General features: G+C 50.5%; 54 protein-coding genes and 3 tRNA genes (2 of these 57 only partly in view). 35 read left to right on the top strand and 22 right to left on the bottom strand.

The window, feature by feature from the left end; genetic code table 11:
- Positions 1-1265, bottom strand: the 5' portion of a protein-coding gene (locus tag AWQ21_RS10705; protein WP_065714531.1) for a PAS domain-containing sensor histidine kinase. The gene continues 31 nt to the left of window position 1, outside the view; the window shows 1265 of its 1296 coding nt (coding positions 1-1265); the start codon lies at positions 1263-1265; its stop codon lies beyond the left edge, outside the window.
- A gap of 138 nt (positions 1266-1403) precedes the next feature.
- Between AWQ21_RS10705 and AWQ21_RS10700 the strand changes: the two genes are divergently transcribed.
- Genes AWQ21_RS10700 through pyrC form a run of 3 tightly spaced genes read left to right on the top strand, consistent with a single transcriptional unit; the run spans position 1404 to position 4343 of the window.
- Complete coding sequence (locus AWQ21_RS10700) at positions 1404-2354, top strand: branched-chain amino acid ABC transporter permease (RefSeq protein WP_065714530.1); 951 nt, start codon at positions 1404-1406, stop codon at positions 2352-2354.
- A 1-nt stretch (position 2355) separates the two neighbouring features.
- On the top strand, positions 2356-3252 hold the full coding sequence (locus tag AWQ21_RS10695) for a branched-chain amino acid ABC transporter permease (RefSeq protein ID WP_065714529.1): 897 nt from the start codon (positions 2356-2358) through the stop codon (positions 3250-3252).
- Positions 3253-3308: 56 nt separating this feature from the next.
- Positions 3309-4343, top strand: a complete 1035-nt coding sequence (gene pyrC, locus AWQ21_RS10690) for a dihydroorotase (protein ID WP_065714528.1) — start codon at positions 3309-3311, stop codon at positions 4341-4343.
- Here pyrC and AWQ21_RS10685 read toward each other — a convergent pair.
- Positions 4340-5368, bottom strand: coding sequence for a hypothetical protein (locus AWQ21_RS10685; protein WP_065714527.1), 1029 nt, complete (start codon positions 5366-5368; stop codon positions 4340-4342). The genes pyrC and AWQ21_RS10685 overlap by 4 nt on opposite strands.
- A gap of 304 nt (positions 5369-5672) precedes the next feature.
- Here AWQ21_RS10685 and AWQ21_RS10680 point away from each other — a divergent pair, with 304 nt between their 5' ends.
- From AWQ21_RS10680 to AWQ21_RS10655, 6 genes are all read left to right on the top strand, one after another.
- Complete coding sequence (locus AWQ21_RS10680; RefSeq protein WP_065714526.1) at positions 5673-6272, top strand: chromophore lyase CpcT/CpeT; 600 nt, start codon at positions 5673-5675, stop codon at positions 6270-6272.
- A 44-nt stretch (positions 6273-6316) separates the two neighbouring features.
- Complete coding sequence (locus AWQ21_RS10675; protein WP_012307699.1) at positions 6317-6532, top strand: NAD(P)H-quinone oxidoreductase subunit O; 216 nt, start codon at positions 6317-6319, stop codon at positions 6530-6532.
- A gap of 15 nt (positions 6533-6547) precedes the next feature.
- Positions 6548-7519: a malate dehydrogenase gene (mdh, locus tag AWQ21_RS10670; protein WP_065714525.1), complete on the top strand. Its 972-nt coding sequence runs from the start codon at positions 6548-6550 to the stop codon at positions 7517-7519.
- 11 nt (positions 7520-7530) lie between these two features.
- Positions 7531-8214 carry a 4'-phosphopantetheinyl transferase superfamily protein gene (locus AWQ21_RS10665; RefSeq protein WP_065714524.1) on the top strand — a complete coding sequence of 228 codons (684 nt, stop codon included), beginning with the start codon at positions 7531-7533 and terminating at the stop codon, positions 8212-8214.
- A gap of 65 nt (positions 8215-8279) precedes the next feature.
- The gene (locus tag AWQ21_RS10660) at positions 8280-9380 is read left to right on the top strand and encodes a branched-chain amino acid ABC transporter permease (protein WP_065714523.1); all 1101 of its coding nucleotides are present in this window, start codon (positions 8280-8282) and stop codon (positions 9378-9380) included.
- 118 nt (positions 9381-9498) lie between these two features.
- Complete coding sequence (locus AWQ21_RS10655) at positions 9499-10458, top strand: DUF362 domain-containing protein (RefSeq protein WP_065714522.1); 960 nt, start codon at positions 9499-9501, stop codon at positions 10456-10458.
- A gap of 106 nt (positions 10459-10564) precedes the next feature.
- On the opposite strand, the gene AWQ21_RS10650 is transcribed toward AWQ21_RS10655, so the two are convergent.
- Both AWQ21_RS10650 and modB read right to left on the bottom strand, forming a co-directional pair.
- A tRNA-Gly gene (locus AWQ21_RS10650) sits at positions 10565-10635 on the bottom strand.
- A gap of 90 nt (positions 10636-10725) precedes the next feature.
- Positions 10726-11427 carry a molybdate ABC transporter permease subunit gene (modB, locus tag AWQ21_RS10645; RefSeq protein WP_065714521.1) on the bottom strand — a complete coding sequence of 234 codons (702 nt, stop codon included), beginning with the start codon at positions 11425-11427 and terminating at the stop codon, positions 10726-10728.
- A gap of 257 nt (positions 11428-11684) precedes the next feature.
- Between modB and AWQ21_RS10640 the strand changes: the two genes are divergently transcribed.
- Both AWQ21_RS10640 and AWQ21_RS10635 read left to right on the top strand, forming a co-directional pair.
- Complete coding sequence (locus AWQ21_RS10640; protein ID WP_065714520.1) at positions 11685-12005, top strand: Mo-dependent nitrogenase C-terminal domain-containing protein; 321 nt, start codon at positions 11685-11687, stop codon at positions 12003-12005.
- Positions 12006-12109: 104 nt separating this feature from the next.
- Positions 12110-12361 carry a hypothetical protein gene (locus tag AWQ21_RS10635; protein ID WP_065714519.1) on the top strand — a complete coding sequence of 84 codons (252 nt, stop codon included), beginning with the start codon at positions 12110-12112 and terminating at the stop codon, positions 12359-12361.
- 117 nt (positions 12362-12478) lie between these two features.
- Here AWQ21_RS10635 and AWQ21_RS10630 read toward each other — a convergent pair.
- Positions 12479-12563, bottom strand: a tRNA-Leu gene (locus AWQ21_RS10630).
- A gap of 313 nt (positions 12564-12876) precedes the next feature.
- On the opposite strand from AWQ21_RS10630, the gene rpsD reads away from it, so the two are divergent.
- Together rpsD and AWQ21_RS10620 are read left to right on the top strand one after the other, a co-directional pair.
- Positions 12877-13485: a 30S ribosomal protein S4 gene (gene rpsD / locus AWQ21_RS10625; RefSeq protein ID WP_030006662.1), complete on the top strand. Its 609-nt coding sequence runs from the start codon at positions 12877-12879 to the stop codon at positions 13483-13485.
- A 128-nt stretch (positions 13486-13613) separates the two neighbouring features.
- Complete coding sequence (locus tag AWQ21_RS10620) at positions 13614-14756, top strand: hypothetical protein (protein WP_065714518.1); 1143 nt, start codon at positions 13614-13616, stop codon at positions 14754-14756.
- Between the two features lie 27 nt (positions 14757-14783).
- Here the strand turns inward: AWQ21_RS10620 and AWQ21_RS10615 are convergent, their stop codons facing one another.
- The 3 genes from AWQ21_RS10615 to AWQ21_RS10605 all read right to left on the bottom strand — a co-directional run bounded on the left by AWQ21_RS10615 (position 14784) and on the right by AWQ21_RS10605 (position 17651).
- Entirely contained in the window at positions 14784-15164 is a 381-nt protein-coding gene (locus AWQ21_RS10615; RefSeq protein ID WP_065714517.1) for a hypothetical protein, read from the bottom strand.
- 82 nt (positions 15165-15246) lie between these two features.
- Positions 15247-15495, bottom strand: coding sequence for a Ycf34 family protein (locus AWQ21_RS10610; protein ID WP_065714516.1), 249 nt, complete (start codon positions 15493-15495; stop codon positions 15247-15249).
- A gap of 128 nt (positions 15496-15623) precedes the next feature.
- Positions 15624-17651: an elongation factor G gene (locus AWQ21_RS10605; RefSeq protein WP_065714515.1), complete on the bottom strand. Its 2028-nt coding sequence runs from the start codon at positions 17649-17651 to the stop codon at positions 15624-15626.
- A 239-nt stretch (positions 17652-17890) separates the two neighbouring features.
- Here AWQ21_RS10605 and AWQ21_RS10600 point away from each other — a divergent pair, with 239 nt between their 5' ends.
- Entirely contained in the window at positions 17891-18820 is a 930-nt protein-coding gene (locus AWQ21_RS10600) for a tetratricopeptide repeat protein (protein WP_232314956.1), read from the top strand.
- A 27-nt stretch (positions 18821-18847) separates the two neighbouring features.
- On the opposite strand, the gene rph is transcribed toward AWQ21_RS10600, so the two are convergent.
- Together rph and AWQ21_RS10590 are read right to left on the bottom strand one after the other, a co-directional pair.
- Entirely contained in the window at positions 18848-19570 is a 723-nt protein-coding gene (gene rph / locus AWQ21_RS10595; RefSeq protein ID WP_065714513.1) for a ribonuclease PH, read from the bottom strand.
- Between the two features lie 110 nt (positions 19571-19680).
- Positions 19681-19752 (bottom strand) — tRNA-Lys (locus tag AWQ21_RS10590).
- Positions 19753-20257: 505 nt separating this feature from the next.
- On the opposite strand from AWQ21_RS10590, the gene clpS reads away from it, so the two are divergent.
- From clpS to AWQ21_RS10575, 3 genes are read left to right on the top strand one after another with little or no spacing between them, the layout of a single operon-like run.
- Positions 20258-20551 carry an ATP-dependent Clp protease adapter ClpS gene (gene clpS, locus AWQ21_RS10585; RefSeq protein WP_012307683.1) on the top strand — a complete coding sequence of 98 codons (294 nt, stop codon included), beginning with the start codon at positions 20258-20260 and terminating at the stop codon, positions 20549-20551.
- Positions 20552-20839 carry a DUF2103 domain-containing protein gene (locus tag AWQ21_RS10580; RefSeq protein WP_065714512.1) on the top strand — a complete coding sequence of 96 codons (288 nt, stop codon included), beginning with the start codon at positions 20552-20554 and terminating at the stop codon, positions 20837-20839. It abuts the gene before it with no gap.
- A gap of 39 nt (positions 20840-20878) precedes the next feature.
- Entirely contained in the window at positions 20879-21814 is a 936-nt protein-coding gene (locus tag AWQ21_RS10575; RefSeq protein ID WP_065714511.1) for a YegS/Rv2252/BmrU family lipid kinase, read from the top strand.
- On the opposite strand, the gene AWQ21_RS10570 is transcribed toward AWQ21_RS10575, so the two are convergent.
- Both AWQ21_RS10570 and ureG read right to left on the bottom strand, forming a co-directional pair.
- The gene (locus AWQ21_RS10570) at positions 21780-22541 is read right to left on the bottom strand and encodes a hypothetical protein (RefSeq protein ID WP_065714510.1); all 762 of its coding nucleotides are present in this window, start codon (positions 22539-22541) and stop codon (positions 21780-21782) included. The two genes, AWQ21_RS10575 and AWQ21_RS10570, sit on opposite strands and share 35 nt — an antisense overlap.
- Positions 22542-22642: 101 nt before the next feature.
- The gene (ureG, locus tag AWQ21_RS10565) at positions 22643-23242 is read right to left on the bottom strand and encodes an urease accessory protein UreG (RefSeq protein WP_065714509.1); all 600 of its coding nucleotides are present in this window, start codon (positions 23240-23242) and stop codon (positions 22643-22645) included.
- 165 nt (positions 23243-23407) lie between these two features.
- Here ureG and AWQ21_RS10560 point away from each other — a divergent pair, with 165 nt between their 5' ends.
- On the top strand, positions 23408-24673 hold the full coding sequence (locus AWQ21_RS10560) for a dihydroorotase (protein WP_065714508.1): 1266 nt from the start codon (positions 23408-23410) through the stop codon (positions 24671-24673).
- A 73-nt stretch (positions 24674-24746) separates the two neighbouring features.
- On the opposite strand, the gene ahcY is transcribed toward AWQ21_RS10560, so the two are convergent.
- Entirely contained in the window at positions 24747-26123 is a 1377-nt protein-coding gene (gene ahcY, locus AWQ21_RS10555) for an adenosylhomocysteinase (protein WP_065714507.1), read from the bottom strand.
- Between the two features lie 372 nt (positions 26124-26495).
- Between ahcY and AWQ21_RS10550 the strand changes: the two genes are divergently transcribed.
- Genes AWQ21_RS10550 through AWQ21_RS10530 form a run of 5 tightly spaced genes read left to right on the top strand, consistent with a single transcriptional unit; the run spans position 26496 to position 32126 of the window.
- The gene (locus AWQ21_RS10550; RefSeq protein ID WP_065714506.1) at positions 26496-27221 is read left to right on the top strand and encodes a hypothetical protein; all 726 of its coding nucleotides are present in this window, start codon (positions 26496-26498) and stop codon (positions 27219-27221) included.
- A complete protein-coding gene (locus tag AWQ21_RS10545; RefSeq protein WP_065714505.1) occupies positions 27218-27601 on the top strand; it encodes a hypothetical protein in 384 nt (127 codons plus the stop codon). Before AWQ21_RS10550 ends, AWQ21_RS10545 begins: the two co-directional genes overlap by 4 nt.
- A 2-nt stretch (positions 27602-27603) precedes the next feature.
- Positions 27604-28266 carry a hypothetical protein gene (locus AWQ21_RS10540; RefSeq protein ID WP_065714504.1) on the top strand — a complete coding sequence of 221 codons (663 nt, stop codon included), beginning with the start codon at positions 27604-27606 and terminating at the stop codon, positions 28264-28266.
- A 48-nt stretch (positions 28267-28314) separates the two neighbouring features.
- Positions 28315-31911, top strand: coding sequence for a DNA methyltransferase (locus AWQ21_RS10535; protein WP_065714503.1), 3597 nt, complete (start codon positions 28315-28317; stop codon positions 31909-31911).
- Positions 31912-31943: 32 nt separating this feature from the next.
- Positions 31944-32126: a type II toxin-antitoxin system HicB family antitoxin gene (locus AWQ21_RS10530; protein WP_065714502.1), complete on the top strand. Its 183-nt coding sequence runs from the start codon at positions 31944-31946 to the stop codon at positions 32124-32126.
- Between the two features lie 85 nt (positions 32127-32211).
- On the opposite strand, the gene gcvP is transcribed toward AWQ21_RS10530, so the two are convergent.
- A complete protein-coding gene (gene gcvP / locus AWQ21_RS10525; RefSeq protein ID WP_065714501.1) occupies positions 32212-35103 on the bottom strand; it encodes an aminomethyl-transferring glycine dehydrogenase in 2892 nt (963 codons plus the stop codon).
- 222 nt (positions 35104-35325) lie between these two features.
- Here gcvP and AWQ21_RS10520 point away from each other — a divergent pair, with 222 nt between their 5' ends.
- From AWQ21_RS10520 to purQ, 4 genes are all read left to right on the top strand, one after another.
- Positions 35326-36465 (top strand): response regulator, encoded by a 1140-nt coding sequence (locus tag AWQ21_RS10520; RefSeq protein WP_198159636.1) that lies wholly within the window; start codon positions 35326-35328, stop codon positions 36463-36465.
- 22 nt (positions 36466-36487) lie between these two features.
- Positions 36488-37507, top strand: coding sequence for a permease (locus AWQ21_RS10515; protein ID WP_065714499.1), 1020 nt, complete (start codon positions 36488-36490; stop codon positions 37505-37507).
- A 92-nt stretch (positions 37508-37599) separates the two neighbouring features.
- Positions 37600-37857, top strand: a complete 258-nt coding sequence (gene purS, locus AWQ21_RS10510; protein ID WP_065714498.1) for a phosphoribosylformylglycinamidine synthase subunit PurS — start codon at positions 37600-37602, stop codon at positions 37855-37857.
- A 50-nt stretch (positions 37858-37907) separates the two neighbouring features.
- Positions 37908-38600 (top strand): phosphoribosylformylglycinamidine synthase subunit PurQ, encoded by a 693-nt coding sequence (gene purQ, locus AWQ21_RS10505; RefSeq protein WP_065714497.1) that lies wholly within the window; start codon positions 37908-37910, stop codon positions 38598-38600.
- An 84-nt stretch (positions 38601-38684) separates the two neighbouring features.
- On the opposite strand, the gene AWQ21_RS10500 is transcribed toward purQ, so the two are convergent.
- Entirely contained in the window at positions 38685-39335 is a 651-nt protein-coding gene (locus AWQ21_RS10500; protein WP_065714496.1) for a hypothetical protein, read from the bottom strand.
- 697 nt (positions 39336-40032) lie between these two features.
- Here AWQ21_RS10500 and AWQ21_RS10495 point away from each other — a divergent pair.
- Positions 40033-42306 carry a ribonuclease R family protein gene (locus AWQ21_RS10495; RefSeq protein ID WP_065714495.1) on the top strand — a complete coding sequence of 758 codons (2274 nt, stop codon included), beginning with the start codon at positions 40033-40035 and terminating at the stop codon, positions 42304-42306.
- A 75-nt stretch (positions 42307-42381) separates the two neighbouring features.
- Here AWQ21_RS10495 and AWQ21_RS10490 read toward each other — a convergent pair whose 3' ends face one another.
- From AWQ21_RS10490 to AWQ21_RS10475, 4 genes are read right to left on the bottom strand one after another with little or no spacing between them, the layout of a single operon-like run.
- Positions 42382-43071, bottom strand: coding sequence for a hypothetical protein (locus AWQ21_RS10490; RefSeq protein WP_232314954.1), 690 nt, complete (start codon positions 43069-43071; stop codon positions 42382-42384).
- 43 nt (positions 43072-43114) lie between these two features.
- The gene (locus tag AWQ21_RS10485; RefSeq protein WP_065714493.1) at positions 43115-43528 is read right to left on the bottom strand and encodes a DUF1824 family protein; all 414 of its coding nucleotides are present in this window, start codon (positions 43526-43528) and stop codon (positions 43115-43117) included.
- A 49-nt stretch (positions 43529-43577) separates the two neighbouring features.
- Positions 43578-44246 (bottom strand): hypothetical protein, encoded by a 669-nt coding sequence (locus AWQ21_RS10480; protein ID WP_065714492.1) that lies wholly within the window; start codon positions 44244-44246, stop codon positions 43578-43580.
- A gap of 20 nt (positions 44247-44266) precedes the next feature.
- Positions 44267-44719: a M48 family metallopeptidase gene (locus AWQ21_RS10475; RefSeq protein ID WP_065714491.1), complete on the bottom strand. Its 453-nt coding sequence runs from the start codon at positions 44717-44719 to the stop codon at positions 44267-44269.
- Between the two features lie 117 nt (positions 44720-44836).
- Between AWQ21_RS10475 and AWQ21_RS10470 the strand changes: the two genes are divergently transcribed.
- Complete coding sequence (locus AWQ21_RS10470; protein WP_065714490.1) at positions 44837-47344, top strand: O-antigen ligase family protein; 2508 nt, start codon at positions 44837-44839, stop codon at positions 47342-47344.
- Between the two features lie 3 nt (positions 47345-47347).
- Here AWQ21_RS10470 and AWQ21_RS10465 read toward each other — a convergent pair whose 3' ends face one another.
- The gene (locus AWQ21_RS10465) at positions 47348-48862 is read right to left on the bottom strand and encodes a site-2 protease family protein (RefSeq protein WP_065714489.1); all 1515 of its coding nucleotides are present in this window, start codon (positions 48860-48862) and stop codon (positions 47348-47350) included.
- Between the two features lie 161 nt (positions 48863-49023).
- Between AWQ21_RS10465 and AWQ21_RS10460 the strand changes: the two genes are divergently transcribed.
- The 6 genes from AWQ21_RS10460 to glgA all read left to right on the top strand — a co-directional run bounded on the left by AWQ21_RS10460 (position 49024) and on the right by glgA (position 54278).
- Entirely contained in the window at positions 49024-49689 is a 666-nt protein-coding gene (locus AWQ21_RS10460) for an MBL fold metallo-hydrolase (protein ID WP_065714488.1), read from the top strand.
- On the top strand, positions 49676-49843 hold the full coding sequence (locus AWQ21_RS16240; protein ID WP_157094741.1) for a hypothetical protein: 168 nt from the start codon (positions 49676-49678) through the stop codon (positions 49841-49843). Before AWQ21_RS10460 ends, AWQ21_RS16240 begins: the two co-directional genes overlap by 14 nt.
- Positions 49844-49885: 42 nt before the next feature.
- The gene (gene clpP, locus AWQ21_RS10455) at positions 49886-50542 is read left to right on the top strand and encodes an ATP-dependent Clp endopeptidase proteolytic subunit ClpP (protein WP_065714487.1); all 657 of its coding nucleotides are present in this window, start codon (positions 49886-49888) and stop codon (positions 50540-50542) included.
- Between the two features lie 42 nt (positions 50543-50584).
- The gene (gene clpX / locus AWQ21_RS10450; protein WP_065714486.1) at positions 50585-51916 is read left to right on the top strand and encodes an ATP-dependent protease ATP-binding subunit ClpX; all 1332 of its coding nucleotides are present in this window, start codon (positions 50585-50587) and stop codon (positions 51914-51916) included.
- A gap of 5 nt (positions 51917-51921) precedes the next feature.
- Positions 51922-52770, top strand: a complete 849-nt coding sequence (locus AWQ21_RS10445; RefSeq protein ID WP_065714485.1) for an alpha/beta fold hydrolase — start codon at positions 51922-51924, stop codon at positions 52768-52770.
- Positions 52771-52841: 71 nt separating this feature from the next.
- Entirely contained in the window at positions 52842-54278 is a 1437-nt protein-coding gene (gene glgA / locus AWQ21_RS10440) for a glycogen synthase GlgA (protein WP_065714484.1), read from the top strand.
- Positions 54279-54280: 2 nt separating this feature from the next.
- Here glgA and menD read toward each other — a convergent pair whose 3' ends face one another.
- Together menD and AWQ21_RS10430 are read right to left on the bottom strand one after the other, a co-directional pair.
- Positions 54281-56017, bottom strand: coding sequence for a 2-succinyl-5-enolpyruvyl-6-hydroxy-3-cyclohexene-1-carboxylic-acid synthase (gene menD / locus AWQ21_RS10435; RefSeq protein ID WP_065714483.1), 1737 nt, complete (start codon positions 56015-56017; stop codon positions 54281-54283).
- Between the two features lie 80 nt (positions 56018-56097).
- Positions 56098-56342 carry the 3' portion of a hypothetical protein gene (locus AWQ21_RS10430; protein ID WP_065714482.1) on the bottom strand. It continues 163 nt past the right edge of the window, so 245 of the gene's 408 nt are visible here — the last part of the coding sequence; its start codon lies off the right edge, out of view; its stop codon occupies positions 56098-56100.

Genomic DNA, 56342 nt, shown 5'->3' with positions numbered 1-56342 from the left:
AGCGGTAGGGTGAAGGTTAGCCAGGCCCCTCGGTATTTTGGGTGATTGCAGGCAGTAATTTTTCCGCCGTGGGCCGTAATAATTTGCTGCACGATTGCAAGGCCCAGCCCACTCCCCTGGCGCAAATCGGCATTATCTCCTGGTCTTGTTCTCGCTTGGTCGCCTCGGTACAAGCGCTCGAACACAAAGGGCAGGTCTTCTGGATCGAAGCCAACGCCTTGATCAATGACTTCTACGGTCACGAAGTCTGAATCGGCTTTGGGGGGGGAGAGAGTAACAAAAATGGCTTCCCCAACGGGATTGTATTTAATGCTGTTGTCAAAGAGATTAAGAAAAACTTGGGTGAGGCGATCGCCATCGGCGGTCATTTTTAATGTGTCTGGCCCCTGGTATTGTCGCGTGACCTGTTTTTGTTGGGCGAGGGGGGCCAGGGTTTCCCAAGCGTTGTTGATCAGCTGCACCAGATCAAAAGTTTGGTAGCTCAGTACCTGGTGGGGATGGGATTCTAATCGACTCAATTCTAGCCAGTCCTGGACAAGGTAAAACAAACGATTAATTTCTTTCAGAATTTGACCAGCCCATTTCAATTCCAAACCCGTTAGCCGCTGTTCTAGGGTTTCGGCGAGGAGCCGCATCGCCGTGAGGGGCGTCCGGAGCTCGTGGGTGAGATCGGATAATAATTTTTCTTGGGAACGCTTCAGCAGATGAATCGGCTCTTGGTTCTCCAAAAAGACCGCCACATCACCACGACTTAAAGGGATGGTGCTGCCCCGCAGGTGAACCGGTTGGTTAGGGCCATCGGCACGGGTTTGGGCATCATGGCTCGGAAAAAATTCCCATTCTTGACTTTGGGCGGTACGGGTGCTGCGGGTGGCCTCGATGAGTTGGTCTAGCTCGTAGGAACGCACCAATTCCAATAGGAGACGAATTTGTCCCGGTTGCCAACGATTTAAGCACAGCAACTGTCGCGCTTTTGGGTTACACAAAATCAGTTGATTATCCATATCAACCCGCAGATAACCAAAGGGGGCATTTTCGATGACCCGATACCATTGGTCTAATTCTGTCTGGAGTTTTTGTTTTTCTTCGTAGAGGCTTTTTAGCTCCCGGCGGAGAGAGGACAGGGGCGCAAAAAGAAGCTCATCGCTGGGATGTTCACCGTAGGAGTAAAGCATTTGCCGGACTTGTTGCTTTTGGCGCTGTTGCCAGGTGAAGCAAATAATGCCTGCTGTGCCACAGCCAATGATGATCGGAATCCAAATCATGCTTCGATACGGGTGCTTTTGGCGATCGCCGTTACTTGCTAGGGGTTACTCAGGGTGATGGCGTGGAGAATGGGGCAGGACTTTCCCATTGGTGGTATTACTATTTAGAAACCACCGTGCCGTTCCTCGCCTGACAACATGGATCTTACCCTGTTCCTCCAGCAACTTCTCAATGGTCTTTCCATTGGTAGTGTCTACGCGATTTTTGCCCTGGGTTATACCCTCGTTTTTTCGATTCTTGGCATTATTAATTTTGCCCATGGGGCGATTTTTACCCTAGGTGCTTACTTTACCTATCTTTTTGTCGGGGGACAATTTGGGTTCAATGGGTTTTTAGCCCAGGTGAAATTACCCTTTGCCCTGCCCTTCGGTTTAGCCTTATTAATCGGGTGTGGCCTCGCGGGCTGTGTGTCGGTGTTATTGGAATGGCTCGCTTTTCGCCCCTTGCGCCAACGGGGCGCCGATCCCCTCCTGAGTCTGGTGTCCAGCTTGGGGGCCGCAGTGGTTATTGTCAATGGGATTCAGCTGTTGGTGGGTGCAGAAATCTATACGTTTCCGGCGGATATTTATGGTGGTTTACCGGAGTCAATTAACTTCGGTTCCCCAGAGCAACCTATTTTGATCCGGACGGTACAACTAATTATCTTGGTGGTGTCTGCACTGGTTGTGACTTTGCTGACCTACGGCATGACCCAGACGAAATTTGGGAAAGCGATCCAAGCGGTGGCAGAGGATAGTACGACCGCCAGCCTGTTAGGAATTAATACGGAACAGGTGGTGCGGGTGACGTTTTTTATTAGCGGGGCCTTGGCGGGACTAGCCGGAACGTTGGTGGGGTCTAGTGTGAGTATTGCGGGGCCTTATTTCGGCATTAGCTATGGCCTGAAGGGATTGGGGGTAATCGTCCTGGGGGGCCTAGGGAATATTCCGGGGGCGGTGCTGGGCGGTTTAATTATCGGCATGGCAGAAGCGTTTATTCCAGCGGATTTTTCGGGGTATCGAGAGGCGATCGCCTTTGCGTTACTGTTTGGGATGTTGCTGCTCCGGCCCCAGGGTCTATTGGGCCAAAAAACGATTCAAAAGGTGTGAGATGGCGACATTTTTGAGTACCTACGGCTATTTGATCGTCTCGACTCTCCTGGGGGCGCTGTTGGGGATCTCGGTTTACTTGCCATTGATGGCGGGGCAGCTTTCTCTGGCGACACCGGGTTTCTATGCCCTGGGGGGTTACATTGCGGCGATCCTCTCGACCCAGGCGATCGCCTTTACGGGGACAACCTTTCCACTGCCTTGGCTCCTGGGGGAAATGGCCCTGGCGGGATTCGCCTCTGGGATTGTTGCCCTGATCATTGGGGTGCCCGTGCTGCGGTTACGGGGAATTTATTTGGCGATCGCCACCATTGCCCTCGTCGAAATTGTCCGGGTATTGTCGTTAAATTTGCCCATCACCGGAGGGGCCGTGGGAATTTTTGGCATTCCCCAACCCTTTCCCAGTCCCCTGGGTTATCTGTGGTTGGTGGGGCCGTTGCTAATCATTGTGGGCGTTTTGGTGTGGCGTCTGGAAAATACCAAGGTGGGCCGCGCCTTTAACGCCATTCGTGAGGATGAACTCGCCGCCAGTGCCATGGGCATTAACCCGACCCAGTATAAAGTTTTAGCCTTTGTGTTGGGGGCCATTTTAGCGGGGATTGTCGGGGCGATCGCCGCTCATTTTCTCAACACCTGGAATGCCCGCCAAGGAACCTTTGATGCCAGCATTACCTACCTTGCCTTTGTGTTGGTCGGGGGTAGCCGTACCTTTTTGGGGCCAATCTTGGGGGGCATTGTCCTTACGGCGCTCCCGGAAGTATTGCGAGGTCTAGGGGATGCCCGGTTAATTTTCTTCGGTTTGCTGTTGCTGCTGGGCACGATTTTCTATCCCCAGGGTTTCATCACCCCAGAACTGCTTCGCCGTTGTTTACCTGCTGCCCTGAAGCCTAAAATCTAGTTTTTGTCGTGAAATCTCCGCTTTTTCCCCTCATTTGACCAATTTATCTTGAAATAATGGAAACACTCACCCTTACCCGCCCCGATGACTGGCACTTGCACCTCCGGGATGGTGCAGCCCTCAAAGCTGTTTTACCCGATACAGTGCGCCAATTCGCCCGGGCTATCGTTATGCCTAATCTCAAGCCCCCGGTGCGTAGCGTTGCCGATGCCGCCGCCTACCGCGATCGCATTTTGGCGGCCATTCCTGCAGGGCAAACCTTTGAACCGTTGATGACTCTTTACCTGACGGACAATACCAGTCCCGCCGAAATTCAGGCCGCGAAAGCATCAGGGTTTGTCAAAGCAGTGAAATATTATCCCGCTGGGGCAACGACCAATTCAGACTTTGGCGTGACGGATATCCGCAACTGTGATGCGGTGTTTGAGGCGATGCAAGCGGTTGATCTGCCCCTGCTGCTCCATGGGGAGGTAACGGATCATCGAGTGGATGTGTTTGACCGGGAAAAAGTTTTTATCGAAACCTACCTCTGTCCCCTTAAGGAACGCTTTCCGCAGCTACGGATCGTTTTAGAGCACATCACCACCAAAGATGCAGTGGAATTTGTCCTCTCTAGCGATGAAAAAGTGGCGGCGACGATTACCCCCCAGCATTTGTTGTTCAATCGCAACAGTATTTTCCAGGGCGGCATTCGCCCCCATTTCTACTGTTTACCGATTTTGAAACGCGAGACCCACCGGGAAGCCCTGCTAGCAGCGGCGACCTCTGGTAATCCCAAATTTTTCCTCGGCACCGATAGTGCGCCCCATGGCCGCGATCGCAAAGAAAGTGACTGCGGTTGTGCGGGGTGTTATTCGGCGCTCCATGCCCTGGAGTTATACGCCACAGTGTTTGAAGAAGCGGAAGCCTTGGATCTGCTCGAGGGTTTTGCCAGTTTCTATGGGCCAGATTTCTACCAACTGCCCCGTAATACAGAAAAAATTACTTTAACGAAAACCCCCTGGCAGATTCCCGCTGAGTTGCCTTTTCCGGAATCGAGTTTGGTGCCCCTCTGGGCTGGTCAGGAATTAACCTGGAAATTTACCCCTTAGGGATTTTCGTACCAACTAGCACGCCAGGCGGCCTCTGCTTCGGCGATCGCCAAATCCTGTTTCGCCTTTTGGTAATACTTTTGCAAATTACGAAGCTTATCCACCTGTTCCCGGAGCCGACGGCGCTGGGCTGAAACCCCTGGTTCCGTAAACTCAACTTCTGAAACTTTGAGGTGCACAGCCGTTAGGTGGGTACGGTGCTTCCGCTTTTTCTTTTTCTTACCCAGTTCAGCTTCGATGACGACGTTTACCAGATGGCTCGGCATCTGACCGCCATGCTGTTGATTGTCGGCTTGGATCGCCATATCGAGGACAGTGGTTGGAATATTTTCCGGGAGAATTTTAGCGTCTTGGAGCTGGTGATTGACTGCTTGGGACGTTTGGTTGAGGGTACGCCGGATACGTTTTTCAATGGTTTTGCACCATTCCAGCCAATAGTCTGGGCTATTTTCGTCGGTGGAGACTTCTACCGGAGACCCTTGCATCATTTCGGCTAAACTGTCGGCGATGCGCTCTGCCAACTGGGACAATTCTCGCCGCTTTTCCTTGTCTGCGAGTTGGGGGGGCAGTTGATCCGCTTGATCTGTTTTTTCTTCTAGTTGATCATCGGTGGCGATCGCCTGATCGAGGCTTTCAAACACTTCAAACAATTCTTGATCGAGATCCTCGGTATTTTCCATGTCCCCAGCATCAACGAAAAATTCGGCCATCACTTCCGATTCCGCTTCGCTCGGCTGCTCCTCTGGATCCGTGAGGAGGGTGTGTAGGCGGGTCTGGAGATCGATTCCCAGTTGGCGCAGTTCCTGTTGCAGGGCTTGCCGTTGACTATGGGAGAGTTGCAAAAATTTTTGGGGATAAATCTGAGTGCAGAGTTGGTAACTGGCGAGAACCAATTGACGTTTGAGGCTATCTCCGAGGCAATTGAGGTAATCGCCATAGGCGCTGGTCAGGGCTTCCCGTACCCCCACCACCCGCTCACTAATGGTGGCTAAATCTCGACGAACCTGTTCAATTGCTTTGACCATTCACTTCCTAAATCTTAATGGTGTACGGGTGTCCGCTGGGACTTGTTCACGATATAACAATTGCAAAAATCAAACCTTGGGATGTCCCATTGTCTAGGATGGTCAGCGAAAAGGAAAGGGAGGATGCCGCACCACCCAAGGGGCGATCGCCCCACCTAATCCATCAATTTCTGCTGGGGAAAGTCAAGACTACAGATGTTGCCTAGCCGTCCCCCTTTTTCCTAAGCTTAGACAATCAGCCCCCAAGCTGACCCCAATTTTTTTAGAAAATTCTTTACCAACCCATTTATCAACGCAATTTCCTATGTCCCACTCTACCGATGCCCATACCCTTGCCCGCTGGATGGCAGGGGAATTTTCTAACGAATCCCAAGCCCTCGCTAATCCCCCTCTCTGGGCCCACATCAAAGTTTGTATGCGTCCCCTGCCCAATCAATTCTTTGATGGCTATGGTCTCTACCTCGAACAGGCTTATAGCTCCGATACCTCTGCCCCCTACCGTTTGCGCCTCTTCCACATCAAACCCGTCGATGATCACATGGAACTGGTACATTACAAACCCAAAGACGATGCCAAAACCAAATACATGGGCGCCGCCCGCAACCCTGCCATGATGCAGCACTTTGATATGGCGGATCTAGACCCGATGCCCGGTTGCGACATGATTGTTACCTGGAGTGGGACGAGCTTTAAGGGCACTGTCCAAGCTGGGAAAGGCTGCCGGGTTGTGCGTTATAACAAAGAAAGCTACCTCGACAATAGCTTTGAAATCACCGATAACGCGTTGATCAGTATTGATCGCGGTCGTGATCCGGTCACCGATAAGATCCTCTGGGGTTCCCTGGCGGGGGCGTTTGAGTTTGAAAAGATCAACAATTTCTCCGGGGAAGTTCAACCCCATTAACCCCTAAAATAAAATTCATCACAATTAGGAGAGACGTAAAAATTATGGCGGCTAAACTAAAGAAAGGAAGCCTTGTGCGGGTGATTAAAGAACAATTCACCAACAGCCTCGAAGCAAAAGCGAGTGACTCTCGTTTACCCGCCTACTTTTTCGGGAGCCAAGGCGAAATCCTCGATCTCGACGATGAATACGCCTTTGTGCGTTTTTATACCCCAACCCCCAGTGTTTGGCTCCGTCTCGATCAACTCGAAGCTGTCTAAATTTGGAATAATCCCATGTGTGCGATCGCCGTCCCTTCCATTTCCTGTAAAGCACCCCAAGTGACGGTGATCGGTGCCGGGAAAGTTGGTAGTACCCTGGCCCAACGGGTTATCGAAAAAAACCTCGCCGATGTGGTCTTGCTCGATATTGTTGAAGGTCTTCCCCAAGGCATTGCCCTTGATTTATACGAGGCCCAGGGTTTAGAAGGCCACCACAAAACAATTCTCGGCACCAATGATTATGCGGATACGACGGGTTCTGACATCGTGGTGATTACCGCTGGGCTGGCCCGCAAACCCGGCATGAGTCGAGAAGATCTGCTCCATTACAATGCCAAGATCGTCGTCCATGCTGCGAGAGAAGCCATGGAGCGTAGCCCCCAAGCCATTTTTATCGTGGTGACGAACCCGATGGATGTGATGACCTACCTGACTTGGAAGGCGACGGGTTTACCAGTGAACCATGTGCTGGGCATGGGGGGCGTTTTAGATTCTTCCCGTCTGCGCACCTTTATTGCGATGGAACTGGGGGTTAGTACCGGAGATGTTTCAACCCTCGTCCTTGGTGGCCATGGAGATTTGATGGTGCCGCTGCCCCATTACTGTACGGTCAGTGGCATCCCGATTACTGAGCTGATGGATGCCGCTAAAATTCAAGGATTGATCGAACGCACGCGCAATGGTGGTGCAGAAATTGTGTCCCTCCTCAAAACAGGCAGTGCTTTCTATGCCCCTGCGTCATCTGTTTGTCACATGATTGAGTCCCTCATTCAGGATCAATCCCGCCTGTTGCCCGCCTCGGTGTATCTGCAAGGTCAGTATGGTTTGACGGATTTATTTTTGGGCGTGCCCTGTCAGTTGGGCTGTCGTGGTGTGGAAGCGATTGTTGACATCCCCTTGACGGATGAAGAATTGGCACAATTGCATCGCTCTGCGGCCTCGGTACGGGATAGCTTTGATAAAGCCCTCTCTAAACTGAGTCTTTAACAGATCGATCCATGGCAGTGTCGGTGGAATATTGGCTAATTTCCCTGGAGCAACTGGGACTGTCAACAAAGCTGTGGTCGCTATTGAGCGATGCTGAACAGCAGCGGGCCAAGGGGTTTAAATTTCTAGACTTGCAACGGCGTTTTATTTTGGCGCGGGCCGGTTTACGGCAAATCCTTGGGTTTTATCTCCAGCGAGATCCAAGGGCGATCGCCTTTGATTATGGTGACCACGGCAAACCGCTGTTACCGGACATTGCGTTTAATTTATCCCACACACACAAATTAGCCCTCTGCGCCATTAGCTTAGACTTCCCCCAAGCCCATTTAGGGGCGGATTTAGAAGCAAAAAGACGAAAAAGTGACATTCTAGGGCTAGCAAAACGATTTTTCACAGCGACAGAATCTAATTTCCTGCAACAGCTGCCAGAAACAGCGCGACAATCAGCCTTTTTGCAACTCTGGACAGCAAAGGAAGCTTATCTAAAGGGAATCGGCTGCGGTCTCCAAGGGGGCCTAGACCGCGTCGAAGTCCGCTTAACGCCGACGCCACAACTCTTGACGTCAGAGCAACAGCCTTGGTCATTATCGCTGTTTGCCCCCAGCGCTGATCATTGGGGGGCGATCGCCATTGATCAACCCGGTGCCCAGTTTACAAACCGGGGGGAATGGATGCTATATGATGGGGCAGTTTGAGGGTTTCCTCCACATTTTTTTAACAACCTTTTTCATCTCCATCCCTATAAAAATCACAAATAACTATGGTCGGCTATCTCGTCTATCTCACCATCTCAGCGGCAACCTACGGTATTTTTTGTCTGGGCCTAAATTTGCAATGGGGCTTTACGGGCCTGATTAACTTTGGTCATGTGGCCTTTATGACCGTCGGAGCCTACGCCACAGTTTTACTCTCCAGCCAAGGCGTGCCCTTACTGCTCTCCCTGGCGATTGGCGCGGGGTGCGCGGCCTTACTAGGGCTGCTCATTGGCCTCTCAACCCTGCGGCTGCGGGAAGATTATTTGGCAATTGTGACCATTGGGGTGTCTGAATTGGTGCGGTTGGTGGCCCTCAACGAAGAGTGGTTAACAAGGGGGGCCTTTGGGGTGCAGGGTTATCCGTTGCCCCTGGGAGGCTTTCGGCCTAATCAGGTGGGTAAGATTGCTTTAATTTTTTGGTTGACAATCATTGCAATTTTTGCGGTGTGGCAACTGTGGCGGGGGTTGCGCTGGCGCTGGAAAAAACTCAAAAAACAGGAAAAATCTGGTCTAGGAGTCGTCGTTTGGGGCATCCTTGGGGGCGGGATTATCACCAGTTTGTTTATCAATGGCTGCATTGCCCTCCAAAATTACAACTACAAAGCAGGGCTGATGCTGCTGTCGGTGATTGCCTTGACCTTGGTGTATGCAGGTTTGGAATATTTGGTGCAATCCCCCTGGGGCCGGGTGCTTAAGGCGATTCGCGAAGATGAAGAAATTCCCCGTGCTCTCGGTAAGAATGTCTTTTGGTATAAATTACAGGCCTTTATGCTCGGTGGGGCGATCGCCGGTGGGGCGGGTTCTTTTTATGCATGGCAATTAACCAACGTTTATCCAGCTAATTTCGATCCGTTAGTCACCTTCAACGCCTGGACAATTGTGGTTTTGGGCGGCGCTGGCACGAATCCCGGCACTTTAATCGGTGCGCTCATTTTCTTTGCCTATGACTCCCTGACGCGGTTTGTGTTGCCCCAGTTGAACTTGGTGGACGATGCCCGCCTGGGAGCTTTGCGGGTGATGGTGATTGGTCTAATTTTGATGGTGTTGATGGTGTGGCGGCCCCAGGGCATTTTGGGCAATAAAGATGAGTTGACCCTCGGTAAATAATTGGCAAAATTTTCGGTCATTCCGCCATTGTCGCTGAGATGATCACAACCCCAGGGCATTTCCTACGCTACTCTATGGGAAGTGCTTTTTTTTCGCCCATTATTTCCGTTCATTTGCCATGTCTACCGTTAGCTTACTTGCGGCCCAAGCCTACGAATTGCCTGAACTGCGCCAATCCCTAGAGGCGTTACTGGAACCCTTGGGGGGCATGGCAGCTTTTGTGAAACCTGGCGATCGCGTTTTGCTGAAACCGAATATGCTCACCGGGGCGCGACCGACCAAAGAATGTATTACCCGTAAGGAAATCGTTTACTGCGTCGCTCAGATGGTTCTAGAGGCAGGTGGCAAACCCTTTATTGGCGATAGTCCGGCCTTTGGGTCAGCCCAGGGGGTCGCGAAAAACAATGGCTATTTACCCTTGTTAGAAGAATTGGGGATTCCCCTGGTGGAGTTCCACGGCAAACGGTACCGTACGGAAGGGGACAACTATCAAAATTTGCGCCTCTCGAAGGAAGCGATGGAGGCGGATGTGGTGATTAATCTGCCCAAGGTAAAATCCCACGTGCAACTGACCTTGACTTTGGGGGTGAAGAATTTGTTTGGCTGCGTCCCTGGGAAAATGAAGGCTTGGTGGCACATGGAAGCGGGTAAAAACCCCGAACAGTTTGCGACGATGCTCATCGAAACAGCCCAGGCGATCGCCCCGGATTTAACGATCCTCGATGGGATTATTGGCCACGAAGGCAATGGCCCCAGTGGTGGCGAACCGAAGCAATTGGGCGTATTGGGTGCCTCTGCTGACGTTTTTGCCCTAGACCGGGCAATGGTAGATATTTTGGGCGTCGAACCAGAATTAGTGCCGACGGTGGCGAAATCCATGGAACTGGGACTCTGTAGTGATCTTGCCGAAATTCATTTTCCCCTAGCGACGCCGAAACAATTGGCGATCGCCAGTTGGAAGCTCCCCGAAGCCTTGATGCCCATTGATTTTGCCCTGCCGCGCATCCTCAAATCCACCTTTCGGAACCTCTACATTCGCTTTATCAAGGAACCCCTGGCTTCCTATAGCGGCAAGTAAGTTACATTTGGCCCCATCTAATTTCAAAAATCAGCCTGGGCCAGTACAAGCGACCTCATCCAGAATTCTTTCTAGGACAACTGGAAACTTCGGTTTTTGTAAATTAAGCGGGTGAGGGGAATCGAACCCCTATCATCAGCTTGGAAGGCTGAGGTTTTACCACTAAACTACACCCGCAAGTGATTTAGACACTCACACAAATCTAGCATCTTTAAGTCACTTTGACCAGAAAAATTGTGGAATTTTTTCTCTTCCACCCAAGGATTATTATCGGAAAAACTGCGGTTTAGTTGCGGTACGAGATTCTAGGTATTGGGTCATCAGTAAACTGAGGAAAGAAATCCCCGTCAAAATCGCCACAAATATGGCCGCAAGGGTCTGATTTCCCGTTTGCACAGCTTCATAAATGGCCATGGGCATCGTTTGGGTTAGCCCAGGGATATTGCCAGCCACCATCAGAGTCGCGCCAAATTCACCGAGGGCCCGGGTAAAACTCAGCAAAATTCCCACTAAAACGCCCCGGTTGGCTAATGGCAGCCACACACGCCAAAAAATTTGCCATTCCGATTGCCCCAGGGTCGCTGCCGCCTCTAAATAAATGGGATTGACGCTTTGTAGAGCCACTTTAGTGCTTTTAAACATGAGGGGGAAGGCCATGACCGTCGCCGCGATGGTCGCCCCTTGCCAGGAAAAAATGAGGCGAATTTGCAGCCATTGATCTAACCAAAATCCCAGCAAGCCCTGTTGACTCAAAAGTTGTAAGAGATAAAACCCAACGACAGTAGGCGGCATCACTAACGGTAGAGTGGCGATCGCCTCTAGCCAAAACTTCCCCCAGAACTGATAACGCACCACTCCATAGGCCAAACCGCCCCCCAAAAACGCCGATAAAATCGTGGCGAATCCGGCCACCTTGAGGGAAATCCAGAAGGCAGGCAACACAATGGCGATCGCCTCAGGCGAAAACATCAACCACGGACCTCAAAGCTCGCTCAAATTTCAGAAAACATCGGTGAATCCCGGGAAAAATCTCGATTTGCCGGAAAATTGTCAATTTAATCACGTTTCTTCCAAGCCAATTTGTCGATACTAAAATAGAGTTAGCTCTCTGTACAAGCCACCGCTATTTTTGTAGTCATCCCAAAGTCGCTCCAACAGTGACTCTCTCCATAAATTCCCCTATCATCAGCCGCACATCTACAATTTTTTACCAAGGGATCATCTCAATGAACTCTTCCCCTAGTAATCGTCATCATCTCCGTTATTCTGGCTTCTTTCGTAACCGACGCTTCGACTTATTTCAATCCCTACGATTTTGGCTAAATGCCATCGAATTTACAACTCCTGAAGCCGCCCATCTCGTCTGTCGCTTGATTCCTGCCCAATGTCCCTTTGCCCGCGATGTGAGCCTGTTAGGTCGCGTTTTGTTTAGTATTCCGCCCCTGTGCAAACTCAATCCCCTCTATAACGAACTGGTCGCACTCCGCTTCCGGGCCCTCACCTTCCTCGCTGAAACCGGTGAAGACATCAACATGTACTGCCAATGAGACACACAGCACTATGGCAGATCCCACAACCTGAGATACACTAGGTCAAGAATCAATTACCCTTTGGTTTTCCTGAATTTGACCCCTGCTGAGTACAAGACCCTATGCCCAGACAAGCAGACGAATACGCTATTTTTTTCCTGATCGAAGGTGGTCACCGCGAGGAAGTTCGCTTTAGCGACATCAAAGAATTTCAAAAATGGTACAGCAGTATTCTGATCCCAAAAGCGGAGGCCGACGACTTTATCAATGTGCCGATTAAGAATATGCAGGGAGAATTTATGGTTATTCGTCCTTCTAGCATCAAAGCCATTCGGGTAGAACCCGTATTTCTCGGCAGTGTTGAGCGATTCTAGAATCTCTCGCTTTCAAAGTTCTTTACAACTTCCCGGATTTGCGTTACCCAATTGATCTTTATGAAGCAAAGGGTTGCGATACAAATATTAATCTGAAAATACAAATCTGACTTTTGATGGGGGTAGAGAGACTTGAACTCTCACGACATTTTACTGTCAACGGATTTTAAGTCCGCAGCGTCTACCATTCCGCCACACCCCCGTTTGGGCACTCTTACAAGTAAATCATAGTTTTTAGGTTTCGACAAGCATTCACCTCTGCTTATTGCCCCAGAAAAGTAATTTAGTCACTGTTTCAAGTGAGAGCATGATATGCTTGTTAAATTGTGGAATTTTCTAAAATTCTCGATTGTCTCTATTGAAAAGACAGTCAAGTTTTGGAATGTTTACAGCCCGTGGGACGTCCAGTTTCGACCTCCCTCCCGTGGGTAAAAATCTCAAAAAGAGCCGTAGTAAGCGGTTTGGGGTCTTTATTTCTACATCCATTTTTTACTTGTAAGGAGAAAGAAAACCTTATGGCTCGTTATCGTGGAGCACGTCTACGCATCACCCGTAGACTCGGAGAATTACCGGGTTTAACCCGTAAAAGCGCCCGTCGGGAATATCCCCCGGGACAGCATGGCCAGGGTCGCCGCAAGCGTTCTGAATATGCAATTCGTTTAGAAGAGAAGCAAAAGCTACGCTTCAATTATGGTGTGTCTGAGAAGCAACTGATTCGTTATGTGCGTAAAGCGCGTCGGACGACTGGTTCTACCGGACAGACGATTCTGCAGTTGTTAGAAATGCGCTTGGATAATACCGTCTTCCGTCTGGGGATGGCTGGTACTATTCCTGGGGCACGCCAGTTGGTAAACCATGGTCACATCTTGGTCAATGGCCGGGTTGTGGATATTCCGAGCTACCAATGTCGTCCTGGAGATGTGATCACTGTGCGTGACCGCGATCGCTCTCGGAAATTAGTCGAAGCGAACATGGAATTTCCTGGTTTAGCGAATATTCCTAGCCACTTGGAATTTGATAAGCCCACTTTGACCGGCAAGGTTAACGGCATCATCGAACGGGAATGGGTTGCTCTGCAGATTAATGAGCTACTCGTGGTGGAATACTACTCCCGGATGGCCTAAAATCATTTGGCAATTTTTATTGCAAAGTTCATTTTTGGAAATGGGGCAATTGTGCCCCTTTTTTTGTGGAGGGGAGTGGCTAAAATGAAGGGAATGTCAGAGGCGATCGCCTTTTTCTTTGTGTTGCTATGGCTCAATCTGTTCCGATCCTCAAACAAATTCAGGTCGCCCTTGCTGCAAAGGACTATGGCCGGATGCGCCAACTGCTGTTGCAATGGCAAAAGGTAGACCCAAAAAATCCCTGGTTTCGTTTGTATGTGGCCCGCTGGTGTGAAGCAACGGAACAATGGCAGAAGGCCGAAAAAGGTTATCGACGGTTACTCAAAGGCGTTTCTGTGCCCAAGGTAGTCACCCAAGCGCGGCAAGGTTTGGCCCGACTTGAAGCAAGAGAATTAGCCCTCACCCAGGCGGCGATCGCCCAGGAGAAGGCCGCCCCCGGCGGAGAAGCCTATGGCCTGATGGTGTTAGAGCCCATTAGCCCCAAGCAAAAGAAAACGGCCGCCCAACATTTTGCGACGGTATTGCGCACCGATGCTTACTCTGCGGGATTACAACTCCCCCTCAAATCCTGGCGTCTATTCCGCACAGGTGCCCTGGGGGAACTGCGTTTTTTAAAGAAAGCTCTCACCCAAGGCAATATTCCCAGTTTTTGTCTCTCTTTGGCGCAGTTGCAAAATATTCCGGTGATCCAAGTCCAGACCATTGAGCAACTCGATCCCCATCTGGTGTTCCGGGGTCTTGATGAAACCCAGCAGGTCGTTGAATATACAGTGCCTTGGCCAGAGATTTCCCAATGGGTAACGGGCATGTTGCCCATTTTTGAAGAATCTCTCGAAAAAGACGGTCGCGGCAAATCTTATTACAAAACAAAAATCCTTGATTATGCTCAATTTTGCGATTTACATTGGGGCGATCGCCAGCTAATTCTCCGGCTAAATGACCAGCATTACCAATTCCAGCAGGGGTTATCTTTCCTCGAAGCCAGCCAAAATCCCATCGAACAGCTCAGTAACCGCCGCAACTGGAATCAGATGCAACACCGCCTTGCGCCGCACCTTACCCATGGTCAACAGTGGTCAGACTTCAAAAGTTTCGCGAATAATGTCCGTGATTTTCCGGAACTGTTGCGCAAAATTCAACCCCAGGTGAATCTATTCCGCCAGGAAGCTCACCAAGATACCTATTGGGACCCTGCCTGGCACCTCTACAGCACGATTATTTTTGCCCATGGAGCCGAAACCCAGTCTGAGGCGATCGCCCACAAGAACTAACCATCGATTTTTCTAACTTTGAAAATCTTAAAAAGTTGGCACCGTATCAGTGCGCATATTGGGGTTACTGCCTGCGCTGGGGTTGGGGTTGGTTACATTGGGATTAGGAAGCGCCTCCACTGTCCCTGCACAATAATCAGGTGCTGGCCAAGCGGCGATGCGGGTATTGTTATTACGGAAATTTACGAGGAAAGAGCGATATTGTTCCAAACTAGACTGGTCTTTGGGGCTAATGCGCTTCATGGTGTCGAGGACTTGAATCGCACGGGGCCAATTTTGTCCACAGAGGGCTTCCCGCATCTGAACATTGAGAAAGCCGTTTTTCATATTCGCCTGGGCGATCGCCTTTGACCCAGGTAGCATCATTCCCACTAAGGCGCAGGCCCAAACAAAACCTTTTATATTCATCGGATGTTTCCTCACAGCGATGTTCACGCCCATATTTTACTGGAGAAAACCTTTAGACTTTGATGAAAGGTTAAGCGATTGTCTAAGTGGGAATCGCCTCCCCAGGCCGGAGCCGCGCCCATTTTCCTTTTTCTTGGGAAAAACTCGCGCAACCCACCACATCCCATTCCATTTCGATTATTTCCCCCTCGGAGCGGATATTGACGTTGATCGTCGGTTCGATGGGCGAAAAATCAGGCTGGTCGGTCAGGTGGGGTTGTTGGTGTTGGGTTTCAACGACATGGTAGGTTTCGCAGCGGTCAACATATTCACAGTCCACGCAAATGCACATGGGGCGCACCTCCAGGGGTTACGGAACTTTGTTTTAGTATAGCGAGATCCCTAGAGGCAATCGCCCCCAAAAAGCATCCCCAATGCCACTCACATCAGGGATACATTACTTTTTGGCAATAATTAGATTTAATGATCTTTTAGGGTTGCCAAAACCTGTTCCGAGACTTTATCTGGTACTTCCTGGAGGTGGTCATATTGCCAATCAAAGAAGCCGACCCCAAAGGTGAGCGATCGCAGTTCAATGATTAAATTGTGCATTTCGGCGAGGGGGAAATAACCCGTGATATGGTCCCAACCGCGCCAGTCCGTCAAACTTTCGTAGCCGAGAATTTGACCCCGTTTACTGCTGATTAACTGCAATGCATTGGAGGTGAAGTCGTTGGGAATGTAGATATTGATCAGCAAAATAGGCTCTAGCAACTGGGGATCACACAGGGGCATCCCTTCCGTCATGGCAATGCGTGCCGCTTGTTTAAAGGCCTGCTCAGAACTGTCTACGGAATGATAGGAACCATCGGTGAGGGTCACATCCACGTCCACCACCGGGAACCCCAAAGGCCCTTGATTTAGGTATTCGCGCACCCCCATTTCCACCCCAGGAATGTATTGTCTCGGGACAACACCACCGACGATGGTTTCGTGGAACTGAAAACCCGTGCCTCGATTGAGGGGTTTGATTTCGAGGTACACATCCCCAAAGGCGCCATGGCCCCCGGTTTGGTGTTTGTAACGACCATGGGAGCTACCGCCATGGCGGATTGTTTCTTTGTAGGGCACCCGTGGTAGATGGGTGGTCATCGGCAGGTTATATTTGCGGCGAAGACGTTCGAGGGCCACCTGGAGATGGATATCCCCTTGACCCCAGAGGATGACTTCGTGGGTATCACCATGTTGTTCCCAGGCCAGGGAGGGATCTTCATCGACCAATTTATTGAGGGCATTACTCAGCTTGACTTCATCTTTGCGATTTTCTGGGGCGATCGCCAAAGCATAAACCGGTTGCATCACCGTGGCTGTTCGCATCGGTTTGAGGGGTTTATCGCCACTACTAAGGGTTTCGCCGACCTTGACATCCTCTAGGCGAGCCAAGGCAACAATTTCCCCGGTAATGGCCTTTTGGATCGGCTTTTGTTGGTGTCCCATCAGTTGATAGATGCTCGCTGGCCGGAGACCATTGAGGAGCATACCTTCCTGGATTTCCCCTTGCCAAACCCGCACCAGGGAGAGTTTTCCACCCTGGGGTGTATAGAAGTTCTTTAAGACCTGCACAACGGTTTCCTGGGGAGAAGCTTTGAGTTCCCGACGGGCAGTCGTATCCACAGGGGCCGGGGCTTCCTGCACCAAAATATCGAGGAGTGGTCGGACACCATAATCCTCGCTGGCAATCCCAAACACCACTGGCACAATTTGATCAGCGCTGAGTTCCTTGCGGAGATCCTGGAGAATTTCTTCTGAAGAGGGGGCCACTTCTTCCAGGAGCATGGCTAACAGTTCATCATCAAAGTCGGCCAGGGTTTCTAGCATTTCTTCCCTGGTAATTTTTTCTTCGATGTGTAGTTCTTCCGGGAAAGGCACCGGGTCTGCCGGACAATCGGGGTGGTAGTGGTAGGCCTGTTCTGAAACTAAATCGATGTAGCCCAGGAGGGCTTGCTGATCCTTACGGATGGGGTACTGTTGGGGCACCATCGGACGGTTCGAGGCTTCCTGGAGGGCAGCGAGGACATCGAGGAAGTTATTCTTCGCCCGGTCCATTTTGTTAATAAAAACAATATGGGGGATATTCCAATCGTCGAGGAATTTAAACAGGGGCGACAGGGTGAGAATTCTTTCGGTTTCTGGCTCACAAACAATGACCGCAGTGCCAACACCGACAAGGGCATTGTAGGTTTCCTGGAGAAATTCAATGGAGCCGGGGCAGTCGAGAAAAGTTAGTTCGATATCTTGGTAAGTAGTGCTAGCGATGGACAGTTCGACGCTCATGGCATGGTCACGGGCTTCGGGGCTACTGTCCCCAACGGTATTTTTGTCTTCGATGCGGCCTTTGCGGGTGGTGGCTTGGGTCAGAAAAAGTAGGCTTTCGAGGAGGGTTGTTTTCCCCGCAGAATAGGGGCCAATGATCGCGATGTTACGGATATTTTCGGTCGTTCTGGTCATAATGTTCTCGTCTCGTGATTGAAGCAGTGGGCGCAATGGGGCAATCTTTGCGGGGAAGCTGGAGATGATCCGCTGAAAAACGCTGGAACTTATGGGAAAAGCTAATCTTCTTGGGTAAGAGGGACAAGATACGCCCTAGTGGTAAGCCTAACGCCGTTTGGCGGCCCACCGCGTAAAACTGATATGTCTCGTAAGGTATTTTGCGTTTAAGTTTAAGTTGGATAAATATCTGTAAATCTGTGCTGAATTTGTTTACGCTTCGCAATGTTTTTATCGCGCTGATCTTTTTGGGTTTGCCTAGGGGAGAGGCGATCGCCCAAGAAATCCCCCAGACTCCAGCACCGCAACCATGGCCGAGCATTACCCCAACAACCCCAGCGGCCAAAGCCAAACTCAGTGAAGGATTAGCGATCATCCAACAGGGAAATTTAGACGGGGCGATCGCGCAATTTCAAGCGGCGATCGCCCTCGATCCGCTCCTGTGGCAGGCCCATTACAATCTGGGTTTAGCCCTGGGACAACGGGGTGATTTACTTGCTGCGGCCCAGGCTTTTCTTGAAACCATTGAACTTCAGCCTAATTTTGCAGTGGCCTATGGCAATCTGGGGGGCGTGCTCATCGATAGTCAAAATTGGCCCCAGGCAGAACCCTATCTGCGGCGGGCTTTATCTTTAGATCCCAATTTGGCGATCGCCCATTACAACCTCGGCTTAATTTATCGTCACCAGGGCAACCGGGACGCCGCCATCCAAGCATGGCAAAAAGCCCGTGAACTCGCTCCCGATTTTCCCGACGCCACCATCCAATTGGCGGAGCTGTACCTCGCCGGCGATCGCCCCGAAGCGGCCCAACCCTTGATCCAAGAGTTATTGAAAAGCCAGCCGAACCTCGCTGCTGTGCATTATCTCCAGGGACGCTGGTTAGCCCAGCAGGGGGATTTTGCAGAAGCCTTGCAAGCTTTTCGGGCCAGTAGCGAGCGGGATCCGACCTACGCCAATGCCTACTTTGCCGCCGCCCAACTTTTAATCAAAAATAATCAACGTGCCGCCGCAATGCCCCTGTTGGACTATGCTCATTCGCTCTACGGCCAACAACAACAGGCTCCCTGGTTAGAGGCGGTACAAACCCTCCGGCAACAAATCCAAAGTCCGAAGCAGGGTCAGAAATAGGCGATCGCCTTGCCCCGAAAAATCTATTTAATGAATGGCCTTCGCTTGTAGAGTCATAATTGTTTGAATTCCCTGTTCTGCAACATCGAGAATTTGATTCAGTTGGGCGCGATTATAATTGCCTGCTTCAGCGGTACCCTGCACTTCAATGAGGTTTAGCCCTTGGCCGCCGATCATCACCACATTAAAATCCACATCCGCCGCCACATCTTCGAGATAATTCAAATCTAGGTAAGCTTTTCCTTTGATGAGACCCACGGAAATGGCCGCCACCGGCGCAATAATCGGTGACTTCCCTAGGATGCCTGCTTTGACTAAACGTTCACAGGCGATCGCCAAGCCCACATAACCCCCGGTGATCGCCGTGGTACGCGTTCCCCCATCCGCTTGGAGCACGTCCGCATCGATGGTAATTGTCCGTTCTCCCAAAGCCTTGAGATCAATGGCCGCCCGCAAACTGCGGCCGATCAACCTTTGAATTTCCTGGGTGCGGCCCGACAATTTCATAAACTCGCGCCGTTGCCGTTCCGGGGTCGCGCCGGGCATCATTCGATATTCTGCGGTAAGCCAGCCTTGGCCACTATCCCGTAAAAATGGTGGTACCCCTTCTTCTACAGAAACCGTACACAAAACCTTCGTCTCGCCACAGCTTGTTAAAACAGAAGCCTTGGCAAATTTTGTGAAATCTAGCTCAAAATTAAAGGGACGCAATTGATCGAAGGAACGATTATCCGGACGCTGCCAAACCATAAATGACCCAAAAAACAAACACAGCCCATCATACCGAAACCTCTAACAAAGACCAGGCTAAAAAACTTAAAAGCCCCACAAACGTTATGCTTGAGGGACTTCCTTAAAAATGGGTCGTCAGAGATTCGAACTCTGGACCAATCGGTTAAAAGCCGAGTGCTCTACCGCTGAGCTAACGACCCGTTGTGCTTTTCAACACAGTTATACAATGTAGCACCGAATTTTTGAAAGCGCAAGGTTTTGCTTTAACTTTTTTCTGAAAAATGTCGTTCACGGATCTCCTGGGGCGTTCCCATCTTGTCAAGCAGGGGGGTTCTCTCTAGAATGAGGGGCATTATCGGCACAACTTTTGCCCCCAGAGGAAGTGATTCTGGTTAATCAGCCAAATGCTCCCACTATAAATTTTCTAACAAATTTGTTTTAATCTCTCAGGGTCAATTCCCCGCCGCTTGAGGCGTACAATAGAATTATCTTGACCACCAACTCCCAAAGTGAAAACCAAGCTAAAGGGACGTGTTGCAAGAAAAAGTATGGGTCTTAGGAACTAGGACTCCTGCCTGGCGAGGGATGATAAGACTTGCTATCTTTAGGGGTAAAAAGCGCATCCCATTGAAACAGGAAGCTCCGTCCGCTTGCGGCGGAGTAGTTCACCGTTCTTCGTCTATCCCAAGAATTGATTCGGTTACCATGGCCCCTGCTCCCGGTATTCTCAAAGAAAGCGATCGCCAAACAGTCCGTAAGCCTTATCCAAATTTTAAGGTGATTGTCCTCAACGATGATTTCAACACCTTTGAGCATGTTGCCCATTGTTTAATGACCTACATCCCGAACATGACAGCGGATCAAGCTTGGAATTTAACCAATCAAGTGCATTTCGATGGTCAGGCCATTGTCTGGGTAGGCCCCCAGGAACCAGCGGAACTTTATCACCAACAATTGCGACGGGAAGGGTTAACCATGGCTCCCCTCGAGGCGGCATAGATGGCACCAGGTGAAAAGGGAAGACTCGTTTGGAATCATTCGACCCACATTGAGGGGTTGATCCCAGTGCTCGAAAAATTGGTCAACTGTGAGGGCATTCGCACGATTACTCCAGGAGCCCTCAGTCGAACGAGGGGCAATATTCCCCGATTGAAGCTGCGGGTGTCTGTGCCATTACAAGGGGGCTTTAAGGTCATTGCCCGCAAGGGGAAATCGGTACAGGAGGTGTTTATTATTACTGACCTCGCCCAGGAACAACTCCAAGCGGCGATCGCCACGGTACTCTAGGAAGTTTAGGGCGACTCTTTTATCCCCTTGGAGAACGCGATGAAAAAAGTGCATCTCATTTTTAACCCAGTGTCTGGTTCGGGTCATGCCCCCCAGGAACTGGAACAAATTCGAGCCAAGCTCCTTGATCAGGTCGAGCTAGAGATTCAATTTACCTCCCCCGAAGAAAGTGCGACGGCCCTGGCGGAAAGGGCGATCGCCCAGGGGGCTGATCTGATTATTGCCTCTGGTGGCGATGGGACTATTTCAGCGGTGGCGACGGTCTTGATGCACAGCAATATTCCCCTAGCCGTTATTCCTCGGGGGACAGCCAATGCCTTCGCCGCAGCCTTAGATATTCCCACGGCCATCGACCAAGCCTGTGATGTGATTTTGCAGGGGCAACCCCAACAGATTGACTGCGCCACCTGCAATGGTCAACCGATGATTCTTTTAGCTGGGATTGGCCTAGAGGCGACGACCATTGGCGAAACTGACCGCGATAGTAAACAACGGTTTGGTTTCTTTGCTTATTTATCCACGGCGGTACAGCAACTACAAAATCTACAACCCTTCCAAGCGACCCTCGATTTTGGCGATCGCCAACAGACCTTTGACGATGTGCTCGCGATCACCGTGGCAAACTTGGCCCCTAATACTTCGATTTTGGCCCAGGGAACGGGTGGGGCTTCGGGTCAAGATGCTCTGCTCGATGTCACCGTACTCACCATGGCCGACGAGGGAGAGCTTTTTGGGGTGCTCAGTGCGTCCTACGAATTATTCCAGGCAGCCCTCCAAGACAATCCCGCCGATCATCCCCACATTCAATCTTGGCGCATCGCCGAGTTAACAGTGACAACCGCATCACCCCAGGCGCTTCTGTTAGATGGAGAATTGTTGGAGGAAATAACAACCACCCAGTTTGCGGCGGTGCCCCGGAGTCTCTGGGTACAACTTCCCCCTAAAGCGGCAACCCCCCCTGAAGAATCACCGTAATCCCTGCAATCAATAAACCTAAACCGATTAACCCCAAGCTCCCCAAAATGATCACGATACGGGCGCGGGGTTGGTGGGTAATAATCCAAGGAATTAGGAGTTTGTGCTGGCGATCGCGTTGGATCAGCTTGCCATAGATGTAAACCGGATCTCCTGCCACCCAAATGTATTCTCGTAAAACCAGCCCGCGACGATTTCCCAGGGGGCCTTTGGGGTTAATGTGATGGGCCTCTAAAAAGGCGATCGCCTGGGGATCCCTGAGGGGCATAAAAATATTTTGCTGCACTTGGTAATGACATTTACCGAGGCCCACATAACTATCGAGTTCTTGCTGGGGCGACGGTAATACAACCCGACTTTTACCGATGGCGATCGCCGTGCCAGATTGTTGCTGACGGGGCAGCACTGCCAGGATTTGCTGCTGATCTGCGACAAAAAAAGTAGTTTTAGATGATTGATTAAGGAGAAGTCTTGACTGTTTTCCCTTTGCTTCTGTGACTGTTAGTTGCCACCTCAAACAAGGCGTTTTTGTTAAGGGAGAAACAATGCTTTTGCCGACACTATATTGTCCCTGAAAATAAATCTTTTCACCGGGGTGAATTTGTCCTGGGGAAGGCTTACGGTAACGCAACAAAGGGCGTAGTTGCTGCCCAATCGTGGCTTTGAGGAGCATTCCCCCGAAGAGAATGAACCAAAAACCGATAAACCAGGCAAAAAAGTAGGACATTATTAAGAGGGAATTCTGTTACTTTTTAAACCGCAAAAAAAAGCTGCCATTATTTGAGCGAATAAGCATTGAGATTCGAGTCAGAATTTTTGTGTTTCTCTCTACTCAATAATATGTTTTTTGATGAAATCAATCACCGCATCTAAGCCGATTTGGGTCTTAAGATTAGTAAAAATAAAAGGCTTATCCCCTCGCATTTTTTTTGCATCGCGATCCATCACATCTAGGTCGGCACCTACCGCTGGGGCTAAATCGATTTTGTTGATGACTAACAGATCAGATTTGGTGATTCCGGGGCCGCCTTTCCGGGGAATTTTGTCGCCAGCGGCCACATCAATCACGTAGATCGTCAGATCCACCAGTTCGGGACTGAAGGTTGCGGCTAAATTATCACCCCCACTCTCAACGAACATTAGGGTTAGGGGCTGGAATGTTTCTTCTAATTCGGCGATCGCTGCCAAATTTAGGGACGCATCTTCGCGGATCGCCGTGTGGGGACAGCCCCCTGTTTCCACCCCCATAATGCGTTCGGGAGGGAGTGCGCCGGAGCGGGTTAAAAACTGGGCATCTTCTTTGGTGTAGATATCGTTGGTGACGACGGCGATCGCATATTGATCCCGCAGCGCCTTACACAGGGCATCCAAAAGCGCCGTTTTTCCTGACCCCACTGGCCCCGCAATACCAACCCGTAATGCACTCATGTTCAATTCACTCCAAAATCAGCACAAAATCATCATAGTGAGACTGATTCGCTTTTGTCGTAAATGTTGTTGAATTTCACAAAGTCCAGGGGGATTTAGGGCAGAAACAGTAGAATGGGGGACGGATTTTCATGGAAGGGGAATATTTCGGTGGTAAGTGCGGCAATGGATAACGTTGTTTTACGGCAGGTGCGGGTACTAGACCCCGTCGCCAACTTGGATCATCGCCAAGACGTATGGTTAAAAAATGGCAAGTTAGCGGCGATCGCCCCGCAATTGTCAGATCTCCCCGCTGAAGTAGAATCCATCGAAGCTGAAGACCTGATCCTGGCGCCCGGTTTAGTGGATCTTTATAGCCACAGTAGCGAACCCGGTTATGAATCCCGTGAAACTCTGGCCCAGTTAGCCCAGGGTGCCCTTGCGGGTGGATTTACCCAAGTGGGCATTTTGCCGAATACTCAGCCTCCCCTCGATAATGTTGGCCAACTGCAAAGCTTTCAACAACTGATTAACCAACTGCCCTACCCAAAACCAAAGTTTTTGCCTTGGGCTGCCTTGACGAAAAAATGCCAAGGGGAAAATCTCACGGAATTGGGAGAACTGGCAACCGAACCTATTGCCGGATTTAGTGATGGCCAAGCGTTAAGCAATTGGCTCCTGTTGCGACGCACGTTGGAATATCTCCGGCCCTATCAACAACCGATCGCCCTCTACCCAAAAAATTTAGCGCTGCATAATGGGGGGACGGCCCGCTACGGCAAAGCGAGTTTAGCCTATGGTCTGGTGGAAGAATTGGCCTCGGTGGAAACGACGGCGATCGCCTCGATTTGTGAGCTTGTTGCCGAACTGAAAACCCCTGTTCATCTCATGCGCATCTCCACCGCCCGGGGGGTGGCCTTGATTGCGGAGGCAAAACAGCGGGGGCTACCGATTACAGCGAGCGTCACCTGGATGCATCTGCTCTGGAATACGAAGGCCCTCAGCACCTATGACCCGAATCTCCGCCTGGATCCGCCCCTTGGTAATCCGGAAGATCAACAGGCATTAATCGAGGGCGTGAAAACTGGGATTATTGAGGCGATCGCCATCGATCATCAACCCTATCTCTACGAAGAAAAGACTGTCAGCTTTGCCGAAGCCCCTCCCGGAGTGATTGGTTTAGAAATTGCCCTGCCGATCCTCTGGCAAAATTTTGTTGTCTCCCAAGAATGGCAACCCCTCCAACTCTGGCAAGCCCTCAGCGCAAATCCTCAGAAATGCTTAGGTTATGAAGTGAAGGCAATTACTCCTGAAAATTGCCAACCCTTAATCCTGTTCGATCCCAGCAAAACATGGCAGGTTAGCCCAGAAAATCTCCACTGTCCCCAAACCAATACTCCTTGGTGGGAAAAAACGCTCACGGGCAAAGTCATCAATACATTTTTAGGCTAAAACCCGCCATCAAAAAGGGGTTGACCAAGATCAACCCCTGCCATCTTTATTCAAGCTGAAACGAAATCAAGCCTTAGTACTTGTAGCTTTCAGTTTTGAAAGGCCCTGCCACAGGCACATGGATATAGTCCGCTTGGGTTTGGGTGAGTTGAGTGATTACGCCGCCAAACCCTTGCACCATGTAGCGAGCCACTTCCTCATCGAGATGCTTCGGTAATACTTCAACCGTGATCTTGCGCGTCGCGGGGTCTTGATCCGCAAACTTACGCTCGAAAAGGAACATTTGGGCAAGAACTTGGTTAGCAAACGAACCATCCATAATCCGGGAGGGATGACCCGTTGCATTACCGAGGTTTACCAAACGACCTTCTGCCAAGAGAATCAAAAAGTCTTGGGGATCATCACTACGATAAACCTTGTGGACTTGGGGCTTAATTTCTTCCCACTGCCAATTTTTCCGCATGTAGGCCGTGTCAATTTCATTGTCAAAGTGACCAATATTACAGACCACTGCACTCGGCTTCAGGGCAGCGAGCATATTAGCATCACAGACGTTGAAGTTACCCGTAGCCGTCACTAAAAGATCCGTATTCGCCAAGAGGTCTTTGTTGATGCTCTCTGGCCCGTTGTTAATGCCGTTAATAAAGGGTGAAACCACTTCAAAGCCGTCCATGCAAGCCTGCATTGCACAGATGGGGTCGACTTCTGTTACCTTGACGATCATGCCTTCCTGACGGAGGGAAGCGGCAGATCCTTTGCCTACATCCCCATAACCAATCACCAGGGCTTTTTTCCCGGCGAGGAGGTGGTCAGTGGCGCGCTTGATGGCATCGTTTAAGCTGTGGCGACAACCATATTTGTTATCGTTTTTCGCTTTGGTGACGGAGTCGTTGACATTGATCGCCGGAATTTTGAGTTTGCCCTTTTCGAGCATTTCATAGAGGCGGTGGACTCCAGTGGTGGTCTCTTCGGTCACGCCATGAATCTTGGTGAGCATTTCGGGATAGGTTTCGTGGATGTAACCCGTGAGATCACCGCCATCGTCGAGGATCATGTTGGCATCCCACAGTTCGCCTGCGGGGGTGCGGCAGGTTTGCTCAATGCACCACATGTATTCTTCTTCGGTTTCCCCTTTCCAGGCAAAGACGGGTACGCCTGCTTCGGCGATCGCCGCTGCGGCGTGATCTTGGGTAGAGAAGATATTACAGGATGACCAACGCACTTCTGCCCCCAGTTCGACTAGGGTTTCAATCAGCACCGCCGTTTGAATGGTCATGTGAATACAGCCGATAATCTTTGCACCAGCTAAGGGCTTACTTGCACTGTATTTTTTGCGGATGGTCATCAGGGCGGGCATTTCGCCTTCGGCGATCGCAATTTCCTTGCGTCCCCAACTTGCTAAATTAATATCGGCGACCTTGTAGTCACGGGTGAGGGTTGAAGTGCTCATAGTTTTGCTGTTTAGTGAATGTCCAGAGAAAGGTGATTAAAAATATATTGTGGCTGATCTAGAAATACATCGGTCTGGTAATCATGCCACTCGCTTGCATGGCTCAGATAGAATTTTTCCTTAAAATCAGCAGTGTGTTTAAAGTATTCTAAAGTTTAACCTTAAGTCCATTGACTTTGTCAGGCTTGTCTTCGGCGTGATTTGTCGCAGCATAATAATTTAAGGGTATGGGAGAACGTCAAATTTGCAGGACTTTTGCTTCTGTGGGGACTGTGGGTATCCCTTGGGCTTTGGTTGATAAGGTTTATCTATTTTTTTGAGACGCCCGTCGAAATTCTAGGGAAAATGGTGGGGAACTTCAGGCGATCGCCCATGGCCAATCTCAAAATCCCACAGCAAGAGTATTGCCCCAATGCCCAATGCTGGGAGCCAAAATATACTCCAGAAGGTTATGTCCTCTCAGCAGAGTCTCCCCAATCGAGTAGCTGGGCGGCAGTGGGCTGTGCGGGTCTTTTTATTACGGCGTGGCTCGGCATTTGGTGCGGGGTTTCTTTTACGATGTTTGCGATCGCCCTATTACAACTTCTCAGAACACCAGCTGTCGGCAATGTATTGATGTTGCTATTTCTAACGCCCTTTGTGGCCATCGGCGTGGGTGGTTTGATTTGGGTGGGGCGGCTCCTCTACCAAAAATATCGGATCAAAGCCGGAATGCTTATTTTACCGACCTATCCGCTCTATGCCGGGGAAACCTATCGGGTGCGCTATCGTCGTCCCTTGCGCAATGGACACACGACCCAAACAGCCCTCTTGTCTGCCATCTGGCTGCATTACGAATGGGTGCAATATTACCGTGGCACAGACCTCGAAACGGTGACCCATGGGTTTTCGACCCAGACTTGCTTGGAGCGCGCCATTAGTCGGGGGGTCAAACAACTGGAATATACCATTGACCTGACCATTCCCCCCGATGCCAAGCCGAGCATCTACGCACCGACCCATAATCAACTGCGCTGGGAATTGCAAGTGCGTTGTCATTTGCCCCAGGTGGTACGGGACACCTCATTTTTTAAGCTGAGAGTAGTAAATAAACCATGACGACGCTGAAAACGCCCATTGAGCTACACCTAGACTGCGATGAAGTGAGGTTAGGGGAAAGATTATCGGGTTATTTTATTTGGCAGCCGGAAAATCCAGACCGTTGCCCGAAAAAAGCGACAGTTTCAATTCTCTGGTCAACGGAAGGTCGTGGGAAAGGCGATCGCCAAGTAATAAATTTCCAAATCCTTGACCCAAATATGGTGATGAACCTGATCGGTCGGAAGCACTCTTTTTCCTTTGAAATCCCCTTAGACGTGCCCATTTCCTACGATGGCTTTTTGTTTCGGTTGATGTGGGCAGTGGAAGTGAAGATCACGTTTCCAGGCTTGTTTGGTGACAAAGATACGGCAGTGGCTTCTTTTCAGGTATTGGCCTAAGCATGACGATAAATCCTTACCAGGCAATCGGTTTACGGCACAATCCGTTTATCGGTACGGAACAACTGGCGCAAGATGTCACTTTCTGGCTGGATCGCGGTTATTCTGAAGCTCCCTTGCCAGGAGGAAATCAATTTGTGCAAATCTTGGGGGAAAAGGGTTTCGGGAAAACGGCCCATCTGCACCATTGGCGATCGCAAACGGGGGGAAATTATTGCTACGTGCCGCCCAATTATCTCCAGCGCTGGCAATGGCTCAAAACGGGGGCGATCGCCTATTGGGACGAGGTGGATCGCCTGCCCCTGGGTTTGTTTGTGGGGGGACTGCTCCGGGTGCGGATGCGACAGGGGACAGTGGTGGTCGGCAGCCATGTAGATGTGAGTTTTTGGGCGAAACTTGCGGGGCTGAAAACAACAACGATCACGCTGCCACCCCTCGATATCTCAACTTTGCAAGCTTGGGCCGCACTCAAAATTGTGGCGGCTACTATCCCAGAACAAACCTGTCTTTTAACCCTGTCTGCGGAAAAAGCGGCGGAAATCGTGGCTCAATCCCAAGGCTCCTGGCGACGGGCAGCAGATTATCTCCATATTTGGGCAGCGGCGATCGCCTTCCAAAAACCCACTCCCTTGGGGGAGATGTCGCAGACAGAAGGGGTTCCTTAGTGTATGGGGTAAAATCAAGGGGCGATCGCCTCAGTATGTGTGCAAAATATGACGGATTTTATTCAGAAGTGGGCAGGCTCGGAAGGGAATGAACGGGCAAATTACCAGACTTTTTTGAATGACTTTTGTGAATTTCTAGGGGTGGAGCCGTCGCCACCGAAGGGACGGGAGAATAATTATTATTGCTTTGATCGGGATGTAAAAATTATTGCGCCGAGTGGGGTGACAACAACGAATTTTATCGATTTTTATAAAGAGGGTTGCTTTGTCCTAGAGGCCAAGCAGGGTAGTAATAGCAGCAATAAAGGGACGGGGAAAAGAGGGACGGCAACCTATCGTAAGGAGATGAAGAAAGCATTTGGACAGGCTCGTACCTATGCGCGCTTTGTGACTCCGAAACCGCCGTTTTTGATTACCTGCGATATCGGCGATCATTTTCGGGTGTGGCAGGATTTTAGTGAGTCTTGGCTCAGTGCGAATGGGAATTACGGAACCTATGACAGTGTGCCGAAAATTCTGTTTACGGATCTGGAAAAGCCGGATGTTAAGGAATTTTTCTATAAAATTTTCACGGATCCGCAGTCGTTAAATCCTGAAAAGATTGCAGCGCAGGTGACGCGGGAAGTGGCAGCGGATTTGGCGGATTTGGCGAAAACGTTGGAAAAAACGGCGGATCCGCAGGTGGTGGCGCAATTTTTGATGCGGTGTATTTTTACGATGTTTGCGGAGGATGTGGGCTTATTAAAAGAGCAGTTGTTTACGGAGGCTCTGGAAAGTCGTTGGTTGCTGAAACCGCAGGATTTTAAACCGCAGGTGGAGGCGTTATGGCAGGCGATGAATGGGGGGACGAGTTTTGGGTTTCATGGGCAGTTGCTCCGGTTTAATGGGGGGCTGTTTGCGAATCCGCAAGCCCTTGAACTTACTGCGGAACAGTTAAAGATTTTGCTGAAGGCGGCGGAACGGGATTGGAAAAATGTGGAGCCGGCGATCTTTGGGACGTTGTTGGAGCGGGCGTTGGAGAAGAAGGAACGGAGCAAATTGGGGGCGCATTATACGCCGAGGGCTTATGTGGAGCGGTTGGTGCGTCCGGTGATTATTGAGCCATTACAGGAAAAATGGCAGTTGCTCCAAGGAGAAGTGGAAACGCTTTTAGAGGAGGAGGAAGCGGCGAAATCGGCGGCGGCTAAAACCAAAAAACGGCAGGAGGCGGCGGCAAAATTGACGGAGTTTCTGGGGGAATTGCGGCAGATTCGGGTGCTTGATCCGGCTTGTGGGTCGGGGAATTTTCTCTATGTGACGATGGATTTGATGAAAACGCTGGAGCTTGAGGTTCTGAATCGTTTAGGGACGGTGTTGGGGTCTTCTCAGTTACGGCTGGATTTTGATCAGGTGAATCCTTCGCAGTTTTTGGGCATTGAAATTAATCCGAGGGCGGCGGAGATTGCGGATTTGGTGATCTGGATTGGCTATTTGCAATGGCATTTTCGTTTGTTTGGGAATTTGCCGCCTGTGGAGCCTGTGTTACGGGAATATAAAAATATTGAGTGTCGGGATGCGGTGTTGGATTATGACGGGACGAAACCGGCGATTGATCCGAAAACGGGCAAGGTGAGAACGCGCTGGGGTGGACGCACGATGAGGCATCCAGTAACGGGAGAGGATGTGCCGGATCCGAGTGATCAGGTGAAAATTTTAGAGTATATCAATCCACGGGAAGCGCAATGGCAACAGGCTGATTATATTGTTTCCAATCCGCCTTTTTTGGGAACTAAAAAAATGAGAACAAAATTAGGTGACGGTTATGTAGATTCATTAGTTAGTACATATTCAAAAACCCCTGCCAATATCGATTATGTTATGTATTGGTGGAATCGCTGTGGGGAATTATTATCTCAAAAGAGTATTAAAAGCTTTGGTTTAATTACAAGCAATAGCATTAGTCAAATTCGGAATAGACAAGTTGTTTGCTTACATACTCATCGAAAAAAAAGAGCGTTATCAATTTCTTTTGCAATCCCAGACCATCCTTGGGTAGATGAAGAAGAAGGTGCAGCACAAGTGAGAATTGCAATGACTACAGCACACGAAAAGTTATATCGTGGTCGTTTAGGTAAAATCATTCAAGAAATTGAGGGAGAAACCCCAGAAGAAAAAGCAAGCTTATTAAAATTTTCTTGGTCAAAAGGGATTATTTATGACGATTTAAGAATTGGTGTTGATATTATAAAAGCTGCCTCTCTGCAATCTAATTCACAAATCAGCTACCAAGGATGTAAATTAGTTCAACCACGCAGAAATAAAGGAGAGCATTGGGCTAGAGGATTCTTGATACAAAGTGATGAAGTATCTCAATATAAGTCTGCACAAAATTCCTCAGTTATTCGTCCATATTTATCAGGTGACGATATAACAGGTCTTACAAGAAATGCATTTGTAATTGATTTTTTTGGATATGACTCTAATTCAGCGCAACAACTTAATCCAACGGCGTATCAGAGAATTGTTGAACAAATCAGACCGCATCGAGAACAAAGTACAGACCGTTTATTTAGAGAAAAATGGTGGCTTTTTGGTAGAACACGACCAGCAATGAGACAAGCAAACCAAGACTTGAAAAGATATATTGTCACAAGTGAAGTTTCAAAGCATAGATTTTTTATTTTTGTCGATTCTAATGTTTTACCTGATGGCAGCTTGATTATTCTTTCTCTAGAAGATGCTTTTACTCTTGGAATTGTATCAAGCCAAATACATATCTGTTGGACATTAGCGATGGGGGGAACTTTAGAAGACCGACCACGTTATAACAATTCTGTTTGTTTTGATCCTTTTCCATTTCCAGATCCATCGGCAGAACTGAAACAAGAAATCCGCGAATTAGGCGAGAGATTAGACAGCCACCGCAAACAAGTCCAAGGCGCACATCCCGAAGTCACCATCACCGCGATGTATAACTGCCTCGAAAAAATGCGACGGGTTGAACCCTTCACCGATGCAGACAGAGAATTTAACAATAAAGCCCTAATCACGACCCTAAAACAAATCCATGACGACCTCGATCGCCTCGTTTTCCAAGCCTACGGATGGGACGACCTGATCCCCCTGTGGCAAAAGGTTTATGGCGATCTTGTCTCCCTTCCCAAGGGAGGTGCCGAAGGCGGAGGGATGGAAGATTTAGAGGGATGTCAAACCGAACCCAACAACAGCGAACTCAAAGAACAACTCGAACAAACTATCCTGCAAAGATTAGTCGATTTGAATGCAGAACGTGCCGAAGAAGAACGAAACGGCTTTGTCCGTTGGCTCCGACCCGAATACCAAGCCCCCGATCAAGTCATCACCCAAAAAGTCATTGAAGGATTAGGGGTAGAAGAAGAAAAAGAAGAGGTGATCGCCCCACCCGAACAACAAAAATTCCCTACCAAACTCAAAGATCAACTCGCCGCCATCCGCGATCTCCTCCGCACCCAAGGCAGCGAATGGACACAAACTCAAATTTCTGCCCAGTTTAAAGGCAGCACAAAAACCAAAGCAAAAGCCATCCCAATATGTTTAGAAATCCTCGAAGATTTAGGCGTAATCTTTAGCCACACCGAAGCCGAAACAAAACGCTATTATGCCGCCGAAATTCAAATATTTTCCTGATTTTATAGCAAGGAAAAACACAAGACAGCATCATGCAGCATCGAGCAATTATTTATATAGCAAAAGAAGGTAACTACTGGGTAGAAGTGCCAGCATTAACTGGCTGCATCATAGAAGACGATTCGATAAAAGAAATATTAGAAAACTTACAAGATGTCATTCAAGGTTGGTTAGAAGTTGCCAATGAAGTCATGCTTACAGAAGTCTCGAAATAGGTCACTTCACAAAAACTGACTTGATTTAAAGTAACAAGAAAAAATTAAGGGGTTCACCATCGTAAACCCCGACCAACAGAAGTAACTAACTTTCTTGGTACGCCTCCATCCCCTCACAAGAGCAGACCAAATTTCTGTCCCCATAGGCATTATCAATTCGGCCCACCGTCGCCCAGAACTTATGCTGTTTCAGCCAAGGGGCAGGATACGCCGCCACCTCACGGGAATAGGGATGCGTCCACTCACCACAAATCACCGACTCTGCCGTATGGGGCGCATTTTTCACCGGATTATCTTCCTGAGAAATTTCTCCCCGTTCAATCTGGCGAATTTCCTCCCGAATCGCGATCATCGCTTCACAGAAGCGGTCTAACTCTTCTAAAGACTCACTTTCCGTCGGTTCGATCATCATCGTCCCCGCCACAGGCCAAGAGATCGTCGGCGCATGGAACCCATAATCCATCAGGCGTTTCGCCACATCCTCCACCGTAATCTCTGCTGATTTTCGCAGATCCCGCAGGTCGATAATGCATTCATGGGCAACACAGCCATTCGTCCCTTTAAATAACACTGGATAGTGATCATCCAAGCGTTTAGCGATGTAGTTGGCACTGAGAATCGCCGTTTGGGTTGCCTTCGTTAAACCCGCTGTCCCCATCATCGCGATGTACATCCAAGAGATCGGCAGAATGCTAGCACTGCCATAGGGCGCGGCGGAAATTAAACCGATATTCTCAGCATTGCCTTCTAAATTGGTTTTGGGTAAATAGGGAACGAGATGAGCCGCCACCCCAATCGGGCCAACACCAGGGCCACCGCCACCGTGGGGAATACAAAAGGTTTTATGTAAATTCAGATGACACACATCCGCACCGAAATCCCCCGGACGACAAATGCCCACCATCGCATTCATGTTTGCGCCGTCGAGATAGACCTGTCCGCCGTTGTCATGGACGATCTGACAAATATCTTTGATCCCCACCTCAAACACGCCGTGGGTGGAGGGATAGGTCACCATCAAAGCCGCGAGATTATCCTTGTATTTTTCGGCCTTCGCCTTGAGATCCTCTAGCTCGATATCCCCTTGGCTACTGCAACATTTAATCGGAATCACCTTAAAGCCGCACATCACCGCACTGGCGGGGTTAGTGCCGTGGGCTGATTCGGGAATCAGACAAATATTCCGGTGGCGATCGCCGTTTTTGATGTGGTATTGACGGATCACCTGTAACCCCGCATATTCCCCTTGGGAGCCGGCATTGGGCTGGAGGGAAACTCCGGCAAAACCCGTAATTTCAGCGAGCCAATGTTCTAACTGGTCGCACATCTGCTGGTAGCCCTTGGTTTGGCTGCGGGGCGCAAAGGGGTGCATTTTGCCAAAACTCGCCCAAGTGACCGGCATCATTTCCGCTGTGGCATTGAGTTTCATCGTGCAGGAACCCAACGGAATCATCGAAGTGGTCAGCGATAAATCTTTGCTCTGGAGGTGGTGGATGTAGCGCAGTAATTCGGTTTCGGAGCGGTAGCGATTGAAGACGGGATCCGTTAAAAAGTCGCTGGTACGGGCTAAATTTGCCGGAATGGGATGGATTTCTCGTTCTAGTTGCTCCCAAGTGAAGGGCAATTGTCCCGCGTGAAAACAGCCCCAAATGGTTTTGATGTCTTCCGGTGTGGTGGTTTCATCGAGACTAATCCCAATTTCACCGTCCTCAAAATAGCGGAAATTTAGATGCTGAGCTTCTGCTGTTTGTTGAATCTGCGCCGATTGTTCGGGGGAGGTAAAAATTTTCAAGGTGTCGAATACGGGGGCTTGGCCGATGCCATAACCGAGTTTCTCTAAGCCTTTAGCGAGAATTTGGGTGAGTTGGTTCACCTGAGTGGCGATCGCCTTTAGCCCTTCTGTGCCGTGGTAGACCCCATACATCGAAGCCATCACCGCGAGGAGTACCTGCGCCGTACAAATATTACTGGTCGCCTTGTCCCGCCGGATGTGCTGTTCACGGGTTTGCAATGCCAACCGTAACGCCGGTTGCCCGTGACTATCTTTAGAAACCCCGACGATGCGCCCCGGAATTTGCCGTTGATATTTTTCTTTCGTCGCAAAATAGGCGGCGTGGGGCCCACCATAACCGAGGGGAACCCCAAACCGTTGACTGGTTCCCACCGCAATGTCTGCGCCCATTTCCCCCGGTGGCGTAAGTAAACATAAACTCAATAAATCCGCTGCCACCGTGGCGATCGCCTGTTGCGCGTGGGCTTTTTGGATAAAGTCCCAATAGTCAAAAATGGCCCCGTCCGTCGCCGGATATTGCAGCAGTACCCCAAACACAGCCTCAGTAATTTCAAAGGTGCGGTGATCACCGACGATCACCTTAATATCCAAGGGAATCGCCCGCGTTTTGACCACCTCAATCGTTTGCGGGTGACAGAGTTCCGACACAAAAAACGTATTTGCCTGCTTCTTCTTACACAGCCCATAGCTCATCGCCATCGCTTCCGCCGCCGCCGTCCCCTCATCCAATAACGACGCATTGGCAATCTCCAGCCCCGTTAACTCGATCACCATCGTCTGGAAATTGAGCAACGCTTCCAATCTTCCTTGGGCAATCTCCGCCTGGTAGGGCGTGTAGGCCGTATACCAACCCGGATTTTCCAAAATGTTGCGCTGAATCACGGGGGGGGTTACACAGTCGTAATAGCCCATCCCAATGAAATTTTTGTAAACCTGATTTTGGTTGGCGATCGCCCCTAGGGTTTGTAGCGCTTCTTGCTCACTTTGGGCAGCGGGTAAATTTAGCTCCAAAGGCTGCCGAATCTTTGCTGGAACTGCCTGCTCGATCAACTCATCCACTGAGTCATACCCTAAAAATGCCAGCATTTTTGCCATTGCCCGATCACCAATACCAATGTGGCGGCGAGCAAACGAACGATCCTCAGAAACATTAGAAAGCGTCGGCAACTGTTGCAGATTAACCATGAAATCACCAAAAAAGCAGGCTTAAGCACTTATCATAATAGGGAAAAATTACCCCCCACGGGCTGCTGATGTGGTTCCCCAATCTAAGGTTTCCCATCACAACGTTCCCTAACCCTGGCATAAAGTAGCTCACCCAATGCCCCTAATGTTGCTCCAGGCGGGTCTGTGGGCCCTGTGCCGTGTTCTTTTCCCTCAACTCATCAGATGGAGATTCTACATTTTGTGGCGACCATTTTAGTCATTGAAGATGAACTCAGTGTTTTAAATATTTTGCGAGACATTTTAACCGTTGAAGGGTTTGACGTGATCTCGGCGACCAACGGTCAAATTGGCTTAGAAACGGCCTATGCACAGCTCCCCGATCTCATCATTTGCGACATAAATTTACCGCAACTAGACGGATACGGTGTCCTCAAAGCGCTCCATAGCAACCCAGCCACCACCACAATTCCATTTATTTTTCTGTCAGCCCGCGCTTCCCGTTCCGCCCAACGCCAAGGGATGGATCTGGGGGCCGATGACTACATTCCCAAGCCCTTTACCCGCCAGGAACTGCTCAATGCGATCCAGGGACGCCTCAATCGCCGCCAGGGTCTCGCCCAACATTCAGCACAACAGTTAGAACAACTGCGGCGCAATTTAACCATGGCCCTCCCCCATGAGTTGCGGACGCCCCTCCAAGGCATCATGACTGCGGCGGAATTGCTAGGGGAATGTTGGGAAACCCTAGACCGCCAAGAAATCCGCGAAATTAGTGAGAGCATCCGCATTTCAGCGGATCGTCTCCACAATTTGATCCAAAAGTTTTTGCTCTACACCAAGCTAGACTTGGCAACCCACGACCCCGATGATTTTCACCGTTGGTATAGCCCCATCACTGAAAAAAGTGACACGCTCATCGCTACTTTGGCCAGGCAAATTGCCAAACAATACCATCGCTCAGGGGATTTGAAACTGGAGCTATGTGCGGCTAAGGTTTCAGTCTCAGAGAAGTGGCTCGTTACCCTGGTGCGGGAGATTGTTGATAATGCGTTTAAATTTTCGGAACATATTTCCCAGGCGAAGGACACCATTTTGTTGAAAAGTCGGATCAATGGCAATTTGTGGCAGTTGGCGATCAAAGACCATGGTCGCGGCATGAGCCAGGAACAGATTCGGGCCTTAGGTGCTTATATGCAGTTTGACCGGCAACAGTATGAACAGCAGGGTTCGGGCCTGGGGTTGGCGATCGCCGAGCGGATCGCAAAAATCTATAATGGGACGGTGACGATTAAGAGTACTGTAGGGATAGGAACCACGGTGATTGTCACATTTCCGACTGCGACCTCGGAACAAATTTCGACAGAAAACCGCCTCAGTTAGTGCCCGCCGTTATTTTTTCTCCATGAGTCAATTACACAATGCCTTTACCCTGTTTGTCAGCCTGTTGGTGGAGGCGATGCCCTTTTTGTTGCTGGGGGTAATCCTCTCGAGTGTGCTGTTGGTGTGTGTTGATGAGCGCCAACTGATCCAGCGCTTACCGAAAAATCCAGTTTTAGGGGCCTTTATGGGCAGTTGCATTGGGTTTTTGTTTCCGGTGTGTGAATGTGGCAATGTGCCCGTGGCCCGTCGCTTTATGCTCCAGGGGATCCCCACTTCCGTGGCGGTGGGTTTTTTGTTGTCGGCCCCGACCCTCAATCCGGTGGTGATTTGGTCAACCTGGATCGCCTTTCGGGGTCAGCCGGAAATTGTGCTCTACCGGGTGCTGGGTTCTTTGGCGATCGCCACCATCGTCGGCACAGTGTTTAGTGTCGAATCAGACCCCAAAAAGCTGCTCCAACCGAAACTGGCCCAACGCTTAAAATTTGTCCAGCAGGTCAATGAAAACCAGGCCCAGGCGGCGAACACCAGCCCTCTGCTCCAGTCGGGGACATTTTTCCTCGGTGCCCAGCAGACAGTCCCCCTCGAAACAGTGGCGACCCAAATGCCAGCACCAGCGGCGACCCAAGACCGGAGTTTTAAAACCCTCTTTGGGGCCTTGGTCAACAACATTTCTGTGGAATTGCGGGAACTGGGGGCGGTGTTGATTTTCGGCAGTGCGATCGCCGCTTTAATTCAAGTCTTTGTGCCCAGGGAAGTGGTCTTGAGCCTCGGCCAAGGGACAATTACCTCCATCGTGGCGATGATGCTGTTGGCGGCGATTGTTTCCATTTGTTCGACGGTGGATTCTTTCTTTGCCCTATCTTTTGCCTCCACCTTCACGACGGGCTCTCTGCTCGCCTTTCTGATTTTCGGGCCGATGATCGATATCAAAGCGGTCGGCCTGATGCTCTCGATTTTTAAACCCCGCTTCATCCTGTATTTTTTCCTGTTAGCGGGTCAGCTTACCTTTCTCTTTGCCCTCGGCTATAGCTATTTTCTCTAGGGAGCCAGGGAATTTTCGGAGGGAGGCGCGTTTCAGTTTTCCAGAAGTCCACCGCAACGTACAATAAAAACCGTCTTCACAGTTTGAGTTCTATGCAGTACCACGCACAAGTTTATGTCACGCTCCGTCCCTCTGTTCTTGATCCGGCTGGTGCCGCTGTAGAATCAGGTCTCAGTCAATTGGGCCATGGGGGCGTTTCTGGGGTACGCATTGGGAAATACATTGAGTTAAATCTTGCTGCCGCCGACGAGGCAGAAGCTAAGGCCAAGGTGGATCAAATGTGCGATCAGCTCCTGACCAATCCCGTCATTGAAAATTATCGCTTCGACCTCACGCCCCTAAATAGCTAAATTTTCTAGCCCAATTCCCTTGCAGTAATTAATCAATTGGTAACGACACGATGAAATTTGGTGTAATTGTTTTTCCTGGCTCCAACTGTGACCGCGACATGGCGATGGTGACGGAAGGGATTTTTGGGCAGCCGACGCGGATGATCTGGCACAAGGAAACGGACATTGCGGATATCGATGTGATTGCGGTGCCAGGGGGCTTTAGCTATGGAGATTATCTCCGCTGTGGGGCGATCGCCCGATTTTCCCCGGTCATGCAGAGCGTCATTGACCATGCTAATCAAGGGAAATATGTGCTGGGGGTTTGTAATGGCTTCCAAGTTTTGACAGAAGTCGGCCTGCTGCCTGGGGCCTTGGTGCGAAACCGGGATCTGCATTTCATTTGCGATCGCCAATACCTGCGAGTTGAAAATAATACCCAGGTTTGGACGAGGGGTTATCGCCAAAACCAGGTGATCAATATCCCCATCGCTCACGGCGAAGGCCGCTACCATGCCGACCCCGACACCCTCAAGGCGATCGAAGACCAGGGGCAGGTTTTATTCCGTTATTGCGATACCCAGGGGAATGTGAATGAGGCCGCTAACCCCAACGGTTCTCTCAATAACATCGCTGGTATTACTAACCAAGCCGGAAATGTTTTAGGGATGATGCCCCACCCGGAACGGGCCGCCGATGGCAGTCTTGGTTTAGTCGACGGCAAAGGCTTATTTGAAGGGTTGTTAAACCTCGTTGCCGGATAGTTTTAGGATTGGACGACAGCAAAAAAACCGATCTAAACGACCATTGAGTTACTTAAAAGGCATCTAATCGCCCCGGCTCAAAATTTAAGAGGGCGTCGGTTGAGACTCTAGGTATTGCAAAAATTCCAGGAGCTCGTCGTCGGACAGAAGTTGGCGCGATCGCTTCCCATAGGTTTCGAGCAAATAGGTGCGTCCCTGCTCACTCGACCAGCCCAAACGCTTGAGTTCCACGTCACTGCGGGCAATAATCTCAGAAAAATCCAACGCGTCTGTCGAGGTGCCTGCTGATTCAAAGTCGAGGGTTGCGTCTGGTGTCGCTTGAGTCTGCTCTAGGGGGATTTGAGGCGTCTGGTCTACAACTTTAGCCGGAGATGGCAAGGACAAATCATTTTGATGACTCGGTGTCGGGGCTGGGGGGGTCGGGGCTGTAACTGTTGGTGGGGCGATCGCCGGGGCGGGTTTTGCCGGGACTGTCGGAGCCGGAGCTTGAGGCGGCAGAGTTGGTTTCGTAGGGGCTGGGGCTGGAATTGCCCCAGATCCGAGAAGATTTAAAGCCCGGATTCTCGCTTGATCTTCTGCCTGTTCCACGGAAGGGGCCGCCGCCAAACCACTGGCGAGTTTTTTGCCTTCCAATTCCACCACAACCCGCACAATAAACTGACCATGTTCAATGGCTGCCAGTTCACTAATTAAGCCCCCGTAGGGATAACGCTGCCGAAAAATCTCTGGTGTCATGGAACGCAATGGGAAAAGTTTGACTCAATTTATTAGTTGAGTGCAATTGTACCCTTATTCTTCCTAATTCAGGGCAATGTGATGGTGAATTCCCCAGAAGCCATGGAGAGAATTCCCTTGACAGGGTACAATATCGAAAAAGCATTGTGACTAGATAGTCAACACGTACGTCTAGTGGCTAGGTCATTTAGATTTTGCCATTGTCCCGGCCACGATTGTATCGGACGATCCTCCTTTAATCACATTGCTTGTTTTCCCGTTGGGTTTGCTTAGCCACAGGCAGTCCCTGCTCTTTTCCTGAAACACGTCTTTTTGGGTCAGTTTCAGAACCAAGTCCCCGCCATAGCCGTTTCCTAAACGTAATGACCTCTAGAAGGGTTGGCGCGGGAGCTCCCCTGTTCGATGTTTGCTCAAGTTTTTCGACTGTGTACTTGCGAACTTGTCATTTCCTGAGGTGTTATCGGCCTCGCCCCCATAAGGCTTTGTTTTCTTCGTAAAACAGGCCATCCTTTCGGAAAGGACATTGTTTTGATCAGTCAACCTTGGGGTTCCTGGGGAATTTGTGGCGTTTCCCATCAGAAATACAGGTCTGTTGACTGTCTCGGTTTAATGATAGCGATAAACAGCAGGCTGATACTGCTTTTCTGATGGACTGTTGTCGTTTCACTTTACTTTCTAACGAAAAGGATAGTTTTGCATGGATTTTTCAATCGCCACACTGCTGTCTTTCTTTACAGATGACAAATTGGTTGCCGGTAAATTCCTCGAAAAGAAATTAGAGTGTCGCTCTGAGGAAGATACAGAACAGCTCCAGATTATTCTTGATGCCCTAGAGCGCTCGAATATTTTGGTAAAGGAACGGGGCAAATATCGCCGGGTACCGGAAGCGGATGTGGTCGAGGCAAAGCTACGGTGTTCGAGTAAGGGTTTTTGTTTTGCGATCCAGGATTCTGAGGACGCTGATGATATTTACATTCGTGAAAGTTATCTCAGCAATGCTTGGAACGGCGATCGCGTTTTGGTCAAGATTATTAAAGAAGGAACGCGGCGGCGATCGCCAGAAGGGGTGGTGCGTTTAATTTTAGAACGGGCTAATCCTTCCCTCCTAGCGCGAGTCGTGCAAAAAGAAGAAGGTTTCCGGGCAGTGCCCCTCGATGATCGCCTCTTGTTTGAGCTTGAACTCCAGGACGAAGCGGACCGGCTCCAGCAGGCCATTGATCACCTCGTCCATGTCTCCGTGGTGCAATATCCCATTGCCCAGTACCTCCCCCAGGGGTCTGTCACGAAAGTGTTGGGAAGTGATGCCGAGGCCGCCGCAGATACAGATATTGTCTGTTGTAAGCATGATTTACTGCGCCAATTTCCCGAGGAAGTCTTGGCCGCCGTTAAGGACATTCCTACAAAACTAACCAAAAAAATGCTCGCCAAGCGGCGGGATTTTCGCGACCAATTGACCCTCACCATCGAGGATGAAATTCACCTCACCCCAGGGAACCAAGCCTTTATTGAAAATGCATTTACGCTCCAAAAAACCGAAGCTGGACAGTGGCAACTGGGAATCCACCTGGCGGATGTGGCAGAATTTGTTCCGGCCCAGGGGGTTCTGGATCGGTGGGCGAAAAAACATGGCACGGCGGTGTTTCTCTGTCAAATGACCATTCCGCTATTTCCACCAGAATTTAAAGAGAAAGTAGAACTGCGTCCTGGGGCAGATCGTCTCACGATGTCCATTCTCCTCACCTTTGATGACCAGGGGAACGTGGCAGAATTTGAAATTACCCCCAGTGTGATCCGCGTTGATCACAGCCTGAGCTACCAAAAAATCCAACATCTCCTCAGCAGTGGGGAAACCGCAGAGGCTGAGTTGGCCGATGCCGCAACTCTGTTGAATGATTTAATTTTTAACCTCAGTCCTTTGGTCAAAGCCCAACGCTTGCAACGGGGCGGCTTCCAGATTTCCTTACCCGAAGTGACTTCTGCCTTTAAGGATGAAGGGCGCTTTGGGACGATGATTGTCTCACCAAGCTTGCCGGTGCGGTCTCTCTTGGCAGAGGTGATGATCCTGGCGGGTCGAGCAGTGGCCCAACACATGCTGGCCCTAGAACTGCCGGCCATCTATTGCTACCAAGCGAATCCTGATTTTGAGAGCCTCGAAAATCTGATTAAATTGGGCAACAATCTAAACCTCAAGCTCAAGCTCGAATCGGAGGAAGAACTTTTACCCCACGATTATCAGCACTTTATTCAGGAGTTTAGCCAGACGGACATGACAAAGATCCTGAACTATCTGCTTCAGGAAACCCTGGATGTTCCCCGCTATGGCGCTCACCCCCACCCCCACTTTGGCTTGGCCTACCGGGACGGTTATACCCGTGTCTGTGCGCCGGGGCAACGCTATGGTGACTTGGTGATGCAGCGAATTCTAAAACTTATTTTCTCTGAGGGCCGCGATCGCCGATCCAGTCGCGTGAAAGTCGGGGTCAACCTCGGCAGTAGTACTTGCCACAATCAAGTCAATTGGAAGGTATTGCCAACGCCGATCCAAACGGAACTGGAAGAAACCATTGCCAGCTTGATTTTGCAACTCAACGATCAAGAAAAAGTGGCCGATGACGCCGAAAAGGATCTCCAGGGACTCCAAAAGGCTGAAAAAATGAAGGCCCATACGGGACATACCTTTAAGGGGTTGATCACCGGAGTGCAGTCCTATGGTTTCTTTGTGGAAATTGAGGATCTCCTCGTGGAAGGCCTCGTCCATGTCAGTTCCCTCAAGGATGACTGGTACGAATATCGCGCTCGCCACAGTTGCTTGGTGGGTCGGAAAAACCGCACCGCCTATCGCCTCGGCAATACCGTCGATGTGGAAGTGAAGAGTGTCGATTATTATCGGCAACAAATTGATCTGGCGATCGCCAAAAATACCAACTCAGACCCAGATGATCCGGCTTCGGAAAATTGGGAAGAAGAATAGCCACAAGCGGATTGCTTAACTAATACGCTTTAACACCAGAGGGAAGTAGTCAACCTTCCCTCTTTTTTTATGCTATTAGGGCATCCACTCCAGGAAAAAACCCACCTTACTTTCTTTCGCGGCACTCGAATTATGCTTTTGAATTTCTGTCGCTGCCCGCCAGTGGGATGTGAAGGCATAGCCTGCCCCTAGGGTTGTGATCCCCATTTCCTCTGGGGTGGCCAGATTAACAAACTGTTGACTCAGGCTAATGGTCGAGGCCCCGGACCGAGACAGATTAAGCTGCACCTTAGCACCCACCTCTAGGCCTTCCCGTTGGTAATCTTGACCCGAAAAGGATTGATAGCCGAGACTAGGGGCAATATTAAGGCGGCTACCGAGGGGGAGTAAGTAATAGTTAGCCCGGGCGGCCACCTGGGTGCGATCGCCACTAAAAAGGGTGTGACCTTCGGCGCTGAGGGTCAGGGGGAAATCGGGCCGCACAAAAATATCTTCGACGCCGACACTGATGCCCCCCTGGTGATCGTTGCTGGGAAATTGGGCGTAGCCAAGCCGCCAGCGGGTTTGAAAACTTGGTTCGTGGCGAATACTGTGGAGCACATCGGGGATGCCTTCTTGACTCCACCGTTGGAGCACAGGGCTATTGTCGAAGGTTTCTGGGGGTAAATCGATTTGCTCTGGGGTAAGGGTTTGGGTTAGACCCATAGGGGCACAGGCGATCGCCAAACCACTGCCCAACACAACGTTGAATAATCCGTTTCTCAAGGTTAACGCTCCCCAGCACCACAAATATTTTTCCTATCCTAGACTATCCCGCAAACAGATCAAGGGGGAAATGGCCATAGGTGCCGGCCAACTCCGGTTCAGGGGATTGCAGCGCCACCAAAACGCCCCGGTACTGCCCCACATAGTCATCGAGGTAATGGCTCATTTTTTGGGTATTAAATTTTAAATACACCGGGCGATCGCCCCATTCATCTGGATCAATGGCGATCGCCGCATCATAGCCCAAACCCCGGAGATACTGTTGCACCGTTGCAGTCGCCACAGCAACGTTATCCGCACAGATGCCGATATTTTCCCAGTCCGCCGCCTGACAAGCCAAGCGCAGCTTTTGCCGGAGTGTTTCCCGTTCGGCTTCTGATTCTTGGACAGGGGTGGTCACACAACTTTTTTGCTGCAAAAAGGCGATCGCCGCCGTCAACTCTGGGGAAATACTCATCGGTTATGTCACAAAATAGGCTCGATTTAGCCTATCAGAATCCCTGGGGCTAGATCCATTCCTCATCCTCGTCGGGATCTACCCTAGGGGAGGCTTCCTCTTCGGAAGTATAGGGGGGCGTCAAAATTCGATAGTCGGCGTCATAGACAGTACCTGTGTCATCCTGGGCATTGGTAGACTTTGCAGGCGGTTTGGGCGTCGGTGGCTTTGGCATTGCCGCCTCTGGGCCGGGACTAGGACGGGGACGCTGGGGTTTGGGTTGGGGGCGAATTTGTGGTTCCCCTTCACCCGTTTGGGGGGGCTGGGGACGGGTCGGCTGTTTGGGGGGTGATTCGATGTCCCAGGTTTCTTCGTCCTGGGTTTCTAGTTCCTTGTCGGTCCAATCATAATTAGCGCGGCTCCGTTCCCAATCTGAACGACCGGTGCGGCGATCGGGCTGGCGGGGAGGGCGTTGTTTCAGGCGTTCGAGGCGAGGATTTGGGCGATTGCCTCGGCTATTGGAACTCGGATTTGTCCCTTTTAAAAAAAGCTGCAAGAGCAAACTCAGAAGCAACCCAAGCAAGACCGCTGCGATAAACCAAATGCTGAGGGGCAACTGCCAAGGAATCGTGCGGTTAAATAAAACGAGACCCAGCGCCTGACTATTTTGCAGTAGCAGAACCGCCCCTCCCCCCAGGAAGAGTAGCAATAGAAATAACAGTGGCGACCTAGACTCCATAAACAATCAAGGGCGATCGCCTAGGGCGTTTCCGGCTCTTCGGTGGGAGATTGGGCCGGAGTTGCTGTGCCTGTACGTTCCAAAGCCTGATCTACCTGGGCTAACAGATCCTTAAGCACCTGTTCGTCTGGATATAATTTCACCAGCCGTTGTAAGTGGGGACGCGCCCCTTCTAAATCTCCTAAGGCTAAACGAGCCTGCACCAAACCTTGTAGCGCATTTGTGTTGTCTGGCTCCCGTTCCAAAACCGCCAAAAACCCAGCTTCCTGTTGTTTCAATTGGGCTTCTTGATCTGCCTGGGGATTCCGAGCGACTTCATTTGTCGGTTGTCTGACGCTGTCAATGATGCCTCCGATCACTGGCACCATCGCAGTTCCCGCAAAGGAGCCGGCACCAATAAACAGGATCACTTTTGTCCAAAATTTCTGTTTTTTTTGTTTGCCTGTGGCGGCTTGATCAGAAAAAAGAGGCATGGGTTGAGGGGGTGACTTAAAAATCCTATCTATTTTAGCCCATGGCCATGGGAGTTCTAGAAAATGGGATTTAATGGGAAAGGCTGCCATTTCCCAACATTTTTTAACCCTTGATCTATGTCTGCTTCTAAGTCTCCAGCCCCTTTATTGGCCTACTTCACCGCTTTTTTTTACATCCTTTTTAGCCTCATCCCCGATAGTCATAGCATGATGGTGGCCTGGTCTTGGGTGTTTGTGTGGCAGGTGGGTCTGTTCTGTCCTTTGTTGTGGTTTTTGGTGCAACTGTGGGACAACCGCCGTCTCTATTTGTTGGGCAACGGGTTTGATCTGGGTTTAATCGCAATTGTCGTCAGCTTGGGGGTTTCTACCCTGGGAACCGAGTTTCCCCAGCAAGCCCGCTGGCAAGCCTGGGCCTGTTTCGGGTTCATCGCAGCGCTTTATCCCATTAGCCGTTGGCTCAATAGTGTGACTGGTCGTTATCAGTTGTTTTTGGGACAAGGATATTTAAGTTTGGCCTTTGTTGCCTTTAGTTTGGCGCTGTGGCTCAGTCGGACATTTTTGCCAGAAATTGAACGGCTCCGAGATTTGGGTGTTGATGGGGCAGTGCAACAGTTCGATTTTTCGCTGCTGGAACTGCGCAATTGGGCTCCCTTGGGTCACCAAAATTATGTGGCCGGTTATTTAATTCTGTGTTTACCGACTCTCCTGGGCTTGGCGATCTTACATCGGGATTGGCGGCGCTGGCTTTGGCTGACGGGGGTGGTGATTGGTGCGGTAGATCTGTATACCACAAGCTCTCGGGGAGGTTGGCTCGGATTGGCGATCGCCTCAGTGGTGGCCTTTGGCTTTGCCTGGGGGTTTAGTCAGATTCGCAAGTTTTATTTGGTGCTGGCGGGGGTTATTTCCACGGGGGTTTTGGGGATTTTTGTGCTGACCAATAACCGCCTCTACAATCTCGTGGTGCCGATTTTGCAGGGGGAATTTGGGGAATTAAATTACCGTTGGGTCAATGCCCAGGTGGGTGGGGCCATGGGTCTCGACCATTGGTGGACGGGGGCCGGTTTAGGGAATGCGTTCCTGTTGTATCAAAACTACCGCCCGATCACGGCAGGTCGCCTCTCGGAAATTATCTACCAACTCCACAGCACGCCGGTACAACTCTGGGCCGAAATGGGCATCTGGGGCTTGGGCCTGTTCTTTGGCTCCATTATTTTTTTAGGGGTAATCCTTTGGCGACTGCGGGGCGATGTTAAAGCGATGGTGCGAGAAGACCGCATTTTGTTGGGCAGTATCTACACCGGGCTAATCGGCTATTGGGCCTTGAGTTGGACGGATTACCAACTAGATAACGTGGCCATTAGTGGCATCATTACAATTCTGGTGGCGTTACTGGCGGCGATCGCCCGTCAAGATCACCCCCAAAGGTCTCTCCCGTCCCAGCCAAATCCAGAAAAATTTTTAGGCAAGCCCCGGCTCGTCGCCCTCGGTCTAGTGGGGGTCTACGGTGCCGTTGCCATCTGGTTAGCGCCAATCCAAGCCGCCTGGGAGCGATCCAGTACGGGATTTTTAGCGTTGCGCCAGGAAACTCCTGATTACGATCGGTTTGTCGAAAATTTGACTGCAGCCCATGATCTCGCCCCCTGGGAGCCTTACTACAGCTATCAACTAGGCTGGAACCTAGGCGAATTGGCCCTCCAAACCGCAGATTTAGAACAACGGCAACGCTATCTCCAGGAAGCGATCCAATGGTTTGACCGGGGCAACCAGGCTTCCCCCTACCGGGAATTTGGCCGCAGCAACGTCGCCTGGCTCCACATCGCGAACAATGAACCCGATTTAGCGACGGCGGAATTTTACGAATCGGCCCAGCTTGTGCCCGCGAAACGAGGTGTTTTCTATGGGTTGGGTTTAAGTCTGCTGGCCGAGGAAAAAACGGATCTCGCAGTTGAGGCGATCGCTTTAGAAATTCTGCGGGACCCCCAATTTATCACCAGTCCCATTTGGCGGGCCGGGGGCTTAGGGGAGCTTTATCCGGCGGTGGTGGCGCGGGTGATGGGTCACTACGAACAGCTACTTGAGCAATACCCCGACGATCCGTTGTTACATCGCTGTCGGGGCGGCATTGCTTGGTGGATTGGGGATTTTGCCCTCGCAGAAACAGAATTTCGGCAGTATTTCGACCCCACAGTCCTCGGTTTACTCCCCGATCGAGATGCTCTCAGTCAGGAAACGGCGATCGCCCAACTGCAAGCCACCTGGGAAAACCCAGAAAAACGCTTAGAACTTTTAGAAGAAGCCTGGGCAGAGGTTTCGCCCCAACAGCCCCTCAGCGATCAACAGCGGCAAGAGTTTTTAACCACCATGGCCAATAGCCCAGATTTTGCCACTTGGATTCGCGTTAATGCTCCAGCCCTCCAGTATCGTCGCCAGCGCAGTGGATTTAATGTGAATAGTCGTCACATTGATGGAGACAACCCCACGGATTTTTGGACAGTGAGCGAAAATCTTGCGATTACTACTTGGTTCGGCGAATTTTTCCCCGCCGTCGTCTATGAGCCTCGCTTTGACTTGCAATTGCAGCCCCTACGGGAAAGCCTCTATGCAGCCCTTGAGACGGACAATTAACCCCTAGAAATTCAGCCAATTACTCAGACCAGCGGGTAACGGCAGAAAAATCAACGCCACAAAAACCAAGGTAACCATCCCTAACAGATCACGGCGATTATCCAAATCCGTTACATCGTTGAGGGCGGGTTGGTTCGCGATGGGCATCAGCAGGGCGAAAATCGCCAGGAAGAGAAAATTTGGCTGCACAAAGGCGATCGCAATCATACAAATCCGCGTTACCTGGGCAATAATCCCCGCCGTCCGCTGGCCGAAAACAGCATGGGTCATCAAACCACCATCCAATTGACCAATGGGTAAGAGTTGCAAGCCCCCCAACATCAGGGCCACATAACCGGCGATCGCCACCGGGTGTAAATCCAGGGCCATATCTGGGGTGAACTGACTCCCCAAAGCCAAACGACTCATCAGGCCCAGAAGGAGGGAAAACCTCGGATTAAATTCATTAAAGGCCAACAGCGTTGATTCTTCTGGCAAGGGCACCACTTGAGAAAGGCCCAGGCCCACCCATAAGCAAGGCAGGGTCAGGAGCATCCCGATCCAGGAACCCGCCACCGCAAAATCAAATAGGGCTTGGCGATGGGGAATAGGGGATTTCCGCTGGGTATAGGCTCCTAGGGTACCGATAAAGAAAGGAATGGGGACGAAATAGGGGAGCGTCGTCTTAATTTTGTAATAGGCTGCTGCGCCATAATGGCCCAATTCATGGCAGCCGAGAATCCCCACCAAGAGCAGACCATAGGGTAAACCCTGCCAAAGAATACTTGGATTTTGTTGGATGACATCCGGGGCCACCCCCTGCAATTCCAAACCCATTACGGTGGTGGTAAACAAAGTAATCAAGGCCAAGGCGATCGCCAAATCTGGGCGCGTGAGGGGTTCCTCTTGCTTTTGGGACTGCTGGACCACTTTCCATGGGTTGGGGACGAGGGCAAAAAACGGTTGACCCCGGAGACTTTCCTGGAAGACCACAATAAAGCGATCGCCAAAAAGTTGTTCAATGTTGTCCCGAATTGTTTTGTAGGCTTCCTGGGGGACTGCGCGCAGTTTGCCCCGACAGAGGATCGCCTGGGGATAGTAATCAATATTCTGGAGATAATAAACCCCCCAAGGGAAACAATCCCGGAGCGCTTTTTCTTCCTTGGTGCTAATGGGGCGGAGCTTAGAGTCTTCCTTTTTCAGGGCAGCAGCTTGGTCTAATTTTTCTAAATCCAGGCTTGGGGTCTGGGGCGCAGTCGGTGGCGAGCTGGGATCCGCAGATTCGTCGGGTTTGGGTTTCCCCCAGTCCAATAAACTCCAATACATAAACGGCGAAAGGATCAACAGCGGCAACATCACCAACAGGGGCATTGGTTGGGTGGCCCCAAAAATCAAAATCCAAACCAGCCAGGCGGAAGCAGGCAACATCATCACCAGCCAGAGTAAGCCCAATGGTGCTTTATTTTCCGGCGGTACAGTGCGGCGAATGAGGGCGTAGGTCAATACCCCCATAACAAAGAAAAGCAGCCAAACTTCCATGAACTTTCAATTGAATCCTTGCTAAAAAATGTGTGGCACAAGCAAAATAATTGCCCCTGCTTTGTGGCGATCGCCCCTAGCGGGAAAATTGTCGAAACCTCACCCCAATGCAACAATGGTAGCGACTGTTTAACATTTCAACATGAGTAGGGACTCCCCCCGTGCAGACTCCCCCCAAACCGCCCCGCAACCTTTTTGAAGACATCTACGCCTTCGCTCCCAATCGAGAGACCCTCGGTGGCACAGCCTACTTTATCGCAAAACCCGGTGGTGGTCTGTTGGTTGATTGCCCCCCCTGGCACCCAGAGACCCTCAACTTTTTGCAGGCCCAGGGCGGCGTCAAAACCCTCTACATCACCCAGCGGGCCGCCATTAGCAACCAAGTCGCCAAGATTCAACAGGCCCTCGGTTGTGCCATTGTGATCCAGGAGCAAGAAGCCTACCTGATGCCAGAGGCCGACGTGACTCCCTTTCGGGATGATTGGCAAGAAGGCGATTTTCGGGGGATTTGGACACCAGGGTTTTCTCCCGGTGCTTCCTGTCTCTATTATGACCAACTGGGGGGCTGTCTGTTTACAGGGCGGCATCTCCTCCCCAATCAAAAGGGCGAAATTCTCGCCCTGCGCACCGCCAAAACCTTCCACTGGGGCCGCCAACTCAAGGGCATTGAAAAGCTAATCGAAACCTTTAAAAGTCAGCCCCTGGAATATCTCCTGCCCGCTGCAAATACGGGTTTTCTCCGGGGAACGGGTTATCTGGCGGGGGCTTACCCAAAATTACAACAGGCGATCGCCCTGTCCCAGGCCCAACCCCTTGTGCATCTCTAAAGCCCTTCATCTCGGTGAAATTAACCCAGAGGCGATCGCCCTTTGCCCATGGCTCCCATCTCAGGCAATGCGACTATATAATAAAGGCTATGTGGAAAATCATGGCCTAACCTTACCCAGCGATCCTGAAGGTCTGCCCTTGAATTTTCCCTGATTTTTTCCCTGTCCATCCCCAAAACATTAGCATCGAGCTTCCATGGTTCAATCAACTACCTCCTATCAACACCTTTCTAGCCAAGCCGTCCCCTACAGCTATTCCATGGGCGGGGCGGTGGTGCCGATGGTTGTCGAACAATCTGGCATGGGAGAACGGGCCTTCGATATTTACTCCCGCCTGCTACGGGAACGGATTGTGTTCCTCGGTACCGCCATTGATGACACCGTTGCTGATTCTGTGGTGGCCCAGTTGCTCTTTTTAGACGCTGAGGATGCCGATAAAGATATCCAACTCTATATCAATTCTCCCGGTGGTTCCGTTTACGCGGGGATGGCGATCTACGACACCATGCAACAGATTCGCCCCAATGTGGTGACCATTTGCTACGGCATCGCTGCCAGTATGGGGGCCTTTCTCCTATCGGGGGGCACCAAGGGTAAGCGGATGGCCCTCCCCAGTTCCCGGATTATGATTCACCAGCCCCTCGGCGGCGCCCAGGGCCAAGCGGTGGATATCGAAATTCAAGCCAAGGAAATCCTCTACATCAAAGATAAATTAAATACATTGATCGCCGACCATACGGGTCAACCCTTTGATAAGGTGGCAGAAGATACCGAGCGGGACTTCTATATGTCCGCCGAAGAGGCTTGCCAGTATGGTTTGATCGACAAAGTGATCGCCCCGAACGCTGCTTAACTCCCATCGCTCACGTTATCCATAGGCCCTACTTCAAAACCCATGTCTAAATACGACTCCCATCTCAAATGCTCCTTTTGTGGTAAGTCCCAAGAACAGGTGAGAAAGCTCATCGCCGGGCCGGGGGTCTATATTTGTGATGAATGTGTCGAGTTGTGTAATGAAATCCTCGATGAGGAGCTCATGGAAAATGCAGCGGGCATGGGCATGGGGCGATCGCCAGAGAAAAATCCCCCCAAGGATCCCCCCGAAAAGATCAACTTTGAAGATATCCCCAAACCCAGGGAAATTAAGCATTACCTCGATGAGCACGTCATCGGTCAAGACGAAGCGAAAAAAGTCCTTTCCGTGGCTGTCTATAACCATTACAAGCGCCTGAGTTTGATGGAAGAGGACGACGCCAATCCCATCGCCGACGGCATTGAACTCCACAAATCTAATATTCTCTTGATTGGGCCGACGGGATGCGGTAAAACCCTCCTCGCCCAGACCCTCGCGAAGATCCTTGATGTACCCTTTGCGGTGGCTGATGCCACGACCCTCACCGAGGCAGGCTATGTGGGAGAAGATGTCGAAAATATCCTTCTGCGCCTTTTGCAGGTGGCCGATCTCGATGTGGCAGAAGCCCAGCGGGGAATTATCTACATTGACGAAATCGATAAAATTGCCCGCAAAAGTGAAAACCCCTCCATTACCCGTGACGTGTCGGGAGAAGGGGTACAACAAGCCCTGTTGAAAATGCTGGAAGGCACTGTCGCCAATGTGCCGCCCCAGGGAGGCCGAAAGCACCCGTACCAGGACTGCATTCAAATTGATACCCGCAACATTTTATTTATTTGTGGTGGGGCCTTTGTGGGTCTCGATAAGGTGATCGAGCGGCGGGTCGGCAAAAAAAGTATGGGCTTTGTGCGGCCTGGGGAAGAGGGCAGCGCCAAGGAACAACGCACTGCTGAATTACTCCAGCATCTTTCTCCAGAGGATCTCGTTAAGTACGGGATGATTCCAGAGTTTATTGGGCGGATTCCGGTGATTGCTTCTTTGAGTCCCTTAGATGAGGAAGCTCTGGTGGAAATTTTGACCCAACCGAAAAATGCCCTCGTCAAGCAGTACAAAAAACTCCTGAAGATGGACAGCGTGCAGTTGGAGTTTGAACCCACCGCCATCCGGGCGATCGCCCAGGAAGCTTACCGCCGCAAGACGGGAGCCAGGGCGCTACGGGGCATTGTCGAAGAATTAATGCTCGATGTGATGTACGAACTGCCTTCCCGTAAGGATGTCAACCGCTGCACGATTACGCCAGAAATGGTCGAAAAACGCTCCACAGCTGAGTTGCTACTACATCCGTCCTCCTTACCCAAACCGGAATCCGCTTAGGGACAATGGCGATCGCCCAGGTGCGGGGAGTCCCCCACTATTACGAATGGATTTGTCGCGGGGGCCGCGATCTCCACAAACCCACGATGCTATTTGTCCATGGTTGGGGGGGATCAAGTCACTATTGGCGCAGCACTGCCACGGCCTTCAGTGAACATTTCAATTGTCTGATCTATGACCTGCGGGGCTTTGGTCGTTCTGAGCTTCCCGTCGATTACAGCGGCGACTATGCCCTAGACGATTATGCTCTAGATCTAGAGGCACTGCTGCGGCAGTTAGACATCAACGACAAAATTATCCTCAATGCCCATTCCATGGGGGCTTCGATCGGGGCGATTTTTGCAGAGCAGTTCCCCCAGCGCCTAGACCGGGCGATTTTGAACTGCAACGGGATTTTTGAATATGATGCCCGCGCCTTTGGCACTTTCCAGAAAATTGCTGGCACCATCGTACGCTTACGGTTCCCTTGGTTACGCCAGGTGCCGGGAATGGATCGCTTGGCGATCGCCCGTTTTTTGCAGCAACCGATTTCACCAACAGAACGGCGGCAATTCCTGGATGATTTTTTAAAGGCTGATAATCGCGCCGCTGCAGGTACTCTACTGGCTTCGGTCAATGAAATGATGGTGACCCGTTTACCCCAAGCACTCCGCAATATCCAGTGTCCGACCCTACTCCTCGCCGGGGAAAAAGATCAAATTATTCCGGCAGCCATGGCGAAAAGGGCGATCGCCCTTAACCCAAACTTTCAATACATTGAAATTCCCCAGGTGGGACACTTCCCGATGCTCGAAAATCCCCACCTCTACCAAGCGGAAATCCAGCAATTTCTCAGGGACAAAATTCCCGGATAGTATTTATTCTTGGGATCCCTCAAAGAATGATACGCTCTAACAGAACATCAAAAATTGACGAGAAAATTCTGATGCGTATTTTGTTTGTTTCTGCCGAGGCTGCTCCCATCGCTAAAGCTGGAGGCATGGGAGATGTGGTGGGATCACTGCCTAAAGTTTTACGGCAGTTAGGACATGACGCGAGAATTTTCTTACCCTATTACGGCTTTCTCAACGACAAACTCGACATCCCTGCAGAACCCGTTTGGTGGGGCAGTGCGATGTTCAATACGTTTGCCGTTTATGAAACCGTATTACCCAACACCGATGTGCCCCTTTATCTGTTTGGCCATCCCGCCTTTGACGGACGACATATCTATGGCGGGCAGGATGAATTTTGGCGCTTTACCTTTTTTGCCAATGGGGCCGCCGAATTTATGTGGAACCACTGGAAACCCCAGATCACCCACTGTCACGACTGGCACACAGGCATGATCCCGGTGTGGATGCACCAATCTCCGGATATTAGCACGGTGTTTACGATCCATAACTTGGCCTACCAGGGGCCTTGGCGGGGTTTCTTGGAGCGCAATACTTGGTGTCCTTGGTATATGGATGGTGATAATGTGATGGCCTCGGCGCTGATGTTCGCCGATCAAGTGAATACCGTATCTCCCACCTATGCCCGACAAATCCAAACCAAAGTCTACGGTGAAAAATTAGAGGGTTTATTGTCTTGGATCAGCGGCAAAAGTCGTGGCATCGTTAACGGCATTGACGTAGAACTTTATAACCCTTCCAATGACCAGGCCCTGGTGAAGCAATTTTCGACCACTAATCTTGAGGATCGGGCCGCCAACAAAGTAATCATCCAGGAAGAAACGGGACTAGAGGTCAACTCTAAGGCATTTTTGATGGCAATGGTCACCCGCTTAGTGGAACAAAAAGGGATTGATCTGCTGCTGAATATCCTGGAGCAGTTTATGGCCTACACTGACGCCCAGTTAATTGTCCTCGGCACTGGCGATCGCCACTACGAAACCCAACTCTGGCAAACCGCCTACCGCTTTAAGGGACGGATGTCCGTACAACTGCTGTATAACGATGCCCTCTCCCGCCGCATCTATGCGGGTTCCGATGTGTTTTTGATGCCGTCGCGCTTTGAGCCCTGTGGCATTAGTCAAATGATGGCGATGCGCTATGGTTCCGTGCCCATTGTGCGGCGCACCGGGGGTTTGGTCGATACGGTCTCCTTCCATGATCCCATTGCCCAAACCGGGACAGGCTTTAGCTTTGATCGCTACGAACCCCTGGATATGTACACCTGCATGGTGCGGGCCTGGGAAAGTTTCCGCTACAAAAAAGACTGGGCCGAACTGCAAAAACGGGGAATGAGCCACGACTTTAGCTGGTACAAATCTGCCGGAGAATACCTCAAGATGTACCGCCAAAGCATTAAAGAAGCCCCGGAATTAACGACCGATGAAGCGGAAAAAATTACCTATTTAGTGAAAAAGCACGCCATTTAGTGTCAGCTAGCTGAAAAACTCTGGCATAGCTCTTTTAGCCAAGCAATGTCTTGGTGACGGTCTGTTCTAATTTCCAGTAATTGCACGCCCTGGGTCGGTAAATTTTCGCAGGCTTGAATCAATTCTGTTTTTGTGCGAATGGTTTGGTACTGAACACCATATAAATCACATAGTTGAGAAAAATGAACCGTTTGGGGCGTCGCAAAATAATCCTCAAAAATATCTTTTTCCCCGGCAATCGGTAACATTTCAAAGATGCCGCCACCTTGATTATTGATCACAATAATGGTGAGAGAACCAGTAAATTTTGATAATGTCAAAAAACCATTAGTGTCGTGGAGGAGCGCCAGATCTCCCGTGAGCAAGACACAGGGAGAATGATTCTCTGCAACACCCAAAGCCGTCGAAAGGGTGCCATCAATGCCATTAGCTCCTCGGTTGAAGTAGGGCAAAATTTGCTTGTCATTTAACTGCCAGAAAAATTCGCCATAGCGAACCACCATACTATTGGCGAAAAAAATAGCTGTTTGCTCTGGTAACGCTCTGGCTAAACAGTAGGCGATCGCCGCTTCGTTGAGATTTTGTTCTGCCTGGAAAACCGCTACCAGTTTCGTGCGAATTTTTGCTTCCTGGGTCTGCCACAGATCGAAATAGGGCAAACCTTTTTCGTTGTCGGAAAAGATCCCCAAATATTTCAGGGTACGGAGATTAACGGCCAGATGTTGGTGGGGACGATGGAGGGGGTCAAAGTTATCGGCCCGCTCACTCAAGATGTAAGTTTGAATCTGTTGTGCTTCAAGCCAGGCCCGGAGAATTTTACTGGTGGGTAAGGCGCCAATTTGAATCACAATTTCCGGCTTGAGGGTTTCCGCCAGTTTTTGATCCCGCAGAATAAAATCGTAGGTGGTCACTAAACCCTGGGGAAAATAATGGGCGTAGTTTCGCACAGGGGAGAGGGCTTCAGCTAAAATCGGAAAACTCAAATACCCAGACAACTGGGCGATCGCCGCCGCATAATCATCAGGATCACTGGGCTGATCCACCCCAGCAACAATTAGCCCCCGGGAATAATTTTTCCAGACTTCTGTGGGCAAAATATCCGAGGAAAATTCTGCCTTTTCCTGGGGCTGAATCCCGGCAAAAAAATCCGCCTTGATAACCTGTTTGAGGTGCGTGACTGAATCATTGGGAGTCGGCGCAAGGGGATCTCGAAAGGGACAATTGAGATGCACGACGCCCTTTTGGGGAAATTGCGATCGCCGCCAAGCTTGCACTATCGTTTGCCGGGCATAGCGCAACATTTCAACGGTGCCCAAAGGCGTCGCCATTTCACTAAACCACTGGGCGAAAGTCCCAAATAGCTTGATCTGATCAATGGTTTGCCCCGAATGACAATCCCGCAATTCTGGGGGGCGATCGCCCGTGAGAATAATCAAAGGCACGGCACTTTGGTAGGCTTCAATCACCGCCGGATAAAAATTAGCCCCCGCTGTCCCGGAGGTACAAACCAGCACCGTCGGTAAACCAGAACTTTTCGCCAAACCCAGGGCAAAAAATGCCGCCGACCGTTCATCTAAAATGGGGATCGTTTTAATTTTTGGGTGACGGGCTAGGGCAACGGTGAGGGGCGTAGAGCGTGAACCGGGACAAATCACCGCCGAGCGCAAGCCTAAACGAACGAGGGTTTCTACCATCACACCTGCCCAAAGACTATTCAGATTACTAAAATCTAGACCCATACCTGTCGTGCTGAATTATGTTCCCAAATCGCCCAGGATACAATTAAAGCACTGATTTTCGGTAGTCTCGAAAGCTTCGTTTAAGATGCAGTCGGATTTTTGGCGCGGGCTTCGAGATCTGCAAGGGTTTGCAAGACTAAACGTTTTGCCTCTAGTTGCCAGCCCCACCGTTGAATTTGGATGGCTGCGGGCAGGGCGATCGCCGGGGCAAGGAAATCTAAAGGCTGCTGGAGGGAAATGCCGAACAGTAAACCTAAGCCCGCAATTCCCCAAAAAGGTAAAGCCACCGTCTGTCGATTTTCCAGTACCATTTTGCCGAAAAATC

This window comes from Picosynechococcus sp. PCC 7003 (genome assembly GCF_001693255.1).
In the GTDB taxonomy this organism is placed as follows: Bacteria; Cyanobacteriota; Cyanobacteriia; order Cyanobacteriales; family MRBY01; genus MRBY01.
This window is presented reverse-complemented; position numbering and strand designations above follow the sequence as displayed.

Excerpts from the sequence above, each read along its gene's own strand:
- ahcY (WP_065714507.1), bottom strand. The coding sequence starts at position 26,123 with ATGAGCACTTCAACCCTCACCCGTGACTACAAGGTCGCCGATATTAAT.
- AWQ21_RS10560 (WP_065714508.1), top strand. The coding sequence starts at position 23,408 with ATGGATAACGTTGTTTTACGGCAGGTGCGGGTACTAGACCCCGTCGCC.
- AWQ21_RS10660 (WP_065714523.1), top strand. The coding sequence starts at position 8,280 with ATGGTCGGCTATCTCGTCTATCTCACCATCTCAGCGGCAACCTACGGT.
- AWQ21_RS10515 (WP_065714499.1), top strand. The coding sequence starts at position 36,488 with ATGAGTCAATTACACAATGCCTTTACCCTGTTTGTCAGCCTGTTGGTG.
- AWQ21_RS10570 (WP_065714510.1), bottom strand. The coding sequence starts at position 22,541 with ATGTCCTACTTTTTTGCCTGGTTTATCGGTTTTTGGTTCATTCTCTTC.
- AWQ21_RS10480 (WP_065714492.1), bottom strand. The coding sequence starts at position 44,246 with ATGGAGTCTAGGTCGCCACTGTTATTTCTATTGCTACTCTTCCTGGGG.
- AWQ21_RS10695 (WP_065714529.1), top strand. The coding sequence starts at position 2,356 with ATGGCGACATTTTTGAGTACCTACGGCTATTTGATCGTCTCGACTCTC.
- AWQ21_RS10655 (WP_065714522.1), top strand. The coding sequence starts at position 9,499 with ATGTCTACCGTTAGCTTACTTGCGGCCCAAGCCTACGAATTGCCTGAA.
- AWQ21_RS10545 (WP_065714505.1), top strand. The coding sequence starts at position 27,218 with ATGACGACGCTGAAAACGCCCATTGAGCTACACCTAGACTGCGATGAA.
- clpP (WP_065714487.1), top strand. The coding sequence starts at position 49,886 with ATGGTTCAATCAACTACCTCCTATCAACACCTTTCTAGCCAAGCCGTC.
- AWQ21_RS10475 (WP_065714491.1), bottom strand. The coding sequence starts at position 44,719 with ATGCCTCTTTTTTCTGATCAAGCCGCCACAGGCAAACAAAAAAAACAG.
- menD (WP_065714483.1), bottom strand. The coding sequence starts at position 56,017 with ATGGGTCTAGATTTTAGTAATCTGAATAGTCTTTGGGCAGGTGTGATG.
- AWQ21_RS10605 (WP_065714515.1), bottom strand. The coding sequence starts at position 17,651 with ATGACCAGAACGACCGAAAATATCCGTAACATCGCGATCATTGGCCCC.
- AWQ21_RS10680 (WP_065714526.1), top strand. The coding sequence starts at position 5,673 with ATGTCCCACTCTACCGATGCCCATACCCTTGCCCGCTGGATGGCAGGG.
- AWQ21_RS10495 (WP_065714495.1), top strand. The coding sequence starts at position 40,033 with ATGGATTTTTCAATCGCCACACTGCTGTCTTTCTTTACAGATGACAAA.
- AWQ21_RS10640 (WP_065714520.1), top strand. The coding sequence starts at position 11,685 with ATGAACTCTTCCCCTAGTAATCGTCATCATCTCCGTTATTCTGGCTTC.
- AWQ21_RS10530 (WP_065714502.1), top strand. The coding sequence starts at position 31,944 with ATGCAGCATCGAGCAATTATTTATATAGCAAAAGAAGGTAACTACTGG.
- AWQ21_RS10700 (WP_065714530.1), top strand. The coding sequence starts at position 1,404 with ATGGATCTTACCCTGTTCCTCCAGCAACTTCTCAATGGTCTTTCCATT.
- ureG (WP_065714509.1), bottom strand. The coding sequence starts at position 23,242 with ATGAGTGCATTACGGGTTGGTATTGCGGGGCCAGTGGGGTCAGGAAAA.
- clpX (WP_065714486.1), top strand. The coding sequence starts at position 50,585 with ATGTCTAAATACGACTCCCATCTCAAATGCTCCTTTTGTGGTAAGTCC.
- AWQ21_RS10470 (WP_065714490.1), top strand. The coding sequence starts at position 44,837 with ATGTCTGCTTCTAAGTCTCCAGCCCCTTTATTGGCCTACTTCACCGCT.
- AWQ21_RS10610 (WP_065714516.1), bottom strand. The coding sequence starts at position 15,495 with ATGTGCATTTGCGTGGACTGTGAATATGTTGACCGCTGCGAAACCTAC.
- AWQ21_RS10535 (WP_065714503.1), top strand. The coding sequence starts at position 28,315 with ATGACGGATTTTATTCAGAAGTGGGCAGGCTCGGAAGGGAATGAACGG.
- purQ (WP_065714497.1), top strand. The coding sequence starts at position 37,908 with ATGAAATTTGGTGTAATTGTTTTTCCTGGCTCCAACTGTGACCGCGAC.
- AWQ21_RS10665 (WP_065714524.1), top strand. The coding sequence starts at position 7,531 with ATGGCAGTGTCGGTGGAATATTGGCTAATTTCCCTGGAGCAACTGGGA.
- purS (WP_065714498.1), top strand. The coding sequence starts at position 37,600 with ATGCAGTACCACGCACAAGTTTATGTCACGCTCCGTCCCTCTGTTCTT.
- modB (WP_065714521.1), bottom strand. The coding sequence starts at position 11,427 with ATGTTTTCGCCTGAGGCGATCGCCATTGTGTTGCCTGCCTTCTGGATT.
- AWQ21_RS10485 (WP_065714493.1), bottom strand. The coding sequence starts at position 43,528 with ATGAGTATTTCCCCAGAGTTGACGGCGGCGATCGCCTTTTTGCAGCAA.
- clpS (WP_012307683.1), top strand. The coding sequence starts at position 20,258 with ATGGCCCCTGCTCCCGGTATTCTCAAAGAAAGCGATCGCCAAACAGTC.
- gcvP (WP_065714501.1), bottom strand. The coding sequence starts at position 35,103 with ATGGTTAATCTGCAACAGTTGCCGACGCTTTCTAATGTTTCTGAGGAT.
- AWQ21_RS10540 (WP_065714504.1), top strand. The coding sequence starts at position 27,604 with ATGACGATAAATCCTTACCAGGCAATCGGTTTACGGCACAATCCGTTT.
- AWQ21_RS10550 (WP_065714506.1), top strand. The coding sequence starts at position 26,496 with ATGGCCAATCTCAAAATCCCACAGCAAGAGTATTGCCCCAATGCCCAA.
- rph (WP_065714513.1), bottom strand. The coding sequence starts at position 19,570 with ATGGTTTGGCAGCGTCCGGATAATCGTTCCTTCGATCAATTGCGTCCC.
- AWQ21_RS10620 (WP_065714518.1), top strand. The coding sequence starts at position 13,614 with ATGGCTCAATCTGTTCCGATCCTCAAACAAATTCAGGTCGCCCTTGCT.
- AWQ21_RS10685 (WP_065714527.1), bottom strand. The coding sequence starts at position 5,368 with ATGGTCAAAGCAATTGAACAGGTTCGTCGAGATTTAGCCACCATTAGT.
- rpsD (WP_030006662.1), top strand. The coding sequence starts at position 12,877 with ATGGCTCGTTATCGTGGAGCACGTCTACGCATCACCCGTAGACTCGGA.
- AWQ21_RS10575 (WP_065714511.1), top strand. The coding sequence starts at position 20,879 with ATGAAAAAAGTGCATCTCATTTTTAACCCAGTGTCTGGTTCGGGTCAT.
- AWQ21_RS10465 (WP_065714489.1), bottom strand. The coding sequence starts at position 48,862 with ATGGAAGTTTGGCTGCTTTTCTTTGTTATGGGGGTATTGACCTACGCC.
- AWQ21_RS10500 (WP_065714496.1), bottom strand. The coding sequence starts at position 39,335 with ATGACACCAGAGATTTTTCGGCAGCGTTATCCCTACGGGGGCTTAATT.
- AWQ21_RS10445 (WP_065714485.1), top strand. The coding sequence starts at position 51,922 with ATGGCGATCGCCCAGGTGCGGGGAGTCCCCCACTATTACGAATGGATT.
- glgA (WP_065714484.1), top strand. The coding sequence starts at position 52,842 with ATGCGTATTTTGTTTGTTTCTGCCGAGGCTGCTCCCATCGCTAAAGCT.
- AWQ21_RS10635 (WP_065714519.1), top strand. The coding sequence starts at position 12,110 with ATGCCCAGACAAGCAGACGAATACGCTATTTTTTTCCTGATCGAAGGT.
- mdh (WP_065714525.1), top strand. The coding sequence starts at position 6,548 with ATGTGTGCGATCGCCGTCCCTTCCATTTCCTGTAAAGCACCCCAAGTG.
- AWQ21_RS10580 (WP_065714512.1), top strand. The coding sequence starts at position 20,552 with ATGGCACCAGGTGAAAAGGGAAGACTCGTTTGGAATCATTCGACCCAC.
- AWQ21_RS10675 (WP_012307699.1), top strand. The coding sequence starts at position 6,317 with ATGGCGGCTAAACTAAAGAAAGGAAGCCTTGTGCGGGTGATTAAAGAA.
- AWQ21_RS10615 (WP_065714517.1), bottom strand. The coding sequence starts at position 15,164 with ATGAATATAAAAGGTTTTGTTTGGGCCTGCGCCTTAGTGGGAATGATG.
- pyrC (WP_065714528.1), top strand. The coding sequence starts at position 3,309 with ATGGAAACACTCACCCTTACCCGCCCCGATGACTGGCACTTGCACCTC.